This is a genomic window from Curtobacterium sp. BRD11 (genome assembly GCF_031844345.1).
In the GTDB taxonomy this organism is placed as follows: domain Bacteria; phylum Actinomycetota; class Actinomycetes; order Actinomycetales; family Microbacteriaceae; genus Curtobacterium.
Genome location: NZ_JAUZUZ010000002.1, coordinates 1 through 56184, shown reverse-complemented (window position 1 = coordinate 56184; position 56184 = coordinate 1). Strand labels below are relative to the sequence as shown.

General features: G+C 70.3%; 63 protein-coding genes (1 of these 63 only partly in view). 58 read left to right on the top strand and 5 right to left on the bottom strand.

Annotated features, from left to right (window positions below; genetic code table 11):
- On the top strand, positions 1-24 hold the final stretch of the coding sequence (locus Q9R28_RS04745) for a DNA-directed RNA polymerase subunit beta' (protein WP_311205574.1). 3858 nt of this gene lie to the left of the window's left edge; only the last 24 of its 3882 coding nucleotides appear in the window; its start codon lies off the left edge, out of view; its stop codon occupies positions 22-24.
- A 146-nt stretch (positions 25-170) separates the two neighbouring features.
- Here the strand turns inward: Q9R28_RS04745 and Q9R28_RS04740 are convergent, their stop codons facing one another.
- Entirely contained in the window at positions 171-536 is a 366-nt protein-coding gene (locus Q9R28_RS04740; protein ID WP_058728464.1) for a VOC family protein, read from the bottom strand.
- 369 nt (positions 537-905) lie between these two features.
- Between Q9R28_RS04740 and Q9R28_RS04735 the strand changes: the two genes are divergently transcribed.
- From Q9R28_RS04735 to map, 43 genes are all read left to right on the top strand, one after another.
- The gene (locus Q9R28_RS04735; RefSeq protein WP_251155190.1) at positions 906-2576 is read left to right on the top strand and encodes a GspE/PulE family protein; all 1671 of its coding nucleotides are present in this window, start codon (positions 906-908) and stop codon (positions 2574-2576) included.
- A 19-nt stretch (positions 2577-2595) separates the two neighbouring features.
- Entirely contained in the window at positions 2596-4269 is a 1674-nt protein-coding gene (locus tag Q9R28_RS04730; protein WP_285841287.1) for a type IV pilus twitching motility protein PilT, read from the top strand.
- Positions 4269-5492 (top strand): type II secretion system F family protein, encoded by a 1224-nt coding sequence (locus Q9R28_RS04725; protein ID WP_081985133.1) that lies wholly within the window; start codon positions 4269-4271, stop codon positions 5490-5492. Before Q9R28_RS04730 ends, Q9R28_RS04725 begins: the two co-directional genes overlap by 1 nt.
- Positions 5493-5684: 192 nt before the next feature.
- Positions 5685-6107, top strand: a complete 423-nt coding sequence (locus Q9R28_RS04720) for a prepilin-type N-terminal cleavage/methylation domain-containing protein (protein ID WP_311205573.1) — start codon at positions 5685-5687, stop codon at positions 6105-6107.
- A gap of 70 nt (positions 6108-6177) precedes the next feature.
- Positions 6178-7638, top strand: coding sequence for a hypothetical protein (locus Q9R28_RS04715; protein ID WP_311205572.1), 1461 nt, complete (start codon positions 6178-6180; stop codon positions 7636-7638).
- The gene (locus tag Q9R28_RS04710) at positions 7638-8339 is read left to right on the top strand and encodes a type II secretion system protein J (RefSeq protein WP_066657061.1); all 702 of its coding nucleotides are present in this window, start codon (positions 7638-7640) and stop codon (positions 8337-8339) included. The genes Q9R28_RS04715 and Q9R28_RS04710 overlap by 1 nt, the downstream gene beginning before the upstream one ends.
- A gap of 50 nt (positions 8340-8389) precedes the next feature.
- Complete coding sequence (locus Q9R28_RS04705; protein ID WP_251155192.1) at positions 8390-10210, top strand: hypothetical protein; 1821 nt, start codon at positions 8390-8392, stop codon at positions 10208-10210.
- Positions 10207-11037, top strand: coding sequence for an A24 family peptidase (locus Q9R28_RS04700; protein WP_251155193.1), 831 nt, complete (start codon positions 10207-10209; stop codon positions 11035-11037). The genes Q9R28_RS04705 and Q9R28_RS04700 overlap by 4 nt, the downstream gene beginning before the upstream one ends.
- A 20-nt stretch (positions 11038-11057) precedes the next feature.
- Positions 11058-12110 (top strand): type IV pilus assembly protein PilM, encoded by a 1053-nt coding sequence (pilM, locus tag Q9R28_RS04695; RefSeq protein ID WP_066657057.1) that lies wholly within the window; start codon positions 11058-11060, stop codon positions 12108-12110.
- Positions 12107-12823 carry a hypothetical protein gene (locus Q9R28_RS04690; protein WP_251155194.1) on the top strand — a complete coding sequence of 239 codons (717 nt, stop codon included), beginning with the start codon at positions 12107-12109 and terminating at the stop codon, positions 12821-12823. The genes pilM and Q9R28_RS04690 overlap by 4 nt, the downstream gene beginning before the upstream one ends.
- Positions 12820-13515 (top strand): hypothetical protein, encoded by a 696-nt coding sequence (locus tag Q9R28_RS04685; RefSeq protein WP_251155195.1) that lies wholly within the window; start codon positions 12820-12822, stop codon positions 13513-13515. Before Q9R28_RS04690 ends, Q9R28_RS04685 begins: the two co-directional genes overlap by 4 nt.
- A 173-nt stretch (positions 13516-13688) precedes the next feature.
- Positions 13689-14354 carry a hypothetical protein gene (locus Q9R28_RS04680; protein ID WP_311205571.1) on the top strand — a complete coding sequence of 222 codons (666 nt, stop codon included), beginning with the start codon at positions 13689-13691 and terminating at the stop codon, positions 14352-14354.
- A 52-nt stretch (positions 14355-14406) separates the two neighbouring features.
- Positions 14407-14865: a DUF6121 family protein gene (locus Q9R28_RS04675; protein ID WP_066657046.1), complete on the top strand. Its 459-nt coding sequence runs from the start codon at positions 14407-14409 to the stop codon at positions 14863-14865.
- A gap of 176 nt (positions 14866-15041) precedes the next feature.
- The gene (locus tag Q9R28_RS04670; RefSeq protein WP_311205570.1) at positions 15042-16175 is read left to right on the top strand and encodes a hypothetical protein; all 1134 of its coding nucleotides are present in this window, start codon (positions 15042-15044) and stop codon (positions 16173-16175) included.
- A gap of 336 nt (positions 16176-16511) precedes the next feature.
- The gene (rpsL, locus tag Q9R28_RS04665; RefSeq protein WP_058728453.1) at positions 16512-16880 is read left to right on the top strand and encodes a 30S ribosomal protein S12; all 369 of its coding nucleotides are present in this window, start codon (positions 16512-16514) and stop codon (positions 16878-16880) included.
- A 5-nt stretch (positions 16881-16885) separates the two neighbouring features.
- Entirely contained in the window at positions 16886-17356 is a 471-nt protein-coding gene (gene rpsG, locus Q9R28_RS04660; RefSeq protein ID WP_058742332.1) for a 30S ribosomal protein S7, read from the top strand.
- A 102-nt stretch (positions 17357-17458) separates the two neighbouring features.
- The gene (fusA, locus tag Q9R28_RS04655) at positions 17459-19573 is read left to right on the top strand and encodes an elongation factor G (RefSeq protein ID WP_066657042.1); all 2115 of its coding nucleotides are present in this window, start codon (positions 17459-17461) and stop codon (positions 19571-19573) included.
- Positions 19574-19709: 136 nt separating this feature from the next.
- Positions 19710-20897, top strand: a complete 1188-nt coding sequence (tuf, locus tag Q9R28_RS04650; protein ID WP_058728450.1) for an elongation factor Tu — start codon at positions 19710-19712, stop codon at positions 20895-20897.
- A gap of 143 nt (positions 20898-21040) precedes the next feature.
- Positions 21041-22018 carry a DNA topoisomerase IB gene (locus Q9R28_RS04645; protein WP_271826706.1) on the top strand — a complete coding sequence of 326 codons (978 nt, stop codon included), beginning with the start codon at positions 21041-21043 and terminating at the stop codon, positions 22016-22018.
- Positions 22019-22054: 36 nt separating this feature from the next.
- Entirely contained in the window at positions 22055-22915 is an 861-nt protein-coding gene (locus Q9R28_RS04640; protein ID WP_311205569.1) for a DarT ssDNA thymidine ADP-ribosyltransferase family protein, read from the top strand.
- A 770-nt stretch (positions 22916-23685) separates the two neighbouring features.
- Positions 23686-23994: a 30S ribosomal protein S10 gene (gene rpsJ, locus Q9R28_RS04635; protein WP_022903286.1), complete on the top strand. Its 309-nt coding sequence runs from the start codon at positions 23686-23688 to the stop codon at positions 23992-23994.
- 13 nt (positions 23995-24007) lie between these two features.
- Positions 24008-24661: a 50S ribosomal protein L3 gene (gene rplC, locus Q9R28_RS04630; RefSeq protein WP_022903285.1), complete on the top strand. Its 654-nt coding sequence runs from the start codon at positions 24008-24010 to the stop codon at positions 24659-24661.
- Positions 24662-24663: 2 nt separating this feature from the next.
- Positions 24664-25323, top strand: a complete 660-nt coding sequence (rplD, locus tag Q9R28_RS04625) for a 50S ribosomal protein L4 (RefSeq protein WP_066657033.1) — start codon at positions 24664-24666, stop codon at positions 25321-25323.
- Positions 25320-25619: a 50S ribosomal protein L23 gene (gene rplW, locus Q9R28_RS04620; protein ID WP_058742338.1), complete on the top strand. Its 300-nt coding sequence runs from the start codon at positions 25320-25322 to the stop codon at positions 25617-25619. Before rplD ends, rplW begins: the two co-directional genes overlap by 4 nt.
- An 18-nt stretch (positions 25620-25637) precedes the next feature.
- Positions 25638-26477 (top strand): 50S ribosomal protein L2, encoded by an 840-nt coding sequence (gene rplB, locus Q9R28_RS04615; RefSeq protein WP_058728264.1) that lies wholly within the window; start codon positions 25638-25640, stop codon positions 26475-26477.
- Positions 26478-26488: 11 nt separating this feature from the next.
- Positions 26489-26770, top strand: coding sequence for a 30S ribosomal protein S19 (rpsS, locus tag Q9R28_RS04610; protein WP_017885529.1), 282 nt, complete (start codon positions 26489-26491; stop codon positions 26768-26770).
- A 25-nt stretch (positions 26771-26795) separates the two neighbouring features.
- A complete protein-coding gene (rplV, locus tag Q9R28_RS04605; RefSeq protein ID WP_056121420.1) occupies positions 26796-27188 on the top strand; it encodes a 50S ribosomal protein L22 in 393 nt (130 codons plus the stop codon).
- Positions 27188-27994, top strand: a complete 807-nt coding sequence (gene rpsC / locus Q9R28_RS04600; protein WP_066657031.1) for a 30S ribosomal protein S3 — start codon at positions 27188-27190, stop codon at positions 27992-27994. The genes rplV and rpsC overlap by 1 nt, the downstream gene beginning before the upstream one ends.
- Positions 27995-27996: 2 nt before the next feature.
- Positions 27997-28416 carry a 50S ribosomal protein L16 gene (gene rplP, locus Q9R28_RS04595; RefSeq protein WP_066657030.1) on the top strand — a complete coding sequence of 140 codons (420 nt, stop codon included), beginning with the start codon at positions 27997-27999 and terminating at the stop codon, positions 28414-28416.
- The gene (gene rpmC, locus Q9R28_RS04590) at positions 28416-28733 is read left to right on the top strand and encodes a 50S ribosomal protein L29 (RefSeq protein WP_058728265.1); all 318 of its coding nucleotides are present in this window, start codon (positions 28416-28418) and stop codon (positions 28731-28733) included. Before rplP ends, rpmC begins: the two co-directional genes overlap by 1 nt.
- Complete coding sequence (rpsQ, locus tag Q9R28_RS04585; protein WP_066657023.1) at positions 28733-29017, top strand: 30S ribosomal protein S17; 285 nt, start codon at positions 28733-28735, stop codon at positions 29015-29017. The genes rpmC and rpsQ overlap by 1 nt, the downstream gene beginning before the upstream one ends.
- A 31-nt stretch (positions 29018-29048) precedes the next feature.
- On the top strand, positions 29049-29417 hold the full coding sequence (rplN, locus tag Q9R28_RS04580) for a 50S ribosomal protein L14 (RefSeq protein WP_017885523.1): 369 nt from the start codon (positions 29049-29051) through the stop codon (positions 29415-29417).
- A gap of 3 nt (positions 29418-29420) precedes the next feature.
- Positions 29421-29780 carry a 50S ribosomal protein L24 gene (rplX, locus tag Q9R28_RS04575; RefSeq protein ID WP_066657021.1) on the top strand — a complete coding sequence of 120 codons (360 nt, stop codon included), beginning with the start codon at positions 29421-29423 and terminating at the stop codon, positions 29778-29780.
- The gene (gene rplE, locus Q9R28_RS04570) at positions 29780-30370 is read left to right on the top strand and encodes a 50S ribosomal protein L5 (protein WP_066657018.1); all 591 of its coding nucleotides are present in this window, start codon (positions 29780-29782) and stop codon (positions 30368-30370) included. Before rplX ends, rplE begins: the two co-directional genes overlap by 1 nt.
- 179 nt (positions 30371-30549) lie before the next feature.
- Positions 30550-30948, top strand: coding sequence for a 30S ribosomal protein S8 (gene rpsH, locus Q9R28_RS04565; protein ID WP_065960021.1), 399 nt, complete (start codon positions 30550-30552; stop codon positions 30946-30948).
- A 6-nt stretch (positions 30949-30954) separates the two neighbouring features.
- Positions 30955-31491 (top strand): 50S ribosomal protein L6, encoded by a 537-nt coding sequence (gene rplF, locus Q9R28_RS04560; RefSeq protein WP_066657016.1) that lies wholly within the window; start codon positions 30955-30957, stop codon positions 31489-31491.
- 2 nt (positions 31492-31493) lie between these two features.
- Complete coding sequence (gene rplR / locus Q9R28_RS04555) at positions 31494-31865, top strand: 50S ribosomal protein L18 (protein ID WP_066657014.1); 372 nt, start codon at positions 31494-31496, stop codon at positions 31863-31865.
- On the top strand, positions 31862-32635 hold the full coding sequence (gene rpsE, locus Q9R28_RS04550) for a 30S ribosomal protein S5 (RefSeq protein ID WP_081985128.1): 774 nt from the start codon (positions 31862-31864) through the stop codon (positions 32633-32635). Before rplR ends, rpsE begins: the two co-directional genes overlap by 4 nt.
- Positions 32635-32820: a 50S ribosomal protein L30 gene (gene rpmD, locus Q9R28_RS04545; RefSeq protein ID WP_031273241.1), complete on the top strand. Its 186-nt coding sequence runs from the start codon at positions 32635-32637 to the stop codon at positions 32818-32820. The genes rpsE and rpmD overlap by 1 nt, the downstream gene beginning before the upstream one ends.
- Complete coding sequence (gene rplO / locus Q9R28_RS04540) at positions 32817-33281, top strand: 50S ribosomal protein L15 (RefSeq protein WP_066657012.1); 465 nt, start codon at positions 32817-32819, stop codon at positions 33279-33281. The genes rpmD and rplO overlap by 4 nt, the downstream gene beginning before the upstream one ends.
- A gap of 146 nt (positions 33282-33427) precedes the next feature.
- Entirely contained in the window at positions 33428-34750 is a 1323-nt protein-coding gene (gene secY, locus Q9R28_RS04535) for a preprotein translocase subunit SecY (protein WP_066657008.1), read from the top strand.
- The gene (locus Q9R28_RS04530) at positions 34747-35337 is read left to right on the top strand and encodes an adenylate kinase (RefSeq protein ID WP_311205568.1); all 591 of its coding nucleotides are present in this window, start codon (positions 34747-34749) and stop codon (positions 35335-35337) included. The genes secY and Q9R28_RS04530 overlap by 4 nt, the downstream gene beginning before the upstream one ends.
- Positions 35338-35396: 59 nt before the next feature.
- Positions 35397-36176, top strand: coding sequence for a type I methionyl aminopeptidase (map, locus tag Q9R28_RS04525; protein ID WP_209684942.1), 780 nt, complete (start codon positions 35397-35399; stop codon positions 36174-36176).
- A gap of 211 nt (positions 36177-36387) precedes the next feature.
- Here the strand turns inward: map and Q9R28_RS04520 are convergent, their stop codons facing one another.
- A complete protein-coding gene (locus tag Q9R28_RS04520) occupies positions 36388-37665 on the bottom strand; it encodes an LCP family protein (protein ID WP_311205567.1) in 1278 nt (425 codons plus the stop codon).
- Between the two features lie 285 nt (positions 37666-37950).
- Here Q9R28_RS04520 and infA point away from each other — a divergent pair, with 285 nt between their 5' ends.
- The 7 genes from infA to Q9R28_RS04485 all read left to right on the top strand — a co-directional run bounded on the left by infA (position 37951) and on the right by Q9R28_RS04485 (position 42399).
- Positions 37951-38172 (top strand): translation initiation factor IF-1, encoded by a 222-nt coding sequence (gene infA, locus Q9R28_RS04515; RefSeq protein WP_017885509.1) that lies wholly within the window; start codon positions 37951-37953, stop codon positions 38170-38172.
- Between the two features lie 70 nt (positions 38173-38242).
- On the top strand, positions 38243-38359 hold the full coding sequence (rpmJ, locus tag Q9R28_RS04510; RefSeq protein ID WP_022903266.1) for a 50S ribosomal protein L36: 117 nt from the start codon (positions 38243-38245) through the stop codon (positions 38357-38359).
- Positions 38360-38508: 149 nt separating this feature from the next.
- Positions 38509-38883 (top strand): 30S ribosomal protein S13, encoded by a 375-nt coding sequence (gene rpsM, locus Q9R28_RS04505; RefSeq protein ID WP_058728274.1) that lies wholly within the window; start codon positions 38509-38511, stop codon positions 38881-38883.
- A 9-nt stretch (positions 38884-38892) separates the two neighbouring features.
- Entirely contained in the window at positions 38893-39291 is a 399-nt protein-coding gene (rpsK, locus tag Q9R28_RS04500; RefSeq protein WP_017885507.1) for a 30S ribosomal protein S11, read from the top strand.
- Positions 39292-39496: 205 nt separating this feature from the next.
- On the top strand, positions 39497-40492 hold the full coding sequence (locus tag Q9R28_RS04495; protein ID WP_066656999.1) for a DNA-directed RNA polymerase subunit alpha: 996 nt from the start codon (positions 39497-39499) through the stop codon (positions 40490-40492).
- Positions 40493-40558: 66 nt separating this feature from the next.
- A complete protein-coding gene (gene rplQ, locus Q9R28_RS04490) occupies positions 40559-41116 on the top strand; it encodes a 50S ribosomal protein L17 (RefSeq protein ID WP_209684906.1) in 558 nt (185 codons plus the stop codon).
- 170 nt (positions 41117-41286) lie between these two features.
- Positions 41287-42399: an aromatic acid exporter family protein gene (locus Q9R28_RS04485; protein WP_209684907.1), complete on the top strand. Its 1113-nt coding sequence runs from the start codon at positions 41287-41289 to the stop codon at positions 42397-42399.
- Positions 42400-42412: 13 nt separating this feature from the next.
- Here Q9R28_RS04485 and Q9R28_RS04480 read toward each other — a convergent pair whose 3' ends face one another.
- Positions 42413-43561, bottom strand: a complete 1149-nt coding sequence (locus tag Q9R28_RS04480; protein ID WP_311205566.1) for a hypothetical protein — start codon at positions 43559-43561, stop codon at positions 42413-42415.
- Positions 43562-43666: 105 nt separating this feature from the next.
- On the opposite strand from Q9R28_RS04480, the gene Q9R28_RS04475 reads away from it, so the two are divergent.
- Positions 43667-46870: a BTAD domain-containing putative transcriptional regulator gene (locus Q9R28_RS04475; protein WP_311205565.1), complete on the top strand. Its 3204-nt coding sequence runs from the start codon at positions 43667-43669 to the stop codon at positions 46868-46870.
- 42 nt (positions 46871-46912) lie between these two features.
- Here Q9R28_RS04475 and Q9R28_RS04470 read toward each other — a convergent pair whose 3' ends face one another.
- A complete protein-coding gene (locus Q9R28_RS04470) occupies positions 46913-47749 on the bottom strand; it encodes an ABC transporter permease (RefSeq protein ID WP_311205564.1) in 837 nt (278 codons plus the stop codon).
- A complete protein-coding gene (locus Q9R28_RS04465) occupies positions 47746-48759 on the bottom strand; it encodes an ATP-binding cassette domain-containing protein (protein ID WP_311205563.1) in 1014 nt (337 codons plus the stop codon). Before Q9R28_RS04465 ends, Q9R28_RS04470 begins: the two co-directional genes overlap by 4 nt.
- 195 nt (positions 48760-48954) lie before the next feature.
- Between Q9R28_RS04465 and truA the strand changes: the two genes are divergently transcribed.
- From truA to glmM, 6 genes are all read left to right on the top strand, one after another.
- Positions 48955-49887 carry a tRNA pseudouridine(38-40) synthase TruA gene (gene truA / locus Q9R28_RS04460; RefSeq protein WP_311205562.1) on the top strand — a complete coding sequence of 311 codons (933 nt, stop codon included), beginning with the start codon at positions 48955-48957 and terminating at the stop codon, positions 49885-49887.
- Positions 49884-50630 (top strand): MBL fold metallo-hydrolase, encoded by a 747-nt coding sequence (locus Q9R28_RS04455; protein WP_251155202.1) that lies wholly within the window; start codon positions 49884-49886, stop codon positions 50628-50630. Before truA ends, Q9R28_RS04455 begins: the two co-directional genes overlap by 4 nt.
- 139 nt (positions 50631-50769) lie before the next feature.
- Positions 50770-53556, top strand: a complete 2787-nt coding sequence (locus Q9R28_RS04450) for an ExeM/NucH family extracellular endonuclease (protein ID WP_311205561.1) — start codon at positions 50770-50772, stop codon at positions 53554-53556.
- A gap of 253 nt (positions 53557-53809) precedes the next feature.
- Positions 53810-54256 (top strand): 50S ribosomal protein L13, encoded by a 447-nt coding sequence (gene rplM / locus Q9R28_RS04445; protein ID WP_022904636.1) that lies wholly within the window; start codon positions 53810-53812, stop codon positions 54254-54256.
- A 36-nt stretch (positions 54257-54292) separates the two neighbouring features.
- Entirely contained in the window at positions 54293-54778 is a 486-nt protein-coding gene (gene rpsI / locus Q9R28_RS04440) for a 30S ribosomal protein S9 (RefSeq protein WP_066656983.1), read from the top strand.
- Between the two features lie 22 nt (positions 54779-54800).
- Positions 54801-56177, top strand: a complete 1377-nt coding sequence (gene glmM, locus Q9R28_RS04435; protein WP_209684914.1) for a phosphoglucosamine mutase — start codon at positions 54801-54803, stop codon at positions 56175-56177.
- The last annotated feature ends 7 nt before the right edge of the window (positions 56178-56184 follow it).

Below are 56184 nucleotides of genomic sequence, written 5' to 3'. Positions count from 1 at the left end.
TTCACGCCCGGGACCTACAACTGAGCCTGAGCTGAACCCGGAAGGCCCCCGCATCCTCGGATGCGGGGGCCTTCCTCGTTGCCGGCGCGTGGCCGGTCAGCGGCGTGCTGCCGGCCTGGAGGCTCGTGGCGAGCCCGCCACGCGCCTCCAGGCCGGCGCGCGGTCGCGTCTCAGGCCGTGCGGCCCTTCTCGTCGACCAGCGAGTACAGGCTGAGGACGTTGCCGTCGGGGTCGCGGACGTCGAACCAGTCGACGGCACCGTCGACGCACTCGACCGGGCCGACGTCGATGCCGAGCGACCCGATGCGGGCGTGCTGGGACCGGACGTCGTCGACACCGAACCGGACGGTCGCCGGACGCCGTTCGGCGTCCGCGTCGAGGTACAGCTGCAGCCAGATGCCGCCGATCTCGTACTCGACGACGCCGTCCTCGGGCTCCAGGTCGGGGTCCGCACGCTGGAACACGGCGCCGTACCAGAGGCAGGACGCCTCGATGTCGGAGACGGGGAGGCCCACGGTCACGCTCGTGATGTCCATGGCTCATCATGGCCCGGGGCGGCGCCGCACGTCGAGGACTTCGTCGTGGGGCGGTGCGGGCGGCGGCCGCGCGTGGACCCCGTCGCGTCCGTTCCTGCACAGCCCGGGGTCTCGACCGAGTGCTCCACCGATCGCCGGACCGCCCACCCCGCGAGCACGCTCGCGACGGAGCATCGACCCGTGTCGATCATCGTCCGGACCACCCAGTACCGGCGGGTACCCCTGCACTGGGGACACCCGCCACCCCGTCGCCCCCTCGTTGTGGGACTGCGGTCGCCGCGCACCGCGGCAATAGCGTGGACGGGCGCCGCACCGCTGCGGGACGCATCCCCACGACCCGGTCTCGACCCGAAGGAGGCTCCGGGACACATGGCCACGCTCTCCGAGATCCTCATCCTCAACGGCGCACTGCCGATCGAACACCTCGACTCGATGACGGGGGACGAAGCGATCGACGAGCGCTCGATCCGCACCCTGGTCGACCAGGGCGTGGTGAGCGAGGCGCAGTACATCACCGCGCGTGCGGCCTCGAACAACGCGCACACCGTCCCGCTGACCGACTACCCGGTCGACGGCACGGCGGTGTCGATGCTGCCCGCGGCGCTCTGCCGTCGGCACGGTGTGCTCGGTGTCGGGTTCGAGGGCGAGACGCTCGTGCTGGCGATGGTGAACCCCTCGAACGTGCTCGCCATCGACGACGCCCGCACCGCCTCCGGTCGCTCGATCAAGCCGCTGCAGGTCGACGAGCGCGACCTGGTGAGCGCCCTCGACCGGTACCTGCGCGCCGACGACGAGCTCAACGACCTGACCTCGTCGTTCGAGGACCAGTCGGCCGCCCCGACCCAGCAGCAGGTGGACCTGACCGACGGCGCGCTCGACGACGTGCCGATCGTCCGCTTCGTGAACCTGCTCGTGTCGCAGGCCATCCAGGACCACGCGTCCGACATCCACATCGAGCCGGGCGAGCACGAGGTCCGGGTGCGATACCGCATCGACGGCGTGCTGCACGAGATGGCCCCGGCGCCGAAGAACATCCAGAACGGTGTCATCAGCCGGCTCAAGATCATGAGCGACATCGACATCGCCGAGCGTCGGAAGCCGCAGGACGGCCGCATGTCGGTGCGCCACGGCGGTCGGCAGATCGACCTGCGTGTGGCGACGCTGCCGACCGTGTGGGGCGAGAAGGTCGTCATGCGGATCCTCGACAACACGAACACGTCGCTGACGCTCAAGGACCTCAACCTGCTCGAGCAGAACTTCCAGGCGTACCAGCGGTCCTACTCGAAGCCGTACGGCATGATCCTGGTCACCGGACCCACCGGTTCGGGCAAGTCGACCACGCTGTACACGACGCTGAACGCCGTCGCGAAGCCCGAGATCAACGTCATCACGGTCGAGGACCCGGTCGAGTACCGGATGGCCGGCATCAACCAGGTGCAGGTGAACCCGAAGGCCGGGCTGACGTTCGCGTCCGCGCTGCGCTCGATCCTGCGCTCCGACCCCGACGTGGTGCTCCTCGGTGAGATCCGCGACCACGAGACGGCGCAGATCGCGATCGAGGCCTCGCTCACCGGTCACCTGGTGCTCTCGACGCTGCACACCAACGACGCACCGTCGGCCGTCACCCGTCTGACCGAGATGGACATCGAGCCCTTCCTGGTCGGCTCCGCACTCGATTCGGTGGTCGCCCAGCGTCTGGCCCGCCGGCTCTGCGACCGGTGCAAGGCCCCGGCGGTGTACGAGGCCGAGCAGCTGCACGCGCTCGGGTTCCTCGACCGTGCGGACGCGGCCGTGCCGGAGTTCTTCGCGCCGATCGGCTGTGCCGTCTGCTCGAACACCGGCTACCGCGGCCGGATCGCCCTGCACGAGGTCATGACCGTCTCCGAGGAGATCGAGCGGCTCGCCGTCGCGCGGGCCTCGAGCGCCGAGATCAGCCGCGTCGCCCAGCAGCAGGGCATGCTCACCCTCCGACAGGACGGGTGGGAGAAGGTCAAGCTCGGCATGACCAGCGTCGACGAGATCCTGCGCGTGGTCGCGTAGTCCCGGGAGCACGAGGACGATGAACGAATCGGTGTACGACATCGAGGCCGGCGACGACCCCGTCGCCGGATGGCACCCCGGACAGCCGGGCAACGAGGTCGGCGGTCGTCGGGCTGCGCGGCTCGCTGCCGCTGCTGCGGCCGCTGCGGCGTCGGCACCCTCGGCGTCGTCGAGCGACCGCTCGCCCGTGCCGACGTCGAGCAGTGCCGTGTACGACCTGTCGACCGAGCCCGCGTGGGGCGCACCGGCGGCGTGGGGCGGCTCGTCCGCGGCTGCGACCTCCAGCGGATCCTCGTGGCCGCCGCCCGCCGGCGACCCCGTCGCCGTCCCGGTCGCGCAGCCGCAGGCCGCGCCGGCCACGCCCCCGGCGGCCGTCCCCGCGTCGACGGCCGCGTACGGCTACGCCGAGACGGTGACCGAGCACCTGCCGGTGGCGCCCGCGGTACCGATTACGAGCCTCCAGGCCGTCACCACCACGACGCAGGGCCGCGCCGTCGACGCCGGCTCGCACCCCGAGATCGGCTTCACGCGCCACGCGCGCGAGGTCGCCGACGCCGACCTCATCACGGCGCTCTCGCAGGTCGTGTACCAGGGCGCCTCGGACCTCCACGTCACCGCCGACGCCCCGCCCACCGTGCGGGTCGACGGCTCCCTGCGGCCCGCGGTCCCCGGGGGACCCTGGGCACGCAACAAGGTGATCGCCGCACTGAAGACCCTGTTGAGCCCCGAGCAGGCCGGGCAGTTCGACCACGAGCAGGAACTCGACTTCGCGTACTCCCTGTCGCCGGAGTTCCGCTTCCGCGTGAACTACTACCAGCAGCGCGGCAACTGGGGCGCGGCCTTCCGCATCATCCCGACGAAGATCAAGACGCTCAAGCAGCTCGGCATCCCGGAGCACGTGGGGGAGTTCGCGAAGCTGCCCCGCGGCCTCGTGCTCGTCACCGGGCCGACCGGTTCCGGCAAGTCGACGACCCTCGCCGCGCTCATCGACCTGGTCAACGAGACCCGGGCCGACCACATCGTGACGGTCGAGGACCCGATCGAGTTCATGCACGACCACAAGAAGGCGATCATCAACCAGCGCGAGGTCGGGGCGGACACGCACTCGTTCGCCGCCGCGCTGAAGCACGTGCTGCGGCAGGACCCCGACGTCATCCTGATCGGTGAGCTCCGCGACCTCGAGACCATCTCCGTCGCGCTCACCGCGGCCGAGACCGGCCACCTCGTCTTCGCGACGCTCCACACGCAGAGCGCTCCGGGCACCATCGACCGCGTCATCGACGTGTTCCCGCCGCACCAGCAGGGGCAGATCCGAACGCAGCTCGCGGCGACACTCGAGGGTGTCGTCTGCCAGACGCTCGTGCCGAAGGCGAACGGCACCGGCCGGGTCGTCGCCACCGAGATCATGCGGACGACGCCGGCGATCGCGAACCTGGTGCGCGAGGGCAAGACGTACCAGATCACCTCGGCGATGCAGGCCGGCCGAGACGCCGGGATGCACACGATGGACCAGGACCTGGCCGAGCTGGTCAACGTCGGCACCGTCACCCGGGCTGCGGCGATGGAGAAGGTGCACGACGAGGACGGCTTCGACCGGCTCGTCCAGCGCGTCGAGTCGCCCTCCGACTCGTCCGCCGCCGCGATCGCCGCATCCGAGATCGACTTCGGCGACAAGTACTCCGGAGGCCACTGATGTCGCTCGCGTTCGACTACCGGGGCCGCGACGGCGCCGGCAAGCTCGTCAAGGGTCGGCTCGACGCCGCGTCGGAGGGCGCGGTCGTCCAGCGCCTGCGCGGCATGGGCGTCTCGCCGATCGCCATCACCGAGGCGAAGCCCGGCACCGGGCTGCAGACCGAGATCAAGATCCCGGGGCTCGAGAAGGGCGTCGGGCTCAAGGACCTCGCGATCATGTCGCGCCAGGCCTCGACGATGCTCTCGTCCGGGCTCTCGCTCCTGCGTGCGCTGACGATCCTGGCGGGCCAGACCGAGAACAAGAAGCTCAAGGAGATCCTCGGCAAGGTGCGGGACGACGTCGAGCGCGGCGTCTCGTTCTCGGACGCCGTCGCGAAGTACCCGGTCGACTTCCCGCCGATCATGATCAACATGATCCGCGCGGGGGAGACCGGCGGATTCCTCGACCAGGCGATGGACTCGATCGCGACGAACTTCGAGAAGGAGCACAAGCTCCGGTCGACGATCAAGTCGGCCATGACCTACCCGGTCGTGGTGCTCGTGATGTCGCTGCTGGCAGTCGTCGTCATGCTCGTCTTCATCGTGCCGATCTTCCAGGACATGTTCGCGTCGCTCGGTGGGCAGCTGCCGTTGCCGACCCGGATCCTCGTGCAGCTCTCGCACGCGATGCGCTGGGCCGGACCGATCCTGGCGGTACTCGTCGTCGTCGGGTGGCTCTGGTACCGGGGGAACAAGAACACGGACCGCTTCCGGGCGTTCCGGGACCCGATCCTGCTGCGGATGCCGGTGTTCGGGCAGTTGACGAAGAAGATCGTCATCGCCCGGTTCGCCCGGAACTTCTCGAACATGATCGGGGCCGGCGTCCCCATCCTGCAGGCATTGAAGATCGTGGGAGAAGTATCCAACAACTTCGTCGTGCAGAAAGCGCTCGACCGGGTCGCGGAAAGCGTCCGGAAAGGCGAATCGATCGCCGAGCCGCTGGCAAAGGAGAACGTCTTCCCGCCGATGGTCGCGCAGATGATCGCGGTGGGCGAGGACGCCGGTTCGCTCGAGGTCATGCTGGAGAAGATCGCAATCTTCTACGATTCCGAGGTGGAATCGACCACGGAATCCCTGACGTCGCTCATCGAGCCGTTGCTCATCGCATTCCTCGGCGTCGTGGTCGGCGGCATGATCGTCGCGCTCTACCTGCCGATCTTCCAGATCTCCTCGCTCGTCAAGTAACTCGACGGCACGCGCCCTCCGTTCGGGGGCCGGTCAGGAATTTCGCACCCCCGGTACTGGGGGCATTTCGCAGCACGGATCACCCCCGTTCTCGGGATTATGCCCGGAAAGTGCCGTCAATACGCTTGCCAGCGGCGGCGGAGCAGTCTGCGGCACAACCCCCATCGCATTCCCGAGAAGAACGGAACCACCATGTACTTCGCTCTCATGGGCAAGCTCGACGCTCGCCGCAAGGGCCTCCTCGAGGACAAGGAGAAGGGCTTCACGCTCATCGAACTCCTGGTCGTCGTGATCATCATCGGCATCCTCGCCGCGATCGCCATCCCGGTGTACCTGAACGTGCAGAACAACGCGAAGGACGCGTCGGTGAAGTCCGACCTGGCGAACGCGAAGACGGCGGTCATCGCGTTCCAGACGGACAAGAACGGGAAGCTCCCGACGGACGCCGAGTTCAAGAGCCTCGACACGATGAAGCCCTACGGCTTCACGCAGAGCGCTGACACGAAGTTCGTCTACGCGCCCTCCGGTACGACGTTCTGCATCCAGGGCACCGGAGCCACGACGACCGACTTCAAGATCACCGACACGACCGCCGCCGTCGCGGGTAAGTGCTGATCTAGCGATGCGCACGAGGGTGGCTCACTTCAGTGAGCCGCCCTCGGCCTGAGCTCGAAACGAGGTGACCGTGATCCGCAACCTGCAGCGCGTCCTGCGCCCGGTCGACCCGACGACCCGTGAGGCGGGCCTCTCGGTCATCGAGGTCATGGTCGCCATGATGGTCTTCGCCGTGATGAGCGTCGGGATCGCCTACGGCATCGCGAACACCCTCCAGCTCACCCAGACGAGCCGTGGCCGCGAGACGGCGGTGGCGCTCGCCTCGCAGGACATCGACTCGATGCGGCAGACGGCCGCCGCGACGACCGCCGGCATCTTCAAGGTCATCAGCAAGGACGGGGCGGTCAACACGAAGACCCTCGGCGGCGTGACCTACCAGATCGACCGGTCGGTGCGGTGGGTGCAGAGCGACGGTGCGAGCGGTGCGTGCGGCACCTCGAACGGCAAGCTCGCGTACAAGAGCGTCGTCGCGACGGTGTCCTGGCCGAACGCCCGCGGCGGTAGGTCCTCCACGTCGATGACCTCGGCGATCGCCCCGAGCGACGCCGTCACGGACCCGGGCTACGGCACCGTGATCGTCTCGGTCGCGAACGCGTCCGGTGCGCCGTTCGCCGGCGTGACCGTCTCGTTGACGCCGATCTCGGGCAGCGGCGCCGTCGCACCGAGCACCTCCCCGCTGCCGACCGACTCCCAGGGCTGCTCGTACGCGGTGAACGTGGCGCCGGGTGACTACACCGTCACCGCCAGCGTCGCGGGCGGCATCGACACCGACCAGAAGCAGCCCTCCCAGCAGACCCCGATCACCGTTGCCGCCGGCGCGAGCGCCCCCGTCCCGTTCGTCTACGACCGCGCGAGCCGACTGACGCTCGGGTACGCGCAGTCCTACGGGGCGACGCTCCCCACGAACATGCCCACCGTGCTCTCGAGCACCGGCGGCGGGCTCGACACGGTGACGCCCTGGGACACGACGAGCACGACGCTCGCGATCACCTCGACCTCGACGCCCTCGCTCCCGGTCTTCCCCTTCACCTCCGGGTACACGGCCTACGCCGGCCCCTACTCGAACAGCCCGAACGCCAGGGTCAACTGCCTCAGCCCGAGCCCCGCCGCGTGGACCACGCCCAACGCGGACGGAGCGGTCGGAGCCACCCTCGACGTGATCACGACGAGCGCGGGTGAGCCCTCGAGCGGTTCCGTGCGCATGGGTGTCGCGACGGTCAAGGGCGTCAAGGGGCGCTACGTCACCGCGGTCTCCTCCGCGAACCCCGGTCCGGGCGATCCGGGCTGCGCAGCGGGCATGACGATGAAGTTCCCGGTGTCGTCCGCGGACACCGCCACCATCGCCCTGCCCTTCGGCACGTGGACCATCTCGTCCGGCACGACGTTCGGGTCGACGTCGCGCAACGAGATCGCCACGAACGCCTCCAACGTCGCGCCGGTCACGCCCGGGACGGTCAACAGGAAGACCGCGCTCATCGTCATCAGCTACGACAACACGCTCACCCTCGACCCGCGCGGGCAGACCTCGTGATGCGGGTGCTCCGTCGCTTCCGGCACGAGGACGACGGCGTCGGGCTCATGGAACTCATCGTCGCGATGAGCATCTCGATGGTGATCCTCGTCGCGGTCGGGGGCTTCTTCACCGCGACGCTGCGTGCCGGGTCGACGAACACCCGGTCCGACCAGAACGCGCGATCGGCGTCGGTCGTGATGAACTCGCTCACCCGCTACGTGCACGCGGCGAGCCTGCTGCCGAAGGCGGACGGCACCTACGCGTCCGCGGTGACCCAGGCCGACGGTTCGAGGATGACGTTCACCGCCTTCGTGAACCTCGACGGCAACGCAACCGACGTCCCGGTGCAGGTGCGGTACTCGCTCAACGGGGCGAAGGGCATCGTGCTCGACCGGTGGACGGGCACCACGACGAAGGGCTTCACGACCTTCCCCGCACCGACGCAGCCGCCCACCACCTCGACCGTCCTCGGCGGAGCGGTGTCCTCCCCGACCGGGGACGGCGACCCGCTCTTCACCTACCTCGGTGCGAACGGGACTCCGCTGCCGACCCTCGCCGACGGTTCCCTGGCCACGACGCAGCTCGGAGCGGTCCGCGCCGTCCGCGTGAACCTCGAGCTCGGAGCCCCCACGGCGGACACCCCGGGCAACACCCACATCCAGAACACGCTGTACCTCTTCAACGTGGCGTACGGCACGAACTCCGGAGCGACACCGTGATCGGCCGGATCAGCGCTGCCCTCCGCCGCGCGCACGGGGACGAACGGGGCATGGCCCTGGCGAACGTCGTGATCTTCGGCACGGTCATGCTCATGCTCGTCGCGACGATGGTCGCGGTGTCCACCTCGGGGGCGGTGAAGTCGGCGACGGACCGGAACTTCCAGAACGCCATGGCCGCGGCGTACGCCGGCCTGGCCGACTACCAGTCGAAGCTGTCCAACGACAACGGCTACGCGCTCTACGGCAACGCGGCAGCACAGTTCAGCAAGACGAGCGGGTCGACGTTCACCGGCGACGACAAGAACACCGCCTTCACCAGCAGCGGCTCGCAGTGGGCGTCCGTCGTGGGCTCCACGGACCAGTTCTTCCGGTACGAGGTCGACAACGCCGACTACTCGTCGAAGGGCGTGCTCCGGGTCCGCGTCACGGGGAAGTCCGGCGGGAGCGTCCGGTCGCTCGTGGCGAACCTCAAGGGCGACGGCTTCATCAACTACCTGTACTTCACGAACTACGAGTCGTCGAGTCCGTCGATCTCCGGCAGTGACTGCACGACCGCCTACCAGTGGCAGGGAGGCGTGTCGAACAGGTGCCAGGCCGTGCAGTTCGCCGGGACCGACGTCCTCAACGGCCCGATCCGGACGAACGACGTCTTCACGGCGGCGTGCGCGACGACCTTCAACGGCAGCGTCGAGCAGCACGACACGCGGGTGCGTCCGTCCAGCGGGACCTGCAGCGGCCAGTTCCTCGGTGGTGACCCGTCACCCGTGCCGTACCTGGGGCTTCCGGCGCTGAACTCGAACATGTCCCAGGAGACCCGCGTCGACATCCCCGCCACCGTCCCGCGTCCCGGCTGCCTGTACACGGGCCCGACCCGGGTGGCCTTCCTCGGAGGCGGCAAGATGACGGTCTGGTCGCCGTGGTCGAAGGCGACGCAGATCCGGGTGGACAGCCAGTCCGGCGAGGTGTCCGCGAGCGCGGACACCGCGAAGGCAGCGTCGCTCTGCGGGTCGATCGACGCCCTGCAGAGCCAGGGCGGCGCGACGATCCCCACGCTGCCCGCGAACCTCGTGTACGTGCAGGACGTCCCGTCGGCGACGAACAACGTGAACACCTGGTCGGGGACCTTCCCGTCGAAGTACACCAACACCTACTGCACGACGACGGTCACGGTCGGGGCGAACGGCCGGGCGACGACGAAGGCGAACCAGCCGTTCAGCAACGGCATGGGCTACCCGGCCGCAGGGGAGTGGGTGAACGGCCGCAGCGCCGGCCGCAACAACACGACGCAGGCCGGTTCCGCGCCGGACACCTACTCGTGCACCGCCGGCGACGTCTTCGTCAGTGGCCCGTTCGCCGGCGCGATGACGATCGCCTCGTCGGGCACGATCTGGGCGACCGGCAGCGTGACGTACGACGACCCCACCACCGACATCCTCGGCCTCGTCGGCCAGAACGCGGTCGAGGTGTACAACCCGACCAAGTGCACCTCCTACGCGTCCGACGGCACCGCCTGCAACAACTCGGGGATCGCCCTGCTGAACCGCTCGACCGGGGACGGCATCACCATCAGCGGTGCCATCGCCAGCAACGCCGGGACGTTCTGGAACCAGAACTACGACGTCGGACCGAAGCTCGGCGTGCTCAAAGTCGTCGGCTCCATAGCGCAGAACTGGCGCGGACCGGTCGCGACCACCGGGAACACCGGGTTCTCGAAGAACTACGTGTACGACCAGCGGCTGCTCACCACCGCCCCGCCGAAGTTCCTGCAGCCCGTCTCGACCTCGTACGGCGTGACGACACAGGTCGAGGTGCAGTCCGCGTACCAGGTCGACGGTGCGTGCGCGAGGACGAGCACGGGAGCCTGCCGGTGAGCGCCGCCTGGGTCCTCGCCGCCCTGGCCGGTGTGCTCGGTCTGGCGATCGGCTCCTTCCTCAACGTCGTCGTGCACCGTGTCCCCGCCGGGATCTCCGTCGTCGCGCCGGCGAGCGCGTGCCCGCGGTGCGACCACCCGATCCGCAGACGGGACAACGTCCCGGTCCTCTCGTGGCTGCTGCTGCGCGCGCGGTGCCGCGACTGCGCCGCTCCCATCTCGGCCCGCTACCCCGCGGTCGAGGGCGCGACCGCGGTCCTGTTCGTGCTCGTCGCCCTCGTCGTCCCCCAGCCGCTCGGCGCCACCACCGTCGGCGAGGCCCTCGGTCGGACCGTGATGCTCGCCGCCCTGCTGTTCCTGATGGCGGTGAGCGTCGCGCTCTCGCTGATCGACCTCGACACGCACCGGCTGCCGAACGCCGTCGTCTACCCGGCTGCCGTCGTGCTGCTGGTGCTCCTCGGCGCGGTGTCCGCGGTGTCCGGGGACTGGGGCGCCCTGCTGCGCGGTCTCCTCGGCGCCGTCGTGCTCGGTGGTGCGTACCTGGTCCTGGCGCTCGCGGTCCCCGGGGGGATGGGGCTCGGCGACGTCAAGCTCGCCGTGGTCCTCGGCCTCGTGCTCGCGTACCTCGGATGGGGACCCCTCGCAGTGGGAGCTTTCGGCGGCTTCCTCGTCGGCGGTACGGTCGCGATCGCACTCGTCGCCGTCGGTCGCGCACGGATGGGCAGCGGAGTCCCCTTCGGGCCGTCGATGCTCGTCGGCGCCTGGATCGGCATCGTCCTCGGCGCACCCCTCTGGTCGGCCTACCTCGGGCTCCTCGGCCTCTCCTGACCCTCAACGAAAGCAGCACCATGGGAAAGAGCATCGTCGGCGTCGACATCGCCGCGTCGTCGATCCGCGCGGTCGAGGTCGGGGACGCCGACCGTGACCGCCCCGTCGTCCTCCGGGTCGCCGAGGTGCCGACACCCGAGGGTGCGGTCAGCCGCGGCGAGGTGCTCGAGCCGAACACGGTTGGGGCCGCGCTGCGGCAGCTCTGGTCGGTCGGCAGGTTCCGGTCGCGCGACGTCGTCCTCGGCATGGGCAACCAGCGGGTCCTCTCGCGTGACCTCACCGTGCCGCACGCTCCGCTCGCGCAGATCCGCGAGAGCCTCCCCTTCCACGTGCAGGACATGCTGCCGGTGCCGGTGGGGGACGCGATCCTCGACTTCTACCCGGTCAGCGAGGGTGTCGACGAGACCGGTCCGGTGATCAAGGGACTCCTGGTCGCGGCGATCAAGGACGCCGTGCTCGCCAACGTGCGCGCCGTGCGGCTCGCGGGCCTCAACCCCGTCGGTGTCGACCTCATCCCGTTCGCGCTCACCCGGGTCCTGAGCCCGACGCAGGCGCAGCACGGCACCATCGCGATCATCCAGGTCGGTGCGGACACCACGAGCGTCGTGCTCGCCACGGACGGCGTGCCGCAGTTCGTGCGGATCATCCCGTCCGGCGGGGACGACATCACCCGGTCGCTCGCCGGTCGACTCGACATCCCCTTCGCCCAGGCCGAGGCGGTGAAGCGGCACTTCGGCATCGGACCGGGGGCCCGCACGCCGGACGACGTCCGCGCCGTCGCGGCGGTGTTCGACACGGTGAACGAACTCGTGACGAGCCTCCGCAACACCATCAACTACTACGTCAACACCCGTCCGGACGAGGTCGTCGCCGGGATCGCCCTCGTGGGCGGCGGCGCGCAGCTCATCGGGCTGCGCGAGGCACTCGCCGACACGACACACCTGCCGGTCTCGACCCCCTCCGCATTCCGCGGTGCGGGCTTCGGGCGGGCGGTGCGCGAGGAGGACGTCCTCGCGCACGGCGACTCGGTGGCGGTCGCGTACGGACTCGCGGTGGGGAGCAAGGCAGCATGACCAGCACAGAGGAACGCACGGACGCGACGCAGGGTCGTCGGGGTCGGGCAGGCCGTCGAGCGGCTGCGGACTCGACCGCGGGGCGCACGCCCCGCGTCGACCTCCTGCCCGCGGAGGTCTACGTCGAGCGTCGGCAGCGCGCGGTCACGCGTCGCGCCTGGCTCGGTGTCGTGGTGGCGGCAGCCGCCGTCGTGCTCGCGAGCGGCGGGGCGATGGCGCACCAGATGGCCACGGCGGCGGCGCTGACCGCGGCGCAGGGTGAGACCACGACGCTCCTCGCCCAGCAGCAGCGGTACGCGGAACTGCGTGCGGCAGAACGCGACACCGACCTCCTCGACTCCGCCCGCGCCGTCGGCGGGTCGACGGAGGTCGACTGGGACGGCACGCTCGGCGGCATCCGGGACGTCCTGCCGGCAGACCTCGCGATCAGCGGGATGACCATCGCGTCCGCGACCGTGACGGAGCCGTTCGGGCAGCCGGCGGACGCAGGACGCACGCCGAGGGTCGCCACCCTCACGCTGACCGCCCGGTCGACGACGATCCCGTCCGTCCCGGACTGGACCTCGCGCCTGTCCGGGACCACCGGCTACCTGGACTCGTCGATCTCGTCGATCTCGTACGACGAGGACCGCGGCGAGTACACCTCCGTGATCGAGCTCGAACTCGATGCGCGGGCCTACGACGGCAAGTACGAGAAGGACGCCGACCGATGACGAAGCACCACCTGTCCCTCGTGATCGCGCTCGTGGTCTGCGCGGTCGTCCTGGCCGGGGGCTGGTTCCTCGGTGTGCAGCCGCAACTCGCGGCGGCGTCGTCGAACCAGGCGCAGCAGAGCACCATCGACGCGACGAACGACAAGAACCGTGCGGAGCTCACGCGGCTCGCCGCGGCGTTCGCCGGACTCGACGCCACGAAGGCCGAACTGGCGCAGCTCCGGGCATCGGTGCCGTCGACGACGGACAGCGAGTCCTTCGTCCGGCAGATCGACGCGAACGCCGCCGCGGCCGGCGTCCAGGTCACGAACGTCACCATCGGGGACGCCACCGCCTACGCCCCCGCCACCGAGCCCACGGCGGAGAAGACGGCAAACGCGGCGCCGTCCGCGGCCGCGACCTCGAGCACCGACGAGGACGTGCCCTCGGCGCAGCCGGCGACCGACCCTGCGGTCACCGACGCGAACTTCTCGCTCGTCCCCGTGACGGTGGCGGTGCAGGGGTCGTACGACCAGGCGCTCGCGTTCACGAAGGCGATGCAGTCCGGGTCGCGGCTCTTCCTGGTCTCCGGCATCGCGGCCGCGAGCGAGGAGGAGGACGACGCGCCCCCGATGGAGTCGCAGTCCTGGTCGCTCTCCGGATCGGTCTACGTCTTCACGGACACCTCGTCGACCGCCTCGACGAACGGCTGACACCCCCTCCGCAGAGCCCCCCGCGAAGTGGGTGCGACACGCCACGCCGCACCCACTTCCGCGACACCCGTCGGTGTGCCTACGATGCTCCCGACGCCGCACTCGCGGCTGCTCACACCCCTCTCGGACGGTCGCCTCAGGACGGCCGTTCCTCGTCGTGCCCGGAGTCGCGCGTGTTGGTCGGAATCGTGGAGTTCCTCGGCTGGTTCGGAGCCGTAACCGTCCTCGCAGGTTACCTGCTGTTCTCACTGGGCAAGATCCCGAACGGGCCGCTCTACCAGTCCCTCAACCTGGTCGGCGGCCTCTCCGTCGCCGTCAACGTCGCTGCGCACCACGCGATCCCGTCGACGATCGTGAACGGTATCTGGGCGGTCATCGCGGTGGTCGTCCTGGTCAGGATGGGCCGCGCACGTCGGGCCGCCCGGAACCAGGCTTCGGCCCTGCCGAGCGCGTCGGCCCTGCCGACGGCGCCGGTCCTGCACAGCGAGCCGCCGACGACGACGGCGGTCCTGCCGGTCGTCGGGCCGGCCCTGCGCGACCACGAGGCGGAGCCGGGGGAGCGCGACCGCGGCGAGTCGCGCCTCCAGGACGGCACAGTGACGGCCCCCGTCGCTCCCATGACGGAGTCCGTCCCCGTCATCACGGCGACCATCGCGCTCGCGCTCGTCGCAGCCGCGCAGCACCAGGCGACCCAGGGCGGCCCCGCGCAGCACCACGTGGCTCAGGACGACTCGGCGCAGCACCAGGCGACCCAGGACGACTCCGCGCAGAACCAGGTGACCCAGGGCAGCCCCGCAGCGCAGGGACCCCAGCACGCGCAGGAGCACGCCGCACGGTGACGTGACGGCGCCGCAACCCGCCACCCAGGGTGCCCGGCAGTAGCATCGAGCCATGTCCCGGTGGCTGATCGCGACGATGACGTCGGTCCTCTTCATCGCGCTCGTCATCGCGGTGACGGGCTTCGAAGCCCTGCTCGCCGACGTCGAGGCGATCCCGCAGCCGGACGCGAGTCCCTACCTCGGCCCCACGATGGTGGTCGCGGCGGCCGCGGTCGTGTTCCTCGCCACCGCCGCGGGCATCCGCGAGGGCAACCCGGGCGTCACCGGGCTCGTCGCCGCTGCCGGTACGTACCTCGTCATGCTCGGCACGGGTGCGATCGGGTACTCGATGACGCGGGGCGACGGTACCGAGCTCCTCGTGTTCCCGGCGGGGTCCGCGTTGAGCCCGTTCGTCGTGGGGTCCGTCGTCGTGGCGCTGCTCTGCGTCGTCGGCGGCGTCTCCGCCGCCCGCTACCAGGCCCGGCAGCGTCCGGCGGGCGCGACCCCCGGCGTGGAGGGCGACCGCCGCTAGGAGTCACCCGCGCGCTCGGCGCCCCCCGGCTGTCGCGCGCCGTGCATGCGTGCGCCTCCGACCCCGCCCCGACTCCGACTCCGGCCCGCGCTCCACAGCGCCGGCCACAGCCCCGGTCCCGCGGCGCCGGTCGGCGGTAGGATCCGGGGGCACGCAACAGGCACGACGGGGGACGCATGACCGACCATGAGCCGGACGGGTGGGCACGTGTCCCGCACGTCGACACGATCCGCGGGACGCAGGAAGCACCGGTCCCGGCGGCCGTCCCCGTTGCACGACGGCCTCGTCGCCGGATGCGCCGCGGCGCACTGGTCGGGATCATCGCCGGCGGTGCCGCCGTGGTCCTGCTGCTCGCGACGGGGGTCGTCGGGTACGCGCTCCAGTCCTCCTCGCACTCGGCCGACCGGCCGGTGCGGGCCTTCCTCGACGACCTGACCGCCGGTCACGTCGACGACGCGCTGCGCCTGGCAGGTGTGGACCACGACGACGAGGACGTCCTGCTCACCGACGCCGCCTACGCGAAGGCGTCCGACCGGGTCACCGGGTACCGCATCGCGGCGACGCGCACCGACGGCGACACCGCGACCGTGCGTGCCTACCTCCGTCAGGGCGGCCGGGACGTCGCCTCCACCTTCACGCTCGACCGCACGGGGACCGACTGGGGGGTCTTCCCGGTGTGGGAGCTCGAGGCCCCCGACCTCGGCCGGGTGCAGGTCTCGGTGCGCGGCCCCGGCGGGACCCCGGTCGAGGTCGCCGGCCAGCGTGTCCGGACGTCCGACGACGGCATCGCGAACCTGACCGCGCTGCCCGGGACGTACGACGTGACCGTCGACGGCGGGAAGTGGTTCACGGCAGAGCGCGCCTCCGCTCGTGTCCCCGGGTTCAGCGGGACCGGTTCGGTGCCGGTGTCCTTGACGACGGAGCTCACCGACGACGGCAAGCAGGCCGCGCAGCAGGCGGTCGACCGCTGGGTGGACGGCTGCATCGCCTCCACCGACCCCGCCCCCGCGGGCTGCAGCTTCTACGCCTACGGCGAGGACCCGGCGTACACCTACACCAACCAGAAGTGGACGCTCGAGCAGCGCCCGAAGGTCACGGTCGGCGGTTGGCTGTCGCGCGGGTGGACGATCTCGACGACGACGCTCGGCCGCGCCACCTTCACCGCGGACATCTCCGGACCCGACGGCGTCGGCACGGCCACGGCGGGGCCGATGAACGTGAACGCGAGCGGGTACGTGTCGGGCTTCTCCGACGACGGCGCCACCTTCGAGTCCGCCGTCGGGAACGGGTCGTCGGACTCGGGTTCCTGATGCGGACCGGCCCGGACCCGCGGTCGACGACCGGGAGGCCCGCCCCGCCTCCGCCGCGACCGGTGCGGTCCGGTACGGGGCCGGCCTGGCGCGTCGGCGGGTCGCTCGGAGCGCGACGCGCCCGGATTGATTTCGCCGTGTGACGCGGGTAGTCTCTACCGGGTGTGCGCTCTCGGGCGCGCCCGAAATCCCGGGTCACCCTCGTCGTCCTCGACGAGACCGTACCGGGTCATCCATCCCACGACCTCCCCTCCGCCGTCAGGCGGTGATCAGCGTGGGATGAGGAAGCCGACGGAAGGCGTCGGCCAGAACACGAGCGAAGAACCAGGAGAACAGTTGCCTACCATCCAGCAGCTCGTTCGCAAGGGTCGTACGCCCAAGGTCGTCAAGACCAAGGCGCCGGCACTGAAGGCGAACCCCCAGCAGCGTGGTGTCTGCACCCGCGTCTACACCACCACCCCCAAGAAGCCGAACTCGGCCCTGCGCAAGGTCGCTCGTGTCAAGCTCTCGAACGGCACCGAGGTCACGGCCTACATCCCCGGTGAGGGCCACAACCTGCAGGAGCACTCGATGGTGCTCGTCCGCGGCGGTCGTGTGAAGGACCTCCCCGGTGTGCGCTACAAGATCATCCGCGGTGCCCTGGACACCCAGGCCGTCAAGAACCGTAAGCAGGCCCGCAGCCGCTACGGCGCGAAGAAGGGTTGAGTTAGATGCCTCGTAAGGGTCCCGCCCCGAAGCGTCCCGTCGTCGCCGACCCGGTGTACGGCGCGCCGATCGTCTCGCAGCTCGTCAACAAGATCCTCCTGGACGGCAAGAAGGGCCTCGCCGAGCGCATCGTCTACGATGCACTCGAGGGCGTCACCGCCAAGAACCAGCAGGACGCCGTCGCGACGCTGAAGAAGGCGCTCGACAACGTCCGTCCGACCCTCGAGGTCCGCAGCCGCCGCGTCGGTGGCTCGACCTACCAGGTCCCGGTCGAGGTCAAGCCGCACCGCGCGAACACCCTCGCGCTCCGCTGGCTCACCTCGTACGCCAAGGCCCGTCGCGAGAAGACGATGACCGAGCGTCTCATGAACGAGATCCTCGACGCGTCGAACGGTCTCGGTGCCGCGGTCAAGCGCCGTGAGGACACGCACAAGATGGCCGAGTCGAACAAGGCCTTCGCCCACTACCGCTGGTAAGTCCGGCGCTGGTAGTCCCGGCTCCGGGTGGGTGCCGGCGGTCATGAACCGTCGGCGCCCACCCGGACGCCAACCTCTCCTACAACTCTTCCGGAGGAACCTGTGGCACAGGACGTGCTCACCGACCTGAACAAGGTCCGCAACATCGGCATCATGGCGCACATCGATGCCGGCAAGACCACGACGACCGAGCGCATCCTGTTCTACACGGGCATCACGCACAAGATCGGTGAGGTCCACGACGGCGCCGCGACGATGGACTGGATGGCGCAGGAGCAGGAGCGCGGCATCACGATCACGTCGGCCGCGACGACCTGCTTCTGGGACAACAACCAGATCAACATCATCGACACCCCCGGTCACGTGGACTTCACGGTCGAGGTGGAGCGCTCGCTCCGCGTCCTCGACGGTGCCGTTGCCGTCTTCGACGGCAAGGAGGGCGTCGAGCCCCAGTCCGAGACCGTGTGGCGTCAGGCGGACAAGTACGACGTCCCGCGCATCTGCTTCGTCAACAAGATGGACAAGCTCGGCGCTGACTTCTACTTCACCGTCGACACGATCATCAACCGCCTCGGTGCGGAGCCGCTCGTGCTCCAGCTCCCGATCGGTGCCGAGAACGACTTCGTCGGCGTCATCGACCTCATCGAGATGCACGCCAAGGTCTGGCCCGGCGACGCCAAGGGTGACGTGACCATGGGCGCCCAGTACGAGGTCCAGGAGATCCCGGCGGACCTCCAGGACCGCGCCGAGGAGTACCGCGCGAAGCTGATCGAGCGCGTCGCCGAGACCGACGACGCCCTGCTCGAGAAGTTCTTCGGTGGCGAGGAGCTCACCAAGGACGAGATCAAGGGCGCGATCCGCAAGCTCACGATCGCCTCCGAGGTCTACCCCGTCCTCTGCGGCTCGGCCTTCAAGAACCGCGGCGTCCAGCCGATGCTCGACGCGGTCATCGACTACCTCCCGTCCCCGCTCGACGTGCCGCCGATGATCGGCCACGACGTCAAGGACGAGGAGAAGGAGATCATCCGCAAGCCCGACGCCACCGAGCCGTTCTCGGCCCTGGCGTTCAAGGTCGCGGTGCACCCCTTCTTCGGTCGTCTGACCTACGTCCGCGTGTACTCCGGCTCGATCGAGTCCGGTGCCCAGGTCATCAACTCGACCAAGGGCAAGAAGGAGCGCATCGGCAAGATCTTCCAGATGCACTCCAACAAGGAGAACCCGGTCGACAACGTCACCGCCGGTCACATCTACGCGGTCATCGGCCTCAAGGACACCACCACCGGTGACACCCTGTGCGACCCGTCGGACCAGGTCGTCCTCGAGTCGATGACCTTCCCGGAGCCGGTGATCGAGGTCGCCATCGAGCCGAACACGAAGGCCGACCAGGAGAAGCTCTCCACGGCCATCCAGAAGCTCGCGGAAGAGGACCCGACGTTCCGCGTCGAGCTCAACGCCGAGACCGGTCAGACGACGATCAAGGGCATGGGCGAGCTCCACCTCGACATCCTCGTCGACCGCATGAAGCGCGAGTTCAAGGTCGAGGCGTCCGTCGGCAAGCCGCAGGTGGCCTACCGCGAGACCCTGACCAAGGTCGTCGAGCGCTACGACTACACGCACAAGAAGCAGACCGGTGGTTCCGGCCAGTTCGCGAAGGTGCAGATCGCCCTCGAGCCGATGGAAGTCACGGCCGAGAAGGTCTACGAGTTCGAGAACGCCGTCACCGGTGGTCGCGTCCCGCGTGAGTACATCCCGTCGGTCGACGCCGGTATCCAGGACGCCATGCAGGTCGGCATCCTCGCCGGGTACCCGACCGTCGGCGTGAAGGCCATCCTCAAGGACGGCGCGGCGCACGACGTCGACTCGTCCGAGATGGCGTTCAAGATCGCCGGTTCCATCGCCTACAAGGAGGCCGCCCGCAAGGCCGGCCCCGCCATCCTCGAGCCGATCATGGCCGTCGAGGTGCGTACTCCCGAGGAGTACATGGGCGACGTCATCGGTGACCTGAACTCCCGTCGTGGCCAGATCGCCTCGATGGAGGACGCCTCGGGCGTCAAGGTGGTCCGCGCGAGCGTGCCGCTGTCCGAGATGTTCGGCTACGTCGGGGACCTCCGGTCCAAGACCTCTGGTCGTGCGGTCTACTCGATGACCTTCGAGACCTACAGCCAGGTCCCGGCCAAGGTCGCCGAGGAGATCATCGCGAAGAACAGCGGAGAGTAACGCTCCGGCGTTCTCTCCACAGGCGAGGGTGCCCGGCGACGGGCCCCTCGTCACCAAGTACAGTTAGACACACACCCTGCTCGCCAACGGTCGTCAGACCGGGGGCGTGCTCTCCGAGTCCTGAGGAGGACCCACAGTGGCCAAGGCCAAGTTCGAGCGGACCAAGCCGCACGTCAACATCGGAACCATCGGTCACGTCGACCACGGCAAGACCACGCTCACGGCGGCGATCACCAAGGTTCTGCACGACCAGTACCCGGACCTCAACGAGGCCCGTGACTTCGCTCAGATCGACAGCGCTCCCGAGGAGCGCGACCGCGGCATCACGATCAACATCTCCCACGTCGAGTACCAGACCGACAAGCGCCACTACGCGCACGTCGACGCTCCGGGTCACGCCGACTACGTGAAGAACATGATCACCGGTGCGGCGCAGATGGACGGCGCGATCCTCGTGGTCGCCGCCACCGACGGCCCGATGCCCCAGACGCGTGAGCACGTGCTGCTCGCCCGCCAGGTCGGCGTCCCCTACATCGTCGTCGCGCTGAACAAGTCCGACATGGTGGACGACGAGGAGATCCTGGAGCTCGTCGAGCTCGAGGTCCGTGAGCTCCTCGGCTCGCAGGAGTTCGACGAGGACGCCCCCGTCGTGCAGGTCTCGGCGCTCAAGGCGCTCGAGGGCGACGAGAAGTGGGTCAAGTCCGTCCAGGACCTGATGTCCGCCGTCGACGAGAACGTCCCGGACCCGGTGCGCGCCACCGACCAGCCGTTCCTCATGCCGATCGAGGACGTCTTCACGATCACCGGTCGTGGCACCGTCGTCACCGGTCGTGTCGAGCGTGGCACGCTGGACCTCAACTCCGAGGTCGAGATCGTCGGCATCCGCCCGACGCAGAAGACCACGGTCACGGGCATCGAGATGTTCCGCAAGCTGCTGGACAAGGCTGAGGCGGGCGACAACACCGGTCTCCTCATCCGTGGCCTCAAGCGCGAGGACGTCGAGCGCGGCCAGGTCGTCGTGAAGCCGGGTTCGGTCACGCCGCACACCGAGTTCAAGGCGAACGCGTACATCCTGACCAAGGAAGAGGGCGGTCGTCACAACCCGTTCTACGCGAACTACCGTCCGCAGTTCTACTTCCGCACCACGGACGTCACCGGCGTCATCACGCTGCCCGAGGGCACCGAGATGGTCATGCCCGGCGACACCGTCGCCATGTCGGTCGAGCTGATCCAGCCGATCGCGATGGAGGCCGGCCTCCGCTTCGCCATCCGTGAGGGTGGCCGCACGGTCGGCGCCGGTACGGTCGAGGAGATCGTCAAGTAACTCCCGGTTCTCCGGAAGACACTGCGCCAGCGGGGTCGGGCCTTCGGGTCCGGCCCCGCTTCGTCGTTCCCGGCGGACCTCTGGGCTCCTCCGGGAGCGTTCCCGGTGACGGGTCCCAGGCGCTGACGGGCAACATCGTCGGAGTGACCCGTCTCCGCCGCTCCGCGACCAACGGTCGTGGCTACCACCGTGTCCGCAGCGGCAAGGGCTTCTCGTACCGCGACCCGGACGGGAAGACCGTCACGGACGAGGCCGTCCGGCAGCGCCTCGAGGACCTCGTGATCCCGCCGGCCTGGGACGACGTGTGGATCTCGCCGTACGAGAACGGGCACATCCTCGCGACCGGCAAGGACGGCGTCGGTCGTCGCCAGTACATGTACCACCCCGGTTGGCGCGAGCGGATGGACCGCATCAAGTACGACCGCGCGCTGGCCCTGGCGGAGTCGCTACCGTCCGCGCGACGGATGGTGACGCAGGACCTGCGACGGCCCGAGCCCGACCGCCGGCGTGCCCTCGCCGCGGCCTTCCGGATGCTCGACCAGGGCTCGCTCCGGGTCGGGTCCGAGCGGTACGCCACCGAGCACGGCAGCCGCGGGCTGTCGACGCTGCTCTGTGCGCACGCGCACGTGTCGGGCGACGACATCGAGCTCGACTTCCCGGGCAAGAGCGGCCAGGAGTGGTCCTCGACCATCCACGACCACGACCTCGCGCGGGTCATCGCCGGGATGAAGCGGCGTGGCCCGAACGCCCGCCTGCTGTCGTTCCGCGCCGGACGGGGCGCGGAGTGGGAGCCCCTCGCCGCCGAGGACATCAACGAGTACGTGAAGGAGCGCGCCGGCGACGAGTTCACGGCGAAGGACTTCCGCACCCTGCACGGCACGGTGGCCGCCGCCGTGGACCTCGCGCGCACCGGACCCCAACCCAGCGAGGCGAAGCGCAAGAAGGCCGTCTCGCACGCCGTGAAGGCCGCGAGCGAGGAGCTGGGCAACACGCCGACCGTGTGCCGGCAGAGCTACATCGACCCGCGGCTGCTCGACGCGTACCAGCACGGCGAGACCATCGACCCCGAGCGCCTGCACGCAGCCGAGTCCGAGGTGCGTGCCCTGCTCTACCGACAGTGACGGAAGGGGGCGGATCATGACGTACGGTTGGACACCGTGCCCGACCTCCCCCACCCGGGCACGGAAGGACCCCTCCCAGTCGTGACCGACGAGTGCATCCACGGTTTCCCCACCGAGCTCTGCGACATCTGCTCCCCCCGACAGGCCGAGGTGCCTGCCGTCCCCACCACGCCGACGCCCCGTCGGACCCGCATCACCACCGACCTCCGCTCCACCCCGGCGCCCGTGCGCGGCTCGTCGTCGCTCCGGTCTCCCGCGGCTCCCGAGCTGCCGGAGCCCCGCGTCTTCGCGTCGCTCCGCGCGCACCACGCCACCCACGTCGACAACCTGTCGTCGATCGTCGCCGAGGGTGCGATCCTCGCTGCCGACGCGGCCGCCCCGGTCGTCGACGTCAGCTCGGCCGAGACGCGGGCCGCCCGCGCCGAGGCGAGTGCTCCCGACGGCGGACCCGTCTCCGGGCACGTGCCCTTCACCCTCTCGCCCGACGCCACCCGCTGGGACGAGCTCCGTCACGGTGCCGAGGGCACCCGGTGGTCGGACGCCGCCCGCCGCACCCGCGCGACCGAGTACGTCGTGCTCGTCGTGCCGGTGTCCGCGTTCGGCGCGTCGGTGATCGTGGCCGACCAGGACGCCGACGCCGACGACGTGCGGTTCGCCGTCGGTCCCGAGGCCGCGACGAACCTGATCCGCCGGACCGACTTCACCGACCCGGACATGCACGGGCTCGAGCTGCTCGCCGGTCCCCGGGTGCCGTTCTCGTCCGTCGCCGTGATCGGTGTGCCGAACGACCGCGTCCGACAGCAGGTCAAGTCGCTGCTCGCGCAGCACCGGGTCACCGGGCCCCGCGTCGCGGTCTTCCCGCCCTGGTTCGTCCCGCCCGTGCCCGAGGAGTTCTGACCGGGTCGGACGACCCCCCCCCACCATCGTGCCCGCTCGGCCTCGCCGAGCGGGCACGATCCGTTCCTCAGGGTTCGCCGGGCTGCCCGGTCCTCCTGCGCCGTGCCGAGCGGGCTGCTTCCGTCGCGCTCGGCACCTCGACCCGACCGATCCCGCCCGCTCGGCGCGCACCGCGCGGCGTGTCCTGCCCGCTCGCGGAGCGACGGGGCCGCACCGGCGCCCGCCGGAGCAGCGCCGGCGTGACCGATCCCGGCCACCGGAGGCGCCGCCGCGAGCACACCGAGCACCTCGGGAACGCGCCCGACGCGCCCGGGGTGCGCCGTGCCTCCAGGCCGACCGGAACCCCGCCGTTCCGGGGGAGCGAGCCGCTCCGCGCCCCACGGAATCCGACGACACGCCCGGGTTGCACGCACGGACGTGCTGTGCGAGACTTGTCCGGTTCCGAATTCCGCGGGCGTTCGCGCGCGCAGGATCACTGCTCTGGCAGTGCACAACCCCTCCGTCCAGCGGAGCTGGGTTGGGCCGCAGGCAGCAGAACACGATCGAGTCCCTCGTGAGCGCCTGGCCACTGCTGTGTCCAGGTGTGGGGGAAGTGACATGCCCACGCTGGACGGCCACGGTCGCCCTGCGCGGTTGACAGGAGAACAGCGGTCATCCCCCGAGGATGCGGCCGGTTGGTTCAGGAAAACAGCCAAGCCCTGCAGGAATGCACGGTGACGGCGGCGTCAGGCGGCCCGAGGGTGCGCGGCGCAGAGAGGACAGAGAGACACATGGCGGGACAGAAGATCCGCATCCGGCTCAAGTCGTACGACCACGAGGTCATCGACACGTCGGCCCGGAAGATCGTCGACACGGTGACCCGTGCCGGTGCGACCGTGGTCGGCCCGGTGCCGCTCCCCACCGAGAAGAACGTGGTCACCGTGATCCGTTCGCCCCACAAGTACAAGGACTCGCGCGAGCACTTCGAGAAGCGCACGCACAAGCGGGTCATCGACATCGTCGACCCGACGCCGAAGGCCGTCGACTCGCTCATGCGACTCGACCTCCCGGCTGACGTCAACATCGAGATCAAGCTGTAAGGGGGACCGACCAATGGCGAACTCAACCAAGACCGTCAAGGGCCTCCTCGGCAAGAAGCTCGGGATGACCCAGGTGTGGGACGAGAACAACAAGTTCATCCCCGTCACCGTGATCGAGGTCGGCCCGAACGTGGTCACCCAGATCCGCAACGTCGAGCGCGACGGCTACGAGGCGATCCAGATCGCCGCCGGTGCCATCGACCCGCGCAAGGTGAACAAGCCGGCCGCCGGCCACTTCGAGGCTGCCGGTGTGACCCCGCGTCGCACCCTCACCGAGATCCGCACCAACGACTCCGCCGAGTACACGCTCGGCCAGGAGCTCACCGTCGACACCTTCGAGGCCGGCCAGAAGGTCGACGTCGTCGGGACGTCGAAGGGCAAGGGCTTCGCCGGTGTCATGAAGCGCCACGGCTTCGCCGGTGTGTCCGCTTCGCACGGTGCCCACCGCAACCACCGCAAGCCCGGTTCGATCGGTGCTTCGTCGACCCCGTCGCGTGTCTTCAAGGGCATGCGCATGGCCGGCCGCATGGGTGGCGAGCGCGTGACCGTCCTCAACCTCACGGTGCACGCCGTCGACGCCGAGAAGGGTCTGCTGCTCGTCAAGGGCGCCGTCCCCGGTGCGCGCGGTCGCTCCGTCTTCGTCCGCACCGCCGTGAAGGGTAAGTGATCATGGCCACCGAGACCGCAACCACGATCGACGTCCTCGACGCGACCGGAGCCGTCGCCGGCAGCATCGAGCTGCCCGCCGCGCTCTTCGACGTCGAGACCAACGTCCCGCTGATCCACCAGGTCGTCACCGCGCAGCTCGCCGCCGCGCGTCAGGGCACCCACAAGACCAAGAACCGCGGCGAGGTCCGCGGTGCTGGTCGCAAGCCGTTCAAGCAGAAGGGCACCGGCCGCTCCCGTCAGGGTTCGGTCCGCGCTCCGGAGCACACCGGCGGTGGCGTCGTCCACGGACCGACCCCGCGCGACTACTCGCAGCGCACCCCGAAGAAGATGATCGCCGCAGCCCTGCTCGGCTCGCTCTCGGACCGCGCCCGCGGTGGCCGCATCTCCGCTGTCGAGTCCTTCGTCGCGGCCGAGGTGCCGTCGACCAAGACCGCTCGCACGCTCATCGAGAAGGTCGCGCCCGTCAAGAACGTGCTCGTCGTGCTCGAGTCGGACGACGAGCTCACGCTCAAGTCGATCCGCAACCTGCCGGGTGTCCACGCACTCTCGTACGGCCAGCTCAACGCCTACGACGTGCTCAAGTCGGATGCCCTCGTCTTCAGCAAGAGCGCACTCGACGCCTTCATCGCGTCGAAGACCGCGAAGGAGATCTCCGCATGAGCGGCTTCAACAAGGACCCGCGCGACATCATCATCTCGCCGGTCGTCTCGGAGAAGAGCTACGGCCTGATCGACCAGGGCAAGTACACGTTCATCGTGGACCCCCGCTCGAACAAGACCGAGATCAAGCTCGCCATCGAGAAGATCTTCGACGTCAAGGTCGCGAGCATCAACACGCTGAACCGTCCGGGCAAGACCCGTCGCACGAAGTTCGGCCTGGGCAAGCGCAAGGACACCAAGCGCGCCATCGTGACGCTCAAGTCCGGTTCGATCGACATCTTCACGGCTGTCGGCTGAGGACCAGAGGGATAAATCATGGCTATTCGTAACTACAAGCCGACGACCCCCGGTCGTCGCGGCTCGTCGGTCGCCGACTTCGCTGAGATCACCCGTTCGACGCCGGAGAAGTCGCTGCTTCGTCCGCTGCCGAAGACCGGTGGCCGCAACAGCTCGGGCCGCATCACCACCCGCCACATCGGTGGTGGCCACAAGCGCCAGTACCGCGTGATCGACTTCCGTCGTCACGACAAGGACGGCGTGGACGCCAAGGTCGCACACATCGAGTACGACCCGAACCGCACCGCGCGCATCGCGCTCCTGCACTACGTCGACGGCACGAAGCGTTACATCATCGCGCCGAACAAGCTCAAGCAGGGCGACGTCATCGAGCAGGGCCCCGGCGCCGACATCAAGCCCGGCAACAACCTGCCGCTGCGCAACATCCCCGTGGGTACGGTCATCCACGCGATCGAGCTCCGCCCCGGTGGCGGCGCGAAGATGGCGCGTTCGGCCGGTGCCTCGGTCCGTCTCGTCGCCAAGGACGGCCCCTACGCGCAGCTCCGCCTGCCGTCGGGCGAGGTCCGCAACGTCGACGCCCGCTGCCGCGCCACGATCGGCGAGGTCGGCAACGCCGAGCAGTCCAACATCAACTGGGGCAAGGCCGGCCGCATGCGCTGGAAGGGCGTCCGCCCGACCGTGCGTGGTGTCGCGATGAACCCGGTCGACCACCCGCACGGTGGTGGTGAGGGCAAGACGTCCGGTGGTCGTCACCCGGTCAGCCCCTGGGGCCAGGCCGAGGGTCGTACGCGCAAGCCGAACAAGCCGAGCGACAAGCTCATCGTCCGTCGCCGTAACGCCGGCAAGAAGCGCAAGTAGGAGTTCAGAAGATGCCACGCAGTCTGAAGAAGGGCCCCTTCGTCGACGAGCACCTGCTCCGCAAGGTCGTCACGCAGAACGAGGCCAACACCAAGAACGTGATCCGTACCTGGTCGCGTCGCTCGATGATCGTCCCGAACATGCTCGGACACACGATCGCCGTGCACGACGGCCGCAAGCACATCCCGGTGTTCGTCACCGAGTCGATGGTCGGTCACAAGCTCGGCGAGTTCGCGCCGACCCGCACCTTCCGTGGTCACGTGAAGGACGACAAGAAGGGCCGTCGCCGCTAACGCGGCGACGCAGAGGAGGAACGAAATGGTGGAGTCGATCGCACGCGTGCGACACATCCGCGTCACGCCTCAGAAGGCCCGTCGCGTCATCGAGCTGATCCGCGGCAAGCAGGCCCACGAGGCCCTCGCCATCCTGAAGTTCGCCCCCCAGGGCGCTTCGGAGCCCGTGTACAAGCTGGTCGCCTCGGCGATCGCGAACGCACGTGTCAAGGCGGACTCGACGAACAGCTTCCTCGACGAGCGCGACCTCTACGTGAGCCGCGTCTTCGTCGACGAGGGCACGACCCTGAAGCGGTTCCAGCCGCGTGCCCAGGGCCGCGCCTTCCGCATCAACAAGCGCACCAGCCACATCACGGTCGTCCTCGCGACGCCGGACGAGGCCGAGGCTGCCGCGACGAGCAAGAAGGCGAGCAAGTAATGGGCCAGAAGGTCAACCCGTACGGCTTCCGTCTCGGGATCACGACGGACCACGTCTCGCACTGGTTCACCGACAGCACGAAGGCCGGTCAGCGCTACGCCGACTACGTGGCCGAGGACATCAAGGTGCGCGAGTACCTGAAGAAGACCCTCGACCGCGCCGGTGTCGCCCGCATCGAGCTCGAGCGCACCCGTGACCGCGTCCGCGTGGACATCCACACGGCGCGTCCGGGCATCGTCATCGGTCGCCGTGGCGCCGAGGCGGAGCGCGTCCGTGGCGAGCTCGAGAAGCTCACCAAGAAGCAGATCCAGCTCAACATCCTCGAGGTCAAGAACCCCGAGACCGAGGCCCAGCTCGTCGCGCAGGGCATCGCCGAGCAGCTCTCCGCTCGTGTCGCGTTCCGTCGCGCCATGCGCAAGGGCCTGCAGGGTGCACAGCGCGCCGGCGCCAAGGGTGTCCGCATCCAGGTGTCGGGCCGTCTCGGCGGCGCCGAGATGTCCCGCTCGGAGTTCTACCGCGAGGGCCGCGTGCCCCTGCACACGCTCCGCGCGAACATCGACTACGGCTTCTACGAGGCCCGGACCACGTTCGGCCGCATCGGCGTGAAGGTCTGGATCTACAAGGGCGACATCACGAACAAGGAGCTCGCTCGCGAGCAGGCGAACCAGCGTTCGTCGCGCCCCGAGCGTCGTGGCGGCCCGCGTGGCGAGCGCGGCGACCGTGGGGACCGCCGTGGCGGCGACCGCGGCGGCCGTCAGCAGCAGGCTCCGCAGGACGCGCCGGCCGGCGCAGGAGTTGAGGCGTAACCATGCTTATCCCCCGTCGAGTCAAGCACCGCAAGCAGCACCACCCGAAGCGTTCGGGCCAGGCGACGGGCGGCACCAAGGTGTCGTTCGGCGACTTCGGCATCCAGGCGCTCACGCCCGCCTACGTGACCAACCGTCAGATCGAGTCCGCTCGTATCGCCATGACGCGTCACATCAAGCGTGGCGGCAAGGTCTGGATCAACATCTACCCGGACCGCCCGCTCACCAAGAAGCCGGCTGAGACCCGCATGGGTTCCGGTAAGGGCTCGCCCGAGTGGTGGGTCGCCAACGTCAAGCCGGGTCGTGTGCTCTTCGAGCTCTCCGGCGTCAGCGAGGACATCGCCCGTGAGGCGCTGACCCGTGCAATCCACAAGCTGCCCCTCAAGGCACGCATCATCAAGCGCGAGGAGGGCGACGCATAATGGCGATCGGTTCCAAGGAGCTCCGTCCGACGGAGCTCGACACCTTCGAGAACGAGCGTCTCGCTGACGAGCTGAAGAAGGCCAAGGAGGAACTCTTCAACCTCCGCTTCCAGTCGGCCACCGGCCAGCTGGAGAGCCACGGTCGTCTCCGCGCCGTCAAGCGCGACATCGCACGCATCTACACGGTCCTCCGTGAGCGCGAGCTCGGCATCCGTGCCACCCCCGCGCCCGTCGAGACCGCCACCAAGGCCAAGAAGACGAAGAAGGCTGACAAGCCCGCCGAGTCGACCGAGGCCGCTACCGCCGAGGAGAACTGATGGCGAACGAAGAGAACAACTCCGCCGCCTCGACCCGCGGCTACCGCAAGACGCGTCGCGGCTACGTGACGAGCGACAAGATGGACAAGACCATCGTGGTCGAGGTCGAGGACCGCGTGAAGCACGCGCTCTACGGCAAGATCATCCGTCGCACGTCCAAGGTGAAGGCGCACGACGAGCTCGGCACCGCCGGTGTCGGCGACCTCGTCGTGATCAGCGAGACCCGTCCCCTCAGCGCCTCCAAGCGCTGGCGCCTGGTCGAGATCCTCGAGAAGGCCAAGTAGGCCCCGGCCTGCTTCGGAATAGGAGACAGCAGTGATTCAGCAGGAATCCCGCCTGAAGGTCGCCGACAACACGGGTGCCAAGGAGATCTTGACCATCCGCGTGCTCGGTGGCTCGGGTCGTCGCTACGCCGGCCTCGGTGACGTCATCGTCGCCACGGTGAAGGACGCCATCCCCGGCGGCAACGTGAAGAAGGGTGACGTCGTCAAGGCGGTCATCGTTCGCACCAAGAAGGAGACCCGTCGTCAGGACGGCTCCTACATCAAGTTCGACGAGAACGCGGCAGTGATCCTCAAGGCCGACGGCGACCCGCGCGGTACGCGCATCTTCGGGCCGGTCGGTCGTGAGCTCCGTGACAAGAAGTTCATGAAGATCATCTCGCTCGCGCCGGAGGTGCTGTAAGCCATGGCGAACATCAAGAAGGGTGACCTCGTCCAGGTCATCACGGGAGCCAAGCAGGAGCGTGGCGGCGACCGTGGCAAGCAGGGCAAGGTCATCGAGGTCCTCAAGGACAAGAACCGTGTCGTCGTCGAGGGCGTGAACTTCGTCACGAAGCACGTCCGCGTCGGCCAGACGCAGCGCGGGTCGAAGACCGGTGGCGTCGAGCAGCACGAGGCTCCGATCCACGTGTCGAACGTCGCCATCGTCGACCCGAAGACCAAGAAGCCGACCCGCGTCGGCTTCCGCATCGAAGAGGTGGAGAAGGACGGCGTCAAGAAGACCGTCCGCGTCCGCTACGCCAAGAAGTCGGGTGAGAAGCTCTGATGACCGACACGACTGCCGCGCCGGAGACCAAGGTCGAGCCGCGCCTCAAGCAGAAGTACAAGAACGAGATCAAGGCTGCCCTCACCGAGCAGTTCGGGTACGCGAACGTCAACCAGGTCCCCGGCCTGGTCAAGGTCGTCGTGAACACCGGTGTCGGTGAAGCAGCTCGTGACTCGAAGGTCATCGAGGGGGCCGTCAAGGACCTCACGGCGATCACGGGTCAGAAGCCGGTCGTGACGAAGGCCCGCAAGTCCATCGCGCAGTTCAAGCTGCGTGAGGGCCAGGCCATCGGCGCGCACGTCACCCTCCGTGGTGACCGCGCGTGGGAGTTCATCGACCGCCTCGTCACCCTCGCACTGCCCCGCATCCGCGACTTCCGCGGGCTCAGCGACAAGCAGTTCGACGGCAACGGCAACTACACGTTCGGTCTCACGGAGCAGTCGATGTTCCACGAGATCGACCAGGACCGCATCGACCGCGTGCGTGGCTTCGACATCACCGTCGTGACCACCGCGAAGACGGACGACGAGGGCCGCGCGCTGCTCCGCCAGCTCGGCTTCCCGTTCCGTTCGGCCGACCAGACGGTCTAAGCTAGTCCGGGCGCTGCGGGCCGGAGGATTCACGTCCTCCGGCCCGCACGCACGAACACCGGCCGACGGCGACAGCCGCCGGCCCCCAGGTCTCCGGGATCCGCTCGGAGACCACCCGATCGCTCAGGTCGGCATTCGTGGAACGGGTGTCGAAACCAGGCGAAGAATGGACGACCATCATGACGATGACCGATCCGGTCGCAGACATGCTGACCAGATTGCGGAACGCGAACTCGGCGCACCACGACGCCGTCTCGCTCCCCAGCTCCAAGCTGAAGAAGAACATCGCCGAGATCCTCAAGCGCGAGGGTTACATCAGCGAGTGGAAGATCGAGGACGCCCGCGTCGGGCAGACCCTCACGATCGACCTGAAGTACGGCCCCGAGCGCGAGCGTTCGATCGCCGGCATCAAGCGCGTCTCGAAGCCCGGTCTCCGGGTCTACGCGAAGTCGACGGAGCTCCCCCAGGTCCTCGGTGGCCTCGGCGTGGCGATCCTCTCGACCTCGTCGGGACTGCTCACCGACCGTGAAGCCGAGCAGAAGGGCGTGGGTGGGGAAGTCCTCGCCTACGTGTGGTGATCGACAATGTCTCGAATCGGACGTCTTCCCATTGACATCCCCGCGGGTGTGACCGTCGCCATCGACGGCCAGACCGTCGCGGTCAAGGGCCCGAAGGGCGAGCTCGCGCTCACCGTCGCAGAGCCCATCCAGGCCAAGGTCGAGGAGAACCAGGTCCTCGTCACCCGTCCGGACGACGAGCGCAGCTCGCGTGCGCTGCACGGCCTGACCCGCACCCTCATCGCGAACAACATCGTCGGCGTGACCCAGGGCTACTCCAAGGGCCTCGAGGTCGTCGGTACCGGTTACCGCGTCGCGGCGAAGGGCAGCAACGTCGAGTTCGCGCTCGGCTACTCCCACCCCATCACGGTCGAGCCGCCGGCGGGCATCAGCTTCGCCGTCGAGGGCAACAACAAGCTCACCGTGTCGGGCATCGACAAGCAGGCCGTCGGCGAGGTGGCTGCCAACATCCGCAAGCTGCGCAAGCCCGAGCCCTACAAGGGCAAGGGTGTCCGCTACGCGGGCGAGATCGTGCGCCGCAAGGCCGGAAAGTCAGGTAAGTGATCATGGCTCTCGGTATCCGAGGAAAGAGCAAGTCGGCCGCCAAGGCGCGCCGTCACAACCGTCTCCGCAAGAAGATCACCGGCACCGAGGCGCGTCCGCGTCTCGCCGTCACCCGTTCGTCGCGTCACGTGTTCGTCCAGGTCATCGACGACGCGAAGGGCCACACCCTGGCCAGCGCGTCGACGATGGAGGCCGACCTCCGTTCGTTCGACGGCGACAAGACGGCCAAGGCCCGTCGCATCGGCGAGCTCGTCGCCGAGCGTGCGAAGGCCGCTGGCGTCGAGGCCGTGGTCTTCGACCGCGGTGGGAGCAAGTACGCCGGTCGCGTCGCCGCGATCGCCGATGGTGCCCGTGAAGGAGGGCTGAACCTGTGAGCGACATCGCGAACAACAACGAAGCGGCCGAGACCGAGACCGCTGCTGCGACGGAGACCGTCGCCAAGGCCGCGGCCGGCAAGGAAGCGGAAGCCCCTGCCGTCGCCGAGCGTCCGGTCGAGACCGCCGCGGGCTCCGCGTCGAACAACCGTGACAACGCCGACCAGCGCGGCCGTCGTGGTGGCGGGCGTGACCGTCAGCAGGGTCGTGACCGCAACAACCGCGGTGGCGACAGCCAGTTCCTCGAGCGCGTGGTGACCATCAACCGCGTGTCGAAGGTCGTCAAGGGTGGTCGTCGCTTCAGCTTCACGGCGCTCGTCGTCGTGGGTGACGGCAACGGCCTCGTCGGTGTCGGCTACGGCAAGGCGAAGGAAGTCCCCACCGCGATCTCGAAGGGCGTCGAGGAGGCGAAGAAGAACTTCTTCCGCGTCCCGCGCGTCGGCAACACCATCCCGCACCCGGTGCAGGGTGAGGCCGCTGCCGGTGTCGTGCTCCTGCGTCCGGCCGCTGCCGGTACCGGTGTCATCGCCGGTGGTCCGGTCCGCGCCGTGCTCGAGTGCGCCGGCATCCACGACGTCCTGAGCAAGTCGCTCGGCTCGTCGAACACCATCAACATCGTGCACGCGACCGTCGAGGCGCTGCAGCAGCTCGAGGAGCCCCGCGCGGTCGCGAGCCGTCGTGGCCTCGACGTCGACCGGGTCGTCCCGGCCCGTCTGCTCCACGCCGAGGCTGCGGCGCTGCGTGCCGCGACCGAGAAGGCAGGTGCGTGATGGCGATGCTGAAGATCACGCAGACGAAGTCCGTTATCAGCGAGAAGCAGTACCAGCGCGACACCCTGCGCAGCCTGGGCCTCAAGCGCATCGGCCGTACGGTCCTGCGTGAGGACAACGCCCAGAACCGCGGGTACATCGCGACGGTGGCGCACCTCGTGAAGGTCGAGGAGGTCGACGCATGAGCGACGAGAAGAACGAGCGGGTCCAGGTGCTGAAGCTGCACCACCTCCGTCCGGCTGCCGGTTCCAAGAAGGACCGCACCCGTGTCGGCCGTGGTGAGGGCTCGAAGGGCAAGACCGCCGGCCGTGGTACCAAGGGCCAGAAGGCTCGTTACCAGGTCAAGGTCGGCTTCGAGGGTGGGCAGATGCCGCTGCACATGCGCACCCCGAAGCTCCGCGGGTTCAAGAACCCGTTCCGCGTCGAGTACCAGGTCGTGAACCTGGACAAGATCGCGGAGCTCTACCCCAACGGTGGCGACGTCACCGTCGCGGACCTGGTCGCCAAGGGCGCCGTCCGCAAGAACGAGAAGGTCAAGGTTCTCGGTCAGGGTGACATCAGCGTGAAGCTCACGGTCTCGGTCGACAAGGTCTCGGCGTCCGCCGCCGAGAAGATCGTGGCTGCTGGCGGAACCGTCTCCCAGTAACCCCCGTCGGCGGCCCGTGCGTTTGCGCACGGGCCGCCGTTACGGTTTCCTTGACAGTGGCTGACGTCCGTCGGCCAGGTCGGCGCTGCCGATCGACACCGTGAAGACCCCGATCGGGTCGCCGGTCCCAGAAGTTCGGAGTCCTCGTGTTCAGAGCGGTCGCGCGCATCATGCGCACCCCAGATCTTCGCAAGAAGATCGGCTTCACCCTCGCGATCATCGCGCTGTTCCGTCTCGGGTCGTACATCCCCGCGCCGTTCGTCGACTACGCCGCCGTGCAGAGCTGCCTGGCGAGCGCCGGCTCCTCGGGTGGGCTCTACGACCTCATCAACCTCTTCTCCGGCGGCGCGCTGCTGAAGCTGTCGGTCTTCGCGCTCGGCATCATGCCGTACATCACGTCGTCGATCATCGTGCAGCTCCTGCGCGTGGTGATCCCGCACTTCGACGCCCTCTACAAGGAGGGCCAGTCCGGCCAGGCGAAGCTGACGCAGTACACGCGCTACCTCACCATCGCGCTCGGTGTCCTGCAGTCGACCACCCTCATCACGGTCGCGCGCTCGGGTGCCCTCTTCGGCACGAACGCGTCGGCGTCCTGCTCGTCGATCATCTCGAACGACAGCTGGTACGCGATCATGCTCATGGTCGTCACGCTGACCGCCGGTACCGGCCTGATCATGTGGATGGGCGAGCTCGTCACCGAGCGCGGCATCGGCAACGGCATGTCGCTGCTCATCTTCACGTCCATCGCCGCGCAGTTCCCGTCGGCCCTGTGGGCGATCGAGCAGTCGCAGTCCTTCGAGCTCTTCCTGTTCGTCATCCTCGTCGGTCTGGTCATCATGATGGCCGTCGTCTTCGTCGAGCAGTCGCAGCGACGCATCCCGGTGCAGTACGCCAAGCGCATGGTCGGGCGCCGCACCTACGGCGGCAACAACACCTACATCCCGATCAAGGTGAACATGGCCGGCGTCGTGCCCGTCATCTTCGCCTCGTCGCTGCTGTACCTGCCGGCCCTGGTCGCGCAGTTCAACCAGCCCTCGGACGGCTCGGAGCCGGCCGCCTGGGTGACCTGGATCCAGAACAACCTGACCTCGGGTGACAACTGGTTCTACATGGTCCTGTACTTCCTGCTCATCGTCGGGTTCACGTACTTCTACGTCGCGATCACCTTCAACCCCGAAGAGGTCGCCGACAACATGAAGAAGTACGGCGGCTTCATCCCGGGCATCCGGGCCGGCCGTCCGACGGCCGAGTACCTCGACTTCGTCCTGACCCGGGTGACGTTGCCCGGCTCGCTCTACCTCGGTCTCATCGCGCTCATCCCGCTGGCAGCACTGGCGCTGTTCGGCGCGAACCAGAACTTCCCGTTCGGCGGCGCGAGCATCCTCATCATCGTGGGTGTCGGTCTCGAGACCGTGAAGCAGATCGACTCGCAGCTGCAGCAACGTCACTACGAAGGGCTTCTCCGTTGAGCGCACGCCTCATCATCGTCGGACCTCCCGGAGCCGGGAAGGGCACCCAGGCCGGTCGCATCGCCGAGGGCTTCGGCGTCCCCGCGATCTCCACGGGTGACATCTTCCGCAAGAACGTCTCCGAGGGCACGCCGTTGGGCGTTCAGGCCAAGGCGATCATGGACGCGGGGAACTACGTCCCCGACGAACTGACGAACGAGCTCGTCAAGTCTCGCCTCGCCGAGCCGGACGCCGAGCAGGGCTTCCTGCTCGACGGCTACCCCCGCACGGTGGGCCAGGTCGAGTTCCTCGACGCGCTGCTCGCGGAGCAGGGCGCCGGGATCGACGCCGTGGTGCAGCTCGTCGCCGACCAGGACGCGCTCGTCGCGCGGCTGCTGAAGCGCGCCGAGGACCAGGGGCGCAGCGACGACAACGAGGAGACCATCCGGCGTCGCCAGGAGGTCTACACGGAGCAGACCGCGCCGATCGTCGCGGCGTACGCCGAGCGCGGTCTCGTGGTCGACGTGGACGGCCTCGGCGGCATCGAGGAGGTCGGGGACCGCATCCAGGCGGCGCTTAGCTCGCGCGGCCTCACCGCGGGCGTCTGACACCCCTCGTGCGTCGTCGCAAGCCCTCGATCTACAAGTCGCCGGAGGAGCTCCGCGCGATGCTCCGTCCCGGATTGCTCACCGAGGCCGCGCTCGTCGCGGTCCGTGCTGCGATCCGCCCGGGCGTCACCACGGGCGAGCTCGACGCGATCGCCGAGCGGACGATCCGCGAGGGCGGTGGCGTCCCGAACTTCCAGCTCGTCCCGGGCTACCGGCACACCCTGTGCGTCTCCGTGAACGACGAGATCGTCCACGGGATCCCCGGCGACCGCGTGCTCGAGCCGGGCGACATCGTCTCGGTCGACGCCGGTGCAGAGGTCGACGGGTGGAACGGTGACAGCGCCTTCACGACGGTGCTCCCCGGCGGCGACGCTCCCGTGACTGCGGCGCGCCAGACGCTCTGCGACACCACGGAGCGCTCGCTCTGGCACGGCATCGCGGCGCTCGCACACGCGCGGAACCTCAACGAGGTGGGCGCGGTGATCGAGGACGCCATCGACGAGACGGGCGCCTGGGGCATCGTCGAGGACTTCACGGGGCACGGGATCGGCCGGTCCATGCACGAGGACCCGCCGGTCTTCAACTACCGGGTCCGCGGTGCCGGTCCGGCGGTCCGGCCCGGCTTGGTCGTGGCGATCGAACCGATGGTGACGGCCGGGACGATCGACAGCTCCACGGACGACGACGACTGGACGATCAGGACCCTCGACGGTTCCGACGCGGCGCACTGGGAGCACTCGGTGGCCGTGCACGCCGAGGGCATCTGGGTGCTCACCGCATCGGACGGCGGCGCTTCCGGCCTCGTGCCGCTCGGCGTCACGCCCGTCCCCGTCCCGTAGGGCGACCGGACGCGTCCGGTCCGTGACCGGTGACCGCGCGGTCGGCCGGGAGGCGCGGTGCGACTCCGCGCACCGGCCCGGTCACCGACGACGGCCGGGCCGACGCCGGGACCGCTCCGCGCGCGTCCGCGCCGGTCCCCGGCGGGCTGAGTTCCCGACGGGTTCAGTCCCCGACGCGCTCAGTCCCCGACGGGCGCAGTCCCCGACGCGCTCAGTTCCCGACGGTGCAGGTCTGCTCGGACGCCGACTGACCGGAGATGCTCGAGGGCAGTGGGGTCGCCGTCGGCGTCCCGGCATCGGTCGCCGCACCCGTGGGCGTCCCGGTCGCCGCTCCGCTCGCCGCATCGTCCCCCGCGGCCGGCGCGTCGGACGACGGTACATCGCTCCCCGGGGTGCCCGCCGCGGTCGGGGACTCCTCCGACGCCCGGCCGGTGGACGAGTCGCTCAGCGAGGTCTTGCGGTCCTGCTGCAGCACGACGTTGAGGTCGTGCGCCGCCGCCTCGTCGACGAGCACGTGCGCGGTGTCGGAGGGGTCGTCGACGACCGGGTACTGCACGAACAGCATGTCCGAGGTGCTCATGCCCCGCAGGGTCGAGGCGAGTCCGACGAGGGTGCGGGTCTGCGCCAGGCCGTCGGAGAGCGTCATGTTCGACAGCGCCGCACCGGCCAGCTTGTAGAGGGTCACCGGGTTCGACAGGGTGCCGTCCGAGGTGACCTTCCGGAGCAGGGCGGACAGGAAGACCTGCTGGGAGCTGATGCGCGCGAGGTCGCTGCCGTCACCGACGCCGTGCCGGCTGCGCAGGAACGCGAGCGCGTCCTGGCCGGCGAGGGTGTGCTGACCGGCCGAGAGCTGCAGGCCGGTGTACGAGTCGTCGATGGGCTTCGCGACGCAGACGTCGACGCCGCCCACGGCGTTCGACATCTCGATCACCCCGTCGAAGGTGATGAGTCCGGCGTAGGGGATCGTCAGCCCGGTCAGGTTCTCGACCGTGTCCACGGCGCAGGAGATCCCGCCGTGCCCGAGGGACTCGTTGATGAGCTCGCTGTCCACGGCCGGGTACGAGGTGCCCGTCTCGGGGTTCGTGCACGCCGGGATCGGGACCTTGAGGTCGCGGGGGAAGCTGACGGCCGTGAGCTGCTGGTGGTCCTGCGAGATGTGGACGAGGATCGTGACGTCGTTCCGGGCGCCCTCGACGTTCTCGTCCGAGTCGAACTGCCCGACGCGGGTGTCGCTGCCGAGGAGCAGGATGTTCGCGCCGCCCTGCATCGCCGTGATGTCGGCGGTCTTCGCGGTGTTCTGGTCGTCGGTGCTGAGCTCGACCGTGTGCGGTGCCGCGGCGAGCTGTGCGCCGGCGATCGCCGCGACGCTCGTGCCGCTGACCAGGACGACGGCGAGCGTGGCCGCGACGAACCCCAGCAGCGTGCCCCATCCGCGACGGCGCGGCAGTCGACCGTGACGGGCGAGGGGGCGGCGGGGCGCGTCAGGCACGTGGTCTCCGATCGGTTCTCCGGCGCGGGCGTCCGGGGGTCAGCGACGGCCAGGCTACGGCGACGGGCCCGTTCCGGACCTCGGAAGCGGCCGCTGATCCACTGTGGACCGTTCAGCTCCGGACGGCGAGCCCCAGACGGAGGGTCGCGGCCCGACCGGCACTTGGCAATCTGCGCCTGATCGCATAGGGTTGATCTTTGGTGTGTCATGCCCTTCGGCGTGGCGCCCGACCCGCAGACCGGCTCGGGGATCACACCGGTAATCCAACCAAGCGACAGTGAGGCTATGGCCAAGAAAGACGGCGTCATCGAGATCGAAGGCTCGGTGCTCGAAGCTCTGCCCAACGCGATGTTCCGCGTTGAGCTGACCAACGGACACAAGGTCCTCGCGCACATCTCCGGGAAGATGCGCCAGCACTACATCCGCATCCTCCCCGAGGACCGCGTGATCGTGGAGCTGAGCCCGTACGACCTGACCCGCGGCCGGATCGTCTACCGCTACAAGTGATCCGCGAGCTGGAAAGGAACGGCTCGGCGAACCCGCCGGGCACGAAGCCAGCGAGCAACAGGAAGCAATCATGAAGGTCAACCCCAGCGTCAAGCCCATCTGCGAGCACTGCCGTGTCATCCGCCGCAAGGGCCGCGTCATGGTGATCTGCAAGAGCAACCCGCGCCACAAGCAGCGCCAGGGCTGAGCTCCCAGCAGGACCCACAACTCAACACTGAACACGCAGTACCAGAACTCCGCCACTGACCTCGGTCGTCGGCGGGGGGACACCTCGGGGCGGAGGCCCGGGCACCGGTACTGCGCCACACCTCCACCGAAAACAGGAGCAGCCAGAACATGGCACGTCTAGCAGGCGTCGACATCCCGCGCGAGAAGCGCGTGGAGATCGCACTCACGTACATCTACGGCGTCGGCCGTACCCGCGCGGTCCAGGCACTCGCCGAGACCGGTATCTCCGGTGACATCCGCGTCAAGGACCTGACCGACGACCAGCTCGTCGCCCTCCGTGACTTCATCGAGGGCAACTTCAAGGTGGAGGGTGACCTCCGCCGCGAGGTCGCCGCCGACATCCGCCGCAAGGTCGAGATCGGTAGCTACGAGGGTCTCCGCCACCGTCGTGGTCTCCCGGTGCGTGGTCAGCGCACCAAGACCAACGCGCGTACCCGCAAGGGACCGAAGCGCACCGTGGCAGGCAAGAAGAAGGCCCGATAGGAGATCATCATGGCTACCCCCAAGACTGCCGCGCGCAAGCCGCGTCGCAAGGAGAAGAAGAACGTCGCCGTGGGCCAGGCCCACATCAAGAGCACGTTCAACAACACCATCGTCAGCATCACCGACCCGTCGGGTGCCGTCCTCAGCTGGGCGTCCTCGGGTGCCGTGGGCTTCAAGGGTTCGCGCAAGTCGACGCCGTTCGCGGCGCAGCTCGCCGCCGAGTCCGCTGCGCGTCAGGCGCAGGAGCACGGCGTCAAGAAGGTCGACGTCTTCGTCAAGGGCCCGGGCTCGGGTCGCGAGACCGCGATCCGCTCGCTCCAGGCCGCTGGTCTCGAGGTCGGCTCGATCAACGACGTCACCCCGCAGGCGCACAACGGCTGCCGCCCGCCGAAGCGTCGCCGCGTCTGACGCGAGGAGCAACCGGCCGTTCCCCGCTCGTCCCCTGACCGGGGCGAGCGGGGCCGGCCATTCCTGGTCGTTCGATCGCGTACGTCGGGCCCTCCCGGCCCCGCGCTGCGCGTGATCACAACTCAACAGACCCGTCGGGGCCCGGTCGGCCCCGTCGTACCGCCGAGTGTCATATAGCGGACACTCCGCCGAAAGGAATCCCACAGTGCTCATTGCACAGCGCCCCACCCTGACCGAGGAGTCGATCTCCGAGCACCGCTCGCGCTTCGTCATCGAGCCGCTCGAGCCGGGCTTCGGTTACACCCTCGGCAACTCGCTGCGCCGCACGCTCCTCTCCTCGATCCCCGGCGCGGCTGTCACCAGCATCCGCATCGACGGCGTCCTCCACGAGTTCAGCACCGTCCCCGGTGTCAAGGAAGACGTCACCGAGATCATCCTCAACATCAAGAGCCTCGTCGTCTCCAGCGAGCACGACGAGCCGATCACCGCGTACCTGCGCAAGCAGGGTGCCGGTCAGGTCACCGCGGCGGACATCTCCGCCCCGGCCGGCGTCGAGATCCACAACCCGGACCTCGTCATCGCGACCCTGAACGACACCGCGCGCTTCGAGCTGGAGCTGACGATCGAGCGTGGCCGCGGCTACGTCTCGGCGACCCAGAACCGTTCGGAGTTCAGCGAGGCCGGGCAGATCCCGATCGACTCGATCTACTCGCCGGTCCTCAAGGTCACCTACCGCGTCGAGGCGACGCGTGCCGGTGAGCGCACGGACTTCGACCGCCTGGTCGTCGACGTCGAGTCGAAGCCGGCGATCACGCCGCGCGACGCCATCGCGTCGGCCGGTCGCACGCTGGTCGAGCTGTTCGGTCTCGCCCGCGAGCTGAACACGGCGGCCGAGGGCATCGAGATCGGCCCCGCGCCGGTCGACGCGGTGCTCTCGAACGAGCTGCAGACCCCGATCGAGGACCTCGACCTGTCGGTGCGCAGCTACAACTGCCTCAAGCGGGAGGGCATCAACACGGTGTCCGAGCTCGTCGCCCTGTCGGAGACGCAGCTCATGAACATCCGCAACTTCGGTCAGAAGTCGGTGGACGAGGTCAAGGACAAGCTCACCGAGCTCGGCCTGTCCCTCAAGGACACCGTCCCCGGATTCGACGGCGCCCACTTCTACAGCGGGTACGACGAGGACGAGTCCAACAACTGACCTCGCGCTCACGCGCACGCGCACCGATGAGTCGGTGCGCACCACCATCACCACTGGAGAACTGACATGCCGAAGCCCACCAAGGGCCCCCGCCTCGGTGGCGGCCCCGCCCACGAGCGCCTGCTCCTGAGCAACCTCGCCAACGCCCTCTTCACGCACGGTCGCATCACGACCACCGAGACGAAGGCCAAGCGCCTGCGTCCCGTCGCCGAGCGTCTCATCACGTTCGCGAAGCGTGGCGACCTGCACGCGCGTCGTCGTGTGATCGCCCAGCTGCGCGACAAGTCCGTCGTGCACACGCTGTTCACGGAGATCGCCCCGCAGGTCGAGGACCGTCGGGGCGGCTACACCCGCATCACGAAGCTCGGCTTCCGCAAGGGTGACAACGCGCCGCTCGCCTCGATCGAGCTCGTCCTCGAGCCGGTGTCGAGCACGCCGGCCCCGGTCAAGCGCGACGCGGCCCCGGCTGCTGCCGCTCCGGCCGAGGAGACCCCGGCCGAGGAGACCCCGGTCGAGTCCACGGAGACGACCGAGGAGTCCGCTCCCGTCGAGGCCGAGACCGAGACCCCGGCTGCCGCCGAGGTCGAGGCCGACGCCGAGGCGAAGTCGGACGACGCCAAGTAGGTCCAGCACCACCACACGGAACCCCCCGCGACCCACGTCGCGGGGGGTTCCGTCGTCCCCGCGGACGGCGTGGCGACGGACGGGAGGCGCGGGGCGGGGCCGCCACGAGCCTCCCGTCCGGAGCGCACCCGCGTCCGCTCCCAGCGTCGCCGCCGTACGGTGATCGCGACATGGCGAGAGCGGAACGGATCACCGGCGCAGGGCGCCGTCTGTGGCGGTGGAGTCGGGACTCCGGCACCCAGCCGCGGTTGTTGCTGGCCGGCAAGGCCGCGCTGGCCGCCACGATCGCGTGGACCCTGGCGAAGTACGCGCCGGGCGTCGCCGCGGAGTACCCGTACTACGCACCGCTCGGTGCGATCGTCGCGATGCGCACGACCGTCTTCGCGGGGATCCGGGCCGGCGTGCAGACGCTGGTCGGCATCACGCTCGGCATCCTGATCGCCGGGTTCACGATGCTCATCGGCGATCCCGGCGTCATCGCGGTCGCGCTCGTCGTCGGCCTCGGCGTGCTCGTCTCGGGCTTCCGGATCCTGGGCGAGGGGTACTCGTGGGTGCCGATGGCGGCGCTCTTCGTGCTCCTCATCGGCGGCGGGAACGCCGAGGGCTACTCGTTCGCGTACGTCGTGCAGATGGCGATCGGCATCGGCATCGGGCTCGCGGTGAACTTCGCCGTGGTCCCGCCGCTGCACTTCTGGGACGCCGAGCGCCGCATCGACCAGGTGAACGCCGTGCTCGCGCAGCAGCTCGACGACCTGGCGGACGTGCTCGACGAGGGCGAGCCGGACACCGGTGCCTGGGACCGTCAGCAGGAGCGGCTGGACAAGGCGATCGCCGAGGTCCGGGACCGCGTCTCGACGGCGCAGGAGGCGCGCCGGATGAACCCCCGGAGCGTGCTGCGGGGGCCGCGTGCGCGCCTGCAGACCGACGGCGCGCGCTTCCGGGCGCTCGAGCGCGTCGCCTGGTACACGACCGACCTCACCGAGCTGGTCGCCCGTTCGGGTCCGGTTGCGGAGAACATCGGGCGGCCGGACCCGGCGTTCGCAGGACCCTTCGCGGCCGCGCTCCGGAAGGTCGCCTGCGTGGTTCGCGGTGACTGCGAGGAGGACGGGGCGGACGAGTCGATCGCCGACCTCGAGCGCGCCATCGACGCCAGTGACGCGGACCCGTCGCAGGTGACGGTGACCTCCAGCGCGATCGTCGCGCTGCGCGGGGTGCTCGAGTCTGAGAAGCGGGCGACCGCCGACGTCGACACCGAGACCGGGCCCTCGGGACGACAGCGCTAGCGAGCGCCCCCGGTCAGCCGCGCGAGGCCGTCGCCCAGCGCTCGACGGCCTCGGCGGTGTCCGGGGCCACCGCGCGCATCAGGACGAAGTGCTCCCACGTGCCACCGTCCGACACGACGTCGAGGGTGCACGCGGTGTCGTCGCACGTCCGCCAGGCGCCGGCGCCGTCCTCGAGGCCGTCGAGGTCGATCCGCCCGTCCCGGTCGACCGTGCCCGCGGCCAGGCGCTGCTCCACCGCCCAGCCACCGTTCGGAAGGCGGTCGTACTGCGCCTGCTGCTGGTCGTACCGCGGATCGGACTCGACGGGCGCCACGAAGCCGCACGACGCTCCCGCCAGACGGTCGAGCGCGTGCTCGACCGTCGTCGGAGCGACGTCGGTGCCCTCGAGTGCCCAGCGGAGCGTCGTGTCCGTGACCGCGTCCACGTTGTCGGCGACGCAGGGCGGCAGACTGCCGTCGACGTGCTCGTCGACGCGGGCGGTGGTGACGGGGCTCGTGCGCACGGCGTCGCCGACCTGCTCGACGAGAGCGCGGAAGGGGGCGTCGAGTGCCGCCTCGGTCGTGTCCGGGTCGTCCTGGACGCGCTGCGCCAGGACCTGCACCCAGGCGTCACCGACGAGCACGTGGGAGACGCAGTACACGACCGCGGCGTCGCTCGCGCTGCAGCTCGGACCGCCGTCCAGGACGCCGGTCAACCCGGACGCGGCGAGGTCCTGGTACTCCGCCGTGGCGTCGGGCAGCACCGTGACGCGCACGCCCTCGTAGCGGGGGTCGTCGATCGTCCCGAGCACGGTGCCGTCGAGCGGTGCGACGCCGGTGGTCGACGTGCAGGAGGAGCCACCGGCGACCACGGGTGCCCAGTCGGCGGCCGCGACGTGCACGACGTCGGCGAGGGCGACCGCACGCGCGCCGGGGACGACGGCGTCGACTGCTGCTGCGGGCAACAGCGCCGCGCAGTCCGGTGTGCCGTCGCCGGCGGGGGCCGTCCCGAAGTCCACGGCCACCTCCGCGGACGGGCTGCTGCTCGGCGCGGACGACGCGGGCGGGCCGGAGGCGCTCGGTGTCGCGCCCTCGGTCGACGGAGACGAGCAGGCGGTGACCGCGAGGAGCACGGCGACCGACGTGGCGAGGACGGCCGCGCAGCGGGTACGAGGGGATCCCATGTCCGTGACGCTAACCCTCGCGTGTCACGGACCGGTGACGACCGCGTGCTCGCCGGTCACGATCAGGTGACGGCGTCCTCGCACGGCCGGAACTAGGATCGGGTCGTGCCCGTCGCGTCCCGTGTCGCCGTCCTCGGACCGGTGACGGTGGCGGGCCCGGACGGTGCCGCGGTCGCCGTTCCCGGTGCACTCGCGCGGTCGTTCCTGACCGCGCTGGTGCTCGCACCCGGCCGTGCACTCGGCACCGAGGCACTGATCGACGAGCTCTGGGGTGCGGACCGGCCGAGGGGCGCCCGGGCGGCCCTGCAGACCCTGGTCTCCCGACTGCGCCGGACGACGGCGGACGGTCTCGTCGTGTCGACCAGCACGGGGTACGCGCTCGGTGGCGACCCGGCGGACGTCGACCTCGTCGCCGCGGAGCGGGCCGTGCACGCACCCGACACCGCAGCGGTGGGGGCAGCGCTCGGCCGGTGGCGGGGCGCACCGGGTGCGGACGTCGACGGGGACCTGGGCTCGGCGCTCGCCGACCGCGCGGCCGCGGTCGAGCACGCCCTGCGTCGGCGGCTCGCCGTCCTGCTGCTCGAGGACGGCGACGCCGCCGCCGCTGCGACCACCTGGCTCGCCGAGGTCGACGCGGCGCCCTTCGACGACACGGCGGTCGGCGGAGCGATGCGCGCCCTCGACGTCGACGGGCGGACCCCCGAGGCACTCGCGGTGTTCGCCGCGCACCGCGGACGGCTGGCGGACGGACTCGGGGCCGATCCGTCCGCGGAGCTCGTGCGGCTGAACGCCGAGCTCCTGCGCCGGTCGGCGTCCGCGACCGACCACCCGGTCCGGCGGACCGGGCTCCGGGTCGCGCCGAACGAGCTCGTCGGGCGACAGGACGACGTCGCGACGGTGTCCCGGTCGCTCGACGAGCACCGCCTGGTCACGGTGCTCGGTCCGGGCGGACTCGGCAAGACGCGCCTGGCGCAGGCCGTCGCCGCCGCGCTGCCCCCGACCACGGGCGTCGTCGTCTGCGAGCTCGCACCGATCGACGACGGCGAGGACCTGCTGCCTGCCCTCGGCGCACTGCTCGGGATCACCGAGGTCCGGACGGCGCGCATGCTGCAGGACGCGGTCGTCACCGACCTGTGGGGCCGGGTGGTGCGTGCCCTCGACGACGGACCGACGGTGCTCGTGCTCGACAACTGCGAGCACCTGCTGCAGGCCGTGGCCCGCTGCACGGCCGACCTGCTCGCCGCCGTGCCCGGGCTGCGGGTGCTCACGACGTCCCGGGCACCGCTCGCCATCGCGGGCGAGGTCGTCGCACCCCTCGGACCGCTGCCGGTCGAGGCCGGCGGTGCGGCGGTCCGGCTGTTCACCGAACGCGCCCGTGCCGCTCGGCCCGGTGCGGTGCTGCCCGTGGACGCGGTGCGCAGGATCTGCACCCGGCTCGACGGGTCGCCGCTCGCCATCGAGCTCGCCGCCGCCCGCATCCGGGGGATGTCGGTCGACGAGGTCGAACGGCGGCTCGACGACCGCTTCGCCCTGCTGCGCGGTGGTGACCGGAGCGCTCCCGAACGGCACCGCACCCTGCTCGCCGTCATCGAGTGGAGCTGGCGGCTCCTCGACGAGGGCGCCCAGGACCTGCTGACCCGCCTCGCACTGTTCCCCGACGGTGTCGCGGTCGAGGCCGTCGAGTCGGTGGCGGAGCCCGGACGGCGGTGGGACGCGCTCGACGACCTCGCCGACCTGGTGGAACAGTCCCTCGTGCAGCTCGTCGAGGTCGAGGGGGAGCCGGTCCGCTACCGACTGCTCGAGACCGTGCGCGAGTTCGGCGCCGCACGCCTGGCGGCCCGGGGCACCACCGAGCCCGTGCGGGCGGCCATGACCGCGTGGGGCCGGGAACTGTCGGCAGCGCGCAACCTGTTCGCACTGCGGGGTCCGGCGCAGCTCGTCGCGTTCACCGAGGTCCGCCGCGAGGCCGACACGCTCGTCACCCTGCTGCGCTGGGCGATCCGCGCCGACGACGTGCCGACGGTGGCGCACGTCTTCGCGGCCCTCGGCGCGTACTGGACGCTCCGCGGGCTGCACCGCGAGGTCGCCGCGACCGCACCCGACGTCGTCGCGGCGCTGCGGTCGCGCGTGCCGGCGCCGGCCGACCGCACCGCGACGGTGATCGGCCTCGTGATGTGCGGTGCGACCGCGGTGTTCACCGACCTCCGCACCACCGCCCGGGCGATCAGCGGACTCCGGGAGCTGCACCGCTCCGGGCGTGCCGAGGACCCGGTCGTCGACGCGCTCGCCGGGCTCCTGCTCGCCCTGCCGCGACCCGAGCAGGGCTCCGCCGAGCTGGCACGGCTGCGTGCCCACCGAGAGCCCGCGGTCGCCCTGCTCGGCCACCTGCTCAGCGCGCCGCTGGCCGAGAACGACGGCGACCCGGCCGGGGCGCTGCGGTACATCCGGCGTGCGGAGGAGCTGGCACGGACGACCGGAGAGGCCTGGACCACGGGCACCGTCGCGGTCACGCTGACCCAGCTGCTCGCGCAGTCCGGGCGGTACCGGGAGTCCCTCGCCGCCGCCGTCACCGCCCGGGAGGACCTCGAGCTGTTCGGGGCGGAGGACGACCTGTACGAGATCGGGTGGACCGTCGGTCTCGCCTCGGCCGCGACCGGCGACGTCGACCGTGCACGTGCCGTCGCAGCGGACCTGCGGCACCGGCCCGACGGCGGCCGCGGCGGGTTCGACGACCGCGGGCTGATCGCCGTGCTCGCGGTCGCGATCACCGCCGAGTGCGCGCGGTACGAGGGTGACCTCGCCGGGGCCGCGGCGGCGTACGCCGCGGCCTGGGACGTCGTGCAGCCCGGTCGCGGACCCGCCGCGCACTGGGCGCTGACGGCGGGGGCGGCACGCATCGCGGCGGTGGACGAGGCGGGCGCGGGCCGGACCGACGGCGCGGCCCCGGGCCTCCCGGCAGCCGAACTGGCGGTCGCCCGCCGGATCCGTGTCGGCACCCTCGTGCAGCTGCGGCTCCGCCAGGCCCGCCGGGACGTGCCCGTCATCGGGACGGCACTCGCCGGGCTCGCGATCGCCTACGCGCGCACCGGACGTCCGGACACGGCTGCCGCGTGCTGGGGCACGCTCACGCGGATCGGCTCGCGGCAGGACTTCGCGGTGCTCGCGCACGCCCGGCTGCGACCGCTGCTCGCCGAGGTGGTGGGGGAGCCGGCGCTCGCCGACGCCGAGACGGCCGCGGCCGGCAGGGACCGGACCGAGGCCGTCTCGTGGGTGCGGCGCGTGCTCGAGGACGCTCGCCTGCCCGGCTGACCGGCGTCCGGGCCGTCCGCTCCCGGACGGTCGCCCGGACCGTCAGGCCTTCCGCATGTACGCGCGGACCGTCAGCGGGGCGAACACCGCGACGACCACGGCCGCGCCGAGCAGACTCAGCCAGAGGTCGCCGCCGACCACGCCGTGGTTCACCAGGTCGCGCACCGCGGTGATGAGGTGCGAGACCGGGTTGACCTCGGTGAACCAGCGCAGCCAGGCGGGCAGCGTGTCGGTCGGGACGAAGGCGTTCGACAGGAACGTCAGCGGGAACAGCACGAGGTTCGCGATGCCGGAGACGCTCGACGCGGTCCGGGCGATGACCCCGAAGTACGCGAAGACCCAGCTGATCGCCCACGCCACCACGATGACGAGCAGCGCGGCGAGGAGCACGGCGCCGAGTCCGCCGGCGGGGCGCAGCCCCATGACGATGCCCACCACGAACGTGATCGTCGTCGCGATGGCGTAGCGGACGGTGTCGGCGAGCAGGGCCCCGGCGAGCGGGGCGATCCGGGCGATCGGGAGCGACCGGAACCGGTCGAACACGCCCTTGTCCATGTCCTCGCGGAGCTGCACGCCGGTGACGACCGACGACGTGATCGCCGTCTGCACGAGGATGCCGGGGATGATCACGGGCAGGTAGCTGCCGACGTCGCCGGAGATCGCGCCGCCGAAGATGTACGTGAACATCACCGTGAAGACGATCGGCATGAGCGTGACGTCGAACAGCTGCTCGGGGGTCCGGCGGATCTTCACGAGTCCGCGGTACGCCATCGTGAACGACTGGCGGACGGTGGCGGCCAGGCCGGTGCCGCCGATCCCGGGTCGGGGTGTCACGCGGGGCGACGACGTGGTGGTGGGGGTCGGGGCGAGGGTGGTCATGCGGGGCTCCCTTCGAGCGCGCGCTCGGACTCGGTGTCGGTGTCGGTGTCGGCGTCCGCAGACGTCGGCGAGCCGGTGATGGTGAGGAAGACCTCGTCGAGGGTCGGCTTCTGCACGCTCATCTCGGCGAGGGAGACGCCCGCTTCGCGGAACGACACGAGCAGGTCGGTGACCCGGTCGGGCGCCGTCATCGGGGCGGTGAGCCGCGCGCCCTCCGGGCTGACGACCGCCGGGGTGCCCAGCACGCGCTCGACGAGCGACGCCGCGGTCGCGAGGGCGTCCGCATCCGCGTCCGCCAGGCGGAGCTGCAGCGAGGCCGTGCCGACCGAGGACTTCAGCTCGTCCGCGGTGCCCTCGGCCACGACACGTCCGTGGTCGATGACGGCGATGCGGTCGGCGAGCTGGTCGGCCTCGTCGAGGTACTGCGTCGTGAGCAGGACGGTCGACCCGGTCGCGACGAGCTCGCGGATCGTGTCCCACATCTGCGCCCGGGTGCGCGGGTCGAGGCCGGTCGTCGGCTCGTCGAGGAAGATGAGCGGCGGCTGCGCGATGAGGCTCGCCGCCAGGTCGAGCCGGCGGCGCATGCCCCCGGAGAACTTCTTGAGCGGACGCGACGCCGCCTCGGACAGCCCGAAGCGCTCGAGCAGCTCGACCGCCTTGCGCTTCGCGTCGCCGCGGGAGAGGCCGAGCAGCCGCGCGAAGATGACGAGGTTCTCGGTGGCGCTGAGGGTCTCGTCGACGCTCGCGTACTGCCCCGTCACCCCGATCAGGGAGCGGACCGTCTGCGGCTCGCGGCGGACGTCGTGCCCGAAGACGCGGGCCTCGCCGCCGTCCGGCCGCAGCAGGGTCGCGAGCATCGAGATGGTGGTCGTCTTGCCGGCGCCGTTCGGGCCGAGCACGCCGTAGACCGTGCCGGCCTCGACGCGGAGGTCGACCCCGTCCACGGCACGGTTGCTGCCGAACGTCTTGACGAGGCCGGTCGCCTCGACGGCGAGTGGTGTGGTGGTCATCGCACAGGTCCTTTCGTCGATGTCGGGACGATCGTGCCGCCGGCCGCTCACGCGGCACTGACGTGGCGCTGACACCGGCGCACGGTCGCCGTCAGCGGGGCTGCCCGTCGCCGTCGGCGGGTACGGGCGGTGGTCGTCGTCGTCGTCGGCGGGGCCGGACGGGAGGCCCGCCCCGGCCCCGGTACGCTCGCTCCCGTGGCAGGGACGGACGACTCGGGTGCCGGTGTCGGCGGTGCCGTGCGGCTGCGGCTGGACATCGCCTACGACGGGGCCGCGTTCTCCGGCTGGGCCCGGCAGCCCGGCCTGCGGACCGTGCAGGGAGCGCTCGAGTCCGCGCTCGCCACGGTCTTCACCCGGTGGGGCGCGCCGCCGCAGCTGACGGTCGCCGGTCGGACGGACGCCGGGGTGCACGCCACCGGGCAGGTCGCCCACGTCGACCTGACCGCGGAGCAGTGGGGTGCGCTCACCCGTCCGCGGCGGTCGTCGCCGGACGGCCCTCCTCGCACCTCGCTCGACGGACTCGTCAAGCGCGTGAACGGTCTCGCCGGGGCGACGGGCGACGTCGTCGTCGCGCGCGCGTCGGTCGCACCGGACGGGTTCGACGCCCGGTTCTCCCCGCTCTGGCGGCGCTACGAGTACCGGGTGGCGGACGCCGACGCCCCGCGCGATCCACGTCGCCGCGGGCACACGCTCTGGCACCCGACGCGCCTGGACCCGGCGGCGATGGAGCGTGGTGCGCTGACGTTGCTCGGGCTGCACGACTTCGCGACCTTCTGCAAGCCGCGCGAGGGCGCGACCACGATCCGGACGCTGCAGGAGTTCCGCTGGGACCGCGAGCCGGACGGCGTGCTGGTGGCGCGCCTCCAGGCCGACGCGTTCTGCCACTCCATGGTGCGGGCGATGGTGGGGGCGACGATCGCCGTCGGGGAGGGACGCTTCGGGCCGGACCGCCTCGAGGAGCTGCGGGTCGCGCAGCAGCGCACGAGCGCGTTCAAGGTCGCACCCGCGGCCGGTCTGACCCTCACCGAGGTGGGCTACCCGGGGGACCACGAGCTCGCGGCCCGGGCGACGCAGACCCGTGCGCGCCGGACGGACGACGAGCCGGACGCCGGTACCGTCGGGGGATGAGCTCCCGCAGGCCCCGGTCCGTCGTCTCCGTGGCACCCGGTGTGGTGTTCGTCGAGGGGCCGGTCTCGAACTGGGTCGTGCTCGCCGAGGAGGACGGCGTCGCGCTGATCGACGCCGGCTACCCCGCGGACACCGCGCTCGTCCTCGACACCGTGCGCTGGGCGGGGCACGACCTCGGCGACCTCCGACGCATCTACGTCACGCACGGGCACGTCGACCACATCGGGGGCATCCCGGGGATCCTCGAGCGGTACCCGCACGTGCAGGTCCTGGCGCACGCGGACGAACTCGACAACGTGCGCGGGCCGCAGCGGCAGCAGGTCCGGCCGGCGGAGATCGGCGGGCGTCTCGCCGCACCGCGGACGTTCCGCTGGCTGGCGCGGGCCGTCGGTTCCGACGCCCTGCGTCCCGTGACCGTCCCCACTGCCCGGGCCTTCACCGCGCACGACTTCGCGGGGCGTGCGATGACGCCGTTCCCCGCCGTCGGGCACACGGCCGGCTCGACCGCGTACCTGTTGCCGGCCGCGAACGCCATCGTCACCGGGGACGCGGTCGTCTCGCACCACGACACGCTCCCGGGGTCGTGGCAGCCGCGACCACGCATGATCACGCCGTTCTTCACCGCGGACCAGGCGACGGCGCTCGAGTCCGCACGGGCGCTGCCGATCCCGGAGATCGTGCTGCCCGGGCACGGACCGGCCGTGCACCGGGTCGGCAGCGGGTGGGTGCCGGTCGCCGGCTGAGCGCGCCGCCGGGCACCGTCCCGTCGCCACGCTGCGCACCCCGGACGGGGGTGGACCGGATCGTTCACCTGCCGGAAACCTGAGTGGCCCCGCAGGTCGCTAGCGTGCTGGAGTCCCCCTCCTCCTGCCGAAGGTCAGCATGCCCAACCTCCTGCGGCGCACCGTGCTGTGCGCCACGGTGGCAGCGACGCTCGTCGCCGCCCCGCTCGTCTCCGTCTCCACCGCCGTCGCGGACCCCGCGGGCGCCGGCCTCGTCATCGCCGAGGCGTACCTGAAGGGCGGCAGCGCGAACCAGCCGTTCACGAACAAGTTCGTCGAGATCGCGAACCCGACCGACAACGCCGTCGCCGTGGACGGGTGGTCGATCCAGTACCGGGCCGCCGCGAACACCGGCACGCCGTCGGTCGGCAAGCTCAGCGGTACCGTCCCCGCACACGGGTCGTACCTCGTGCAGATGGGCTCGAACGGGACGAACGGCCAGGCGCTGCCCACCCCCGACGCCGTGACCGGCCTCAACCCGTCCGGGTCGACCGGCACGCTCGTCCTGTCCGACCAGGCCACGGCGCTCACGCTGCCGGTCGGCTCGGTCACCACCGGGACGCCCGGCGTCGTCGACCTGCTGGGCTACGGCACGTCGAACACGTTCGAGACCGCCGTCGCGCCGACCGGGACGGCGAACTCCGTGCCGGACGCGCTGCACCGCGACGGCACCGTCGACACCGACTCCAACGCGGCGGACTTCGCCCTGGGCTCCTCGGTGACCCCGGAGAACTCCGGCGGGTCCGGCACGACGCCGACCGACCCGGGCACCCCCACCGATCCGGGCACCCCCACCACACCTGCCGAAGCGGTCACGATCGCCCAGCTGCAGGGCACGGGTCCCGCGTCGCCGTACGTGGGGAAGCGCGTCGTCACCGAGGGCGTCGTGACCGCGGTCTACGCCACGGGTGGGCTGAACGGCTACACGATCCAGACCGCCGGTACGGGCGGGGCGGTCGACCTCGCCACCCACGCCGCGTCGGACGCCGTGTTCGTGTTCTCCGCCGCGACCGCGGGCAGCGTCGCCATCGGGGACGCCGTGCGCCTCACGGGCACGGTCGCCGAGTACAACGGCCTCAGCGAGCTCGAGGTCGGCTCGACCGCCGACGTCGAGGAGCTCCCCGCCGCGGGCGTCGTGCAGCCGGTCCCGGCCACGCTGACCCTGCCGCGCACGGACGCGCAGCGCGAGTCGCTCGAGAGCATGCTGATCGCGCCGCAGGGCGACTACACGGTCGCCGACAACTACACGACGAACCAGTACGGCGAGATCGCGCTCGCCGCGGGCACGAAGCGCCTGATCCAGCCGACCGAGGTCGCCCGCCCGGGCAGCGCCGAGGCCGCGGAGGTCGCCGCCGACAACGCCGCGCGCACGGTGGTCCTCGACGACGGTGCGAGCACGAACTTCCTCAGCGCCGCGAACCAGTCGGTCCCGGTGTCCTGGCTCACGCAGGGCCCGGTCACGGTCGGTGCCGCAGCGACCTTCTCGGAGCCGGTCGTCCTCGACTACCGCAACGACACCTGGAAGTTCCAGCCGACGTCGCCGATCACCGGTGCGACGCCCGCGGCAGACCTGCCCGCGTCGTTCTCGCAGGTCCGCACCGCGGCCCCCGAGAACGTCGGTGGGGACCTCAAGCTCGCCGGGTTCAACGTGCTGAACTACTTCCCGACCACGGGCGACCAGCTCACCGGCTGCACGTACTACACCGACCGCGACGGCGACCCCGTGACCGTCCGCGGTGGCTGCGACGCCCGTGGCGCCGCGAACGCCGACGACCTCGAGCGCCAGCAGGTGAAGATCGTGAAGGCGATCAACGCCCTCGGTGCCGACGTGGTCTCCCTCGAGGAGATCGAGAACTCAGCACGGTTCGGCAAGGACCGCGACGCCGCCGTCGGCACGCTCGTCTCGGCGCTGAACGCGGCGACCGGCCAGGACACCTGGGCGTACGTGCCGTCCCCGGCGGTGCTGCCCGCGAGCGAGGACGTCATCCGCCTCGCCCTCATCTACAAGCAGGACCGCGTCGCACCCGTCGGCGAGTCGACCATCCTCGACGACCCGGCCTTCGCGAACGCCCGCCAGCCCGTCGCGGACGCCTTCCGCCCGGTCGGCGGGGACGCGGACGACGACTTCCTGGTGATCGCGAACCACTTCAAGTCGAAGGGCTCCGGCTCGGGCGCGGACGCCGACCAGGGCGACGGCCAGGGTGCCTCGAACGCGTCCCGCGTGGCACAGGCGACGGCGCTCGCCGCGTTCTCGACCACCGAGCAGGAGAAGTACGGCACGGACAGGGTGTTCATGCTCGGCGACTTCAACGCCTACAGCGAGGAGGACCCGATGGTCGTCCTGCGCGACGCCGGCTACACCGACCTCGGGCCGGCGAAGGACCCGACCGAGTACTCCTACGTGTTCAGCGGCCTGAGCGGTTCGCTCGACCACGTGCTGGCCTCACCCGCGGCGCTCGAGGCCGTGACCGGCGTGGACATCTGGAACATCAACTCGACCGAGTCGGTGGGCCTGGAGTACAGCCGCTACGACTACAACGTCACCGACCTGTACCGCGACGACGTGTACCGGGCGAGCGACCACGACCCGATCCTGGTCGGCTTCGACCTGGCCGAGGACGAGACCCCGACGCCGGGTGACGGTGGCACGCCGGGCAACGGCGGGACCCCCGGCGGACCCGGCCACGGCGGCGACCACCCGGGCAAGCCGGGCAAGCCGGGTCACGGCGGCGACCACCCGGGCAAGCCGGGTCACGGTGACGGGAAGCCGGGCAAGCCCGGCCACGGTGACGGCAAGCCGGGCGGGCCCGGTCACGGTGAGTTCGTCGCGGACGTCGTCCGTGTCGTGCTCGGTGTGTTCGGCTGGCTGCGTGGACTGTTCGGCTGAGGTGACCACGGCCCGGACGTGACCGGGTGACGGACGGGAGGCGCGGTGTCGGACGGCACCGCGCCTCCCGTCCGTCACGGCCCCGTTCGACAAGGCGAGCCGCGTCGGGTAGGCTCTCACCTTGGTCTGTGCGCCCCGTGCGCCGGACAGTCAGATGAGCCCTCCACCGGGCAGTTCCACGAGCATCGCCCGCGGAACACCCACCGGAGCGGGATTCACGGACTCCTCACCTCGACACGAAAGCAGCACTCCTGTGACTCGTACGTTCTCCCCGAAGCCGGCAGACGTCCAGCACGACTGGATCGTCATCGACGCGACCGACGTCGTCCTCGGCCGTCTCGCCACCCACGCCGCGGCGCTCCTGCGCGGCAAGCACAAGGCCACCTTCGCCCAGCACATGGACATGGGTGACTACGTCATCATCATCAACGCGGACAAGGTCGCCCTCACCGGCTCCAAGCTCGCGAAGAAGGTCTACTACCGTCACTCGGGCTACCCGGGCGGCCTCACGGCGACCTCCTACCCGGAGATGCTCGAGAAGCACCCGACCCGCGCCGTCGAGAAGGCGATCCGCGGCATGCTGCCGAAGAACACCCTCGGCCGTGAGCAGCTCAAGAAGCTGAAGGTCTACGCCGGCGCAGAGCACCCGCACGCCGCGCAGCAGCCCAAGGCGTACACCTTCGACCAGGTCGCACAGTAGTTCCGGCCACGACGACTTCAAGGACTGATAAAACTCATGGCTCAGATCGCTGACTCCCTCGACCAGACCCCGGAGAGCTTCACCACCGAGAGCGCCCCGGCGTCCTCGGAGGCCGCTCCCCGCCAGATCCTCAACGTCTCGGGCGGTGCCGTCGGGCGCCGCAAGGAGGCCATCGCCCGCGTGCGTCTCGTCCCCGGTGGCGGCTCGTTCACGGTCAACGGCCGCACGCTCGAGGACTACTTCCCGAACAAGCTGCACCAGCAGCTGATCAACGACCCGTTCAAGGTGCTCGAGCTCCTCGGCGCCTACGACGTCGTCGCTCGCATCACCGGTGGTGGCCCCTCGGGTCAGGCCGGTGCGCTCCGCCTCGCCATCGCGCGTGCGCTGAACGAGATCGACCGCGAGAACAACCGCGCCACCCTCAAGAAGGCCGGCTTCCTCACCCGTGACGCCCGCGTCATCGAGCGCAAGAAGGCCGGTCTCAAGAAGGCCCGCAAGGCGTCGCAGTTCTCGAAGCGCTAGTCGCGCGACGAACCCGATCGCAATGCCGCGTCTGTTCGGTACCGACGGTGTTCGTGGACTCGCCAACGGCGAGCTGACGGCCGCGCTGGCTCTGGGTCTCGCCCAGGCCAGCGCGGCCGTGCTCACACACGGACACCATGCGGACGCCCGCCGGGCGTCCGGTCGACCGCGCCCCCGCGCGGTCCTGGCGCGCGACCCGCGCGTCTCCGGTGAGTTCCTGGGTGCCGCGGTCGCGGCCGGTCTCGCCTCCGCCGGTGTCGACGTGCTCGACGCCGGGGTCATCCCCACCCCCGCTGCGGCGTTCCTCGTCGCGGACATCGACGCCGACTTCGGCGTGATGATCTCCGCGTCCCACAACCCCGCGCCCGACAACGGGATCAAGTTCTTCGCCACGGGCGGCCGCAAGCTGCCGGACGAGGTCGAGGACCGCATCGAAGCGGCCATGCACGACCAGTCCGCCCCGGCGCCCACCGGTGGCGACGTCGGCCGGATCACCCGCTTCGCCGACGCCGAGGACCGCTACGTCGTCCACCTGCTCGGCACGCTGCCGCACCGGCTCGACGGCCTGCACGTCGTGCTCGACTGCGCGAACGGTGCCGCCGCGGGCGTCTCGCCCGAGGTCTTCGTCAACGCCGGCGCTCGCGTCACGCTCATCGGCGCGGACCCGGACGGCATGAACATCAACGACGGTGTGGGCTCGACCCACATCGACAACCTCGCCGCCGCCGTGCTGGCGCACGGCGCCGACGTGGGCATCGCGCACGACGGCGACGCCGACCGCTGCCTCGCGGTGGACGCCGCCGGCAACGCCGTCGACGGCGACCAGATCATGGCGATCCTGGCGCTCTCGCTCCAGGAGCGGGGCCGGCTCGCCGACGACACGCTCGTCGCGACCGTCATGTCGAACCTCGGGCTCAAGCGGGCCATGGCGGACGCGGGCATCACGGTGCTCGAGACCGGCGTGGGCGACCGCTACGTGCTCGAGAAGATGAACGAGGGCGGCTTCTCGCTCGGTGGCGAGCAGTCCGGCCACATCATCTTCAACGACTACGCCACCACCGGCGACGGCGTGCTGACGGGCCTGCACCTGGTGGCCGAGATGGCCCGCACGGGCAAGAGCCTGCAGGAGCTCGCGTCGTGCATGACCGTCTTCCCGCAGGTGCTCCTCAACGTGCGCGGTGTCGACCGCCACGGGCTGGACGACCAGGGCGTGCAGGACGCGATCGCCGCGGCGACCGAGGCCCTCGGCGACGCCGGTCGGGTGCTGCTGCGCCCGTCGGGCACCGAGCCCGTCGTCCGCGTGATGGTCGAGGCGGCGTCGCAGGAGGATGCGCAGCGGGTCGCCGAGGAGCTGGCCGCCGTCGTGCGCGACCGGCTGGCGATCGACGCGGCCGCGTAGGGCACTC

Bases quoted from the DNA above. Each gene is read 5' to 3' on its own strand.
- Q9R28_RS04740 (WP_058728464.1), bottom strand. From the start codon at position 536: ATGGACATCACGAGCGTGACCGTGGGCCTCCCCGTCTCCGACATCGAG.
- Q9R28_RS04735 (WP_251155190.1), top strand. From the start codon at position 906: ATGGCCACGCTCTCCGAGATCCTCATCCTCAACGGCGCACTGCCGATC.
- Q9R28_RS04730 (WP_285841287.1), top strand. From the start codon at position 2,596: ATGAACGAATCGGTGTACGACATCGAGGCCGGCGACGACCCCGTCGCC.
- Q9R28_RS04725 (WP_081985133.1), top strand. From the start codon at position 4,269: ATGTCGCTCGCGTTCGACTACCGGGGCCGCGACGGCGCCGGCAAGCTC.
- Q9R28_RS04720 (WP_311205573.1), top strand. From the start codon at position 5,685: ATGTACTTCGCTCTCATGGGCAAGCTCGACGCTCGCCGCAAGGGCCTC.
- Q9R28_RS04710 (WP_066657061.1), top strand. From the start codon at position 7,638: ATGCGGGTGCTCCGTCGCTTCCGGCACGAGGACGACGGCGTCGGGCTC.
- Q9R28_RS04705 (WP_251155192.1), top strand. From the start codon at position 8,390: ATGGCCCTGGCGAACGTCGTGATCTTCGGCACGGTCATGCTCATGCTC.
- pilM (WP_066657057.1), top strand. From the start codon at position 11,058: ATGGGAAAGAGCATCGTCGGCGTCGACATCGCCGCGTCGTCGATCCGC.
- Q9R28_RS04690 (WP_251155194.1), top strand. From the start codon at position 12,107: ATGACCAGCACAGAGGAACGCACGGACGCGACGCAGGGTCGTCGGGGT.
- Q9R28_RS04685 (WP_251155195.1), top strand. From the start codon at position 12,820: ATGACGAAGCACCACCTGTCCCTCGTGATCGCGCTCGTGGTCTGCGCG.
- Q9R28_RS04675 (WP_066657046.1), top strand. From the start codon at position 14,407: ATGTCCCGGTGGCTGATCGCGACGATGACGTCGGTCCTCTTCATCGCG.
- Q9R28_RS04670 (WP_311205570.1), top strand. From the start codon at position 15,042: ATGACCGACCATGAGCCGGACGGGTGGGCACGTGTCCCGCACGTCGAC.
- rpsG (WP_058742332.1), top strand. From the start codon at position 16,886: ATGCCTCGTAAGGGTCCCGCCCCGAAGCGTCCCGTCGTCGCCGACCCG.
- rpsJ (WP_022903286.1), top strand. From the start codon at position 23,686: ATGGCGGGACAGAAGATCCGCATCCGGCTCAAGTCGTACGACCACGAG.
- rplC (WP_022903285.1), top strand. From the start codon at position 24,008: ATGGCGAACTCAACCAAGACCGTCAAGGGCCTCCTCGGCAAGAAGCTC.
- rplD (WP_066657033.1), top strand. From the start codon at position 24,664: ATGGCCACCGAGACCGCAACCACGATCGACGTCCTCGACGCGACCGGA.
- rplW (WP_058742338.1), top strand. From the start codon at position 25,320: ATGAGCGGCTTCAACAAGGACCCGCGCGACATCATCATCTCGCCGGTC.
- rplB (WP_058728264.1), top strand. From the start codon at position 25,638: ATGGCTATTCGTAACTACAAGCCGACGACCCCCGGTCGTCGCGGCTCG.
- rpsS (WP_017885529.1), top strand. From the start codon at position 26,489: ATGCCACGCAGTCTGAAGAAGGGCCCCTTCGTCGACGAGCACCTGCTC.
- rplV (WP_056121420.1), top strand. From the start codon at position 26,796: ATGGTGGAGTCGATCGCACGCGTGCGACACATCCGCGTCACGCCTCAG.
- rpsC (WP_066657031.1), top strand. From the start codon at position 27,188: ATGGGCCAGAAGGTCAACCCGTACGGCTTCCGTCTCGGGATCACGACG.
- rplP (WP_066657030.1), top strand. From the start codon at position 27,997: ATGCTTATCCCCCGTCGAGTCAAGCACCGCAAGCAGCACCACCCGAAG.
- rpmC (WP_058728265.1), top strand. From the start codon at position 28,416: ATGGCGATCGGTTCCAAGGAGCTCCGTCCGACGGAGCTCGACACCTTC.
- rpsQ (WP_066657023.1), top strand. From the start codon at position 28,733: ATGGCGAACGAAGAGAACAACTCCGCCGCCTCGACCCGCGGCTACCGC.
- rplX (WP_066657021.1), top strand. From the start codon at position 29,421: ATGGCGAACATCAAGAAGGGTGACCTCGTCCAGGTCATCACGGGAGCC.
- rplE (WP_066657018.1), top strand. From the start codon at position 29,780: ATGACCGACACGACTGCCGCGCCGGAGACCAAGGTCGAGCCGCGCCTC.
- rpsH (WP_065960021.1), top strand. From the start codon at position 30,550: ATGACGATGACCGATCCGGTCGCAGACATGCTGACCAGATTGCGGAAC.
- rplF (WP_066657016.1), top strand. From the start codon at position 30,955: ATGTCTCGAATCGGACGTCTTCCCATTGACATCCCCGCGGGTGTGACC.
- rplR (WP_066657014.1), top strand. From the start codon at position 31,494: ATGGCTCTCGGTATCCGAGGAAAGAGCAAGTCGGCCGCCAAGGCGCGC.
- rpmD (WP_031273241.1), top strand. From the start codon at position 32,635: ATGGCGATGCTGAAGATCACGCAGACGAAGTCCGTTATCAGCGAGAAG.
- rplO (WP_066657012.1), top strand. From the start codon at position 32,817: ATGAGCGACGAGAAGAACGAGCGGGTCCAGGTGCTGAAGCTGCACCAC.
- map (WP_209684942.1), top strand. From the start codon at position 35,397: ATGCTCCGTCCCGGATTGCTCACCGAGGCCGCGCTCGTCGCGGTCCGT.
- infA (WP_017885509.1), top strand. From the start codon at position 37,951: ATGGCCAAGAAAGACGGCGTCATCGAGATCGAAGGCTCGGTGCTCGAA.
- rpmJ (WP_022903266.1), top strand. From the start codon at position 38,243: ATGAAGGTCAACCCCAGCGTCAAGCCCATCTGCGAGCACTGCCGTGTC.
- rpsM (WP_058728274.1), top strand. From the start codon at position 38,509: ATGGCACGTCTAGCAGGCGTCGACATCCCGCGCGAGAAGCGCGTGGAG.
- rpsK (WP_017885507.1), top strand. From the start codon at position 38,893: ATGGCTACCCCCAAGACTGCCGCGCGCAAGCCGCGTCGCAAGGAGAAG.
- rplQ (WP_209684906.1), top strand. From the start codon at position 40,559: ATGCCGAAGCCCACCAAGGGCCCCCGCCTCGGTGGCGGCCCCGCCCAC.
- Q9R28_RS04485 (WP_209684907.1), top strand. From the start codon at position 41,287: ATGGCGAGAGCGGAACGGATCACCGGCGCAGGGCGCCGTCTGTGGCGG.
- Q9R28_RS04480 (WP_311205566.1), bottom strand. From the start codon at position 43,561: ATGGGATCCCCTCGTACCCGCTGCGCGGCCGTCCTCGCCACGTCGGTC.
- Q9R28_RS04470 (WP_311205564.1), bottom strand. From the start codon at position 47,749: ATGACCACCCTCGCCCCGACCCCCACCACCACGTCGTCGCCCCGCGTG.
- Q9R28_RS04465 (WP_311205563.1), bottom strand. From the start codon at position 48,759: ATGACCACCACACCACTCGCCGTCGAGGCGACCGGCCTCGTCAAGACG.
- Q9R28_RS04455 (WP_251155202.1), top strand. From the start codon at position 49,884: ATGAGCTCCCGCAGGCCCCGGTCCGTCGTCTCCGTGGCACCCGGTGTG.
- Q9R28_RS04450 (WP_311205561.1), top strand. From the start codon at position 50,770: ATGCCCAACCTCCTGCGGCGCACCGTGCTGTGCGCCACGGTGGCAGCG.
- rpsI (WP_066656983.1), top strand. From the start codon at position 54,293: ATGGCTCAGATCGCTGACTCCCTCGACCAGACCCCGGAGAGCTTCACC.
- glmM (WP_209684914.1), top strand. From the start codon at position 54,801: ATGCCGCGTCTGTTCGGTACCGACGGTGTTCGTGGACTCGCCAACGGC.